Consider the following 57,671-nt stretch of genomic DNA (forward strand, 5'->3'; position numbering starts at 1 on the left):
ATGGCTTAAATACAATCCACGCGTTGAAATTCAAAAGCTCAAAATACCGGTTTTGCTGCTCAACGGCAGCCGCGATATTCAAGTTCCGGCCTCGGATGCTGAATTACTCAAAGCAGCAAAATCAGATGCACAGCTCAAAATTATTACTGACATGAACCATGTTTTTAAAAAAATAACCACCGATGATATGATGGATAACATTGCATTGAGCTCACAACCTGATGTTCAAATCATGCCTGAATTGGTTGATAGCATTAATCAATTCATAAAATCACACTAGCTCAGAAACATTTTTATACTTTTGGCGTCAAAAGGCACATTTAAAACCTATTATGAAAAAACTAATTTTTGTGCTCATGACGCTAACTTGTCTTGGGCCTTTGCAACTCAACGCTCAAAGTAAGAATGCCATTCGGGTAAAAATTGATCTAAATACGATTGAAAATGATCAAGTTCCGGTAACAGTCATCGCACCCAAAATCAGTAGCTCTGAGGTAATTTATCACATTCCTAAAATTATTCCGGGAACTTATTCTGAAGATAACTACGGAAAATTTATTGAGCAATTCAAAGCCTATGACAAAAAAGGAGCTTATCTCGATGTCACTAAAGTAGATGATAATTCCTGGAAAATCAGCAATGCCAACAAACTGGAATCCATCAGTTATAAAGTAAATGACACCTATGATGTTGAAGACACGCACGATATTTTCTCGCCCGCGGGCAGTAACATCGATGCCGGAAAAAACATCTTGCTCAATACCCATTGTTTTGTTGGTTTTTTTGACAACTATGCCGAAAATCCGTATCAACTAACCATTGAACATCCTGAAAATATTTGGGGAGCAACATCAATGACCGACACAAATGTTTCGAACAGTATTGATCAGTTTACAACCAGCAGATACAATGAATTGGTTGAGCATCCAATCATGTACAGCAAGCCAGACTATAAAACCTTTAAGGTAAACGGCATGGATATCCTTATTGCGGTATATTCGCCCAACGGAGTTCATACTGCCGAAGAAGTGGCTCCTGCAATGGAAACCATGATGACTGCTCAGAAAAACTTTTTGGGTAGCATCAATACCACTTCAAAATATAGCGTTTTGATTTATCTATCAGATATGCAATCAGGCCACGATGCGCAAGGTTTTGGAGCACTTGAACATCCAACTGCAACAACTGTAGTTATGCCCGAGCAAATGCCGGCCTCTGACTTAGCCGAACAACTCAAAGATGTGGTTTCACATGAATTCTTTCACATAGTAACCCCATTGACCATTCACTCAAAAGAAATTCAAAATTTTGATTTTTCATCTCCTAAAATGTCACAACATTTATGGATGTATGAAGGAGTCACTGAATATTTTGCCAATTTATTTCAAGTAAACCAAGGGCTTATTTCAGAAGATGATTTTTACGCGCGCATTTCATCAAAAATGGCCAATGCAGGCAATCTAAATGATACGATGCCTTTTACCGAAATGAGTGCGAACGTGCTGACCAAACCCTACAAAGATCAGTATTTAAACGTATATGAAAAAGGGGCGCTCATCGGCATGTGCATTGATATCCTCATTCGTGAAAAAAGCAACGGAACACGTGGAATCTTAGACTTAATGCAAAAGCTATCAACTGAGTATGGTGTCAACAAAGCTTTTGACGACAATGAATTATTTGCCAAAATAACGGCGCTCACCTATCCTGAAGTGGGTGATTTTTTAAAAAAGTATGTTTCTGGACCAAACCCAATACCTTATGATGAATTTTTGATCAAAATGGGCATCAACAAAACTGCCGTGAGCAATCCCGGGAATCCGTTTATCAAAGGACAAATGCCTACTATTGATATTGATCCTCAAACCAAACAAATATCAATTCGCTCTGACATTGAACCCAATGTTTTTTATATGAATTTGGGAATCAAACCAGGTGATCAATTACTTGAAGTGAACCAAAAAGCTTATAATCTTGACAATATCTACGAACTCATCATGGCCAGTCAAACTTGGCAAGAAGGCGATGATGTAAGTGTAAAAATCAAACGCGACGGAAAAGAACAATTCATCAAAGGCAAAGTTCAAATTCCAACTGAATATACCGTTGGTTTTAAAGCCGATGAAAACAAACAAAAAGCATTGCGCGAAGCTTGGCTTAAAGGCTAAAAAAATGGCACCAACAAAATCCTCAGAACAATACGTTTTGGGGATTTTTTTTATTTATTTGCTCAAATTTATTTCATGAAAAAATTGGCTCTTATTTGCCTTGGCGGAATACTTTTGTCCGCCTGCAAAAAAATCGAAAACAACTCAGCATTACAACTTAGCGGCACAGTAGTCGGACTTAAGAAAGGAACCATCTATGTACAAAAATTTGCCGATAGCTCATTAGTCAATATTGATACAATTCACATTGATGGAAACTCGGATTTTCAGACACAATTAAATTTGTTTGAACCTGAAATGATTCAGCTCATTCTTGACCGAGGCGCCACAAATTCAAAAGATGATCAATTGCCTTTTTTTGCCGAGCCCGGCCACATTAGGATTGAAACTTCACTCGATGCTTTTTCTGAGGGAAAAATTACGGGTTCAGCCAATCAAAAAATATACGATGAATTCAAAGCTGTCAACAGCCGATTTACTGATCAAGATCTTACATTAATTCAACTGGGCTTTAAAGCTTACAAAAACAAAAATCAGCTACAGCTCGACAGTATTCGCTTGGCGCAAAAAGAGGTACTCAAACGCCGTTATTTATATGCAGTTAATTTTGCTTTGAACCACAGAAATCGAGAAATCGCGCCTTATGTAGTTTTGACAGAAATCCCCAATGTCGGACTCAAGTTTTTAGACACAATTCAGAAATCGCTTCCTGAAAAAATAAAAAAATCTTTATACGGTAAAAAGATGATGGAATTGTACCAAGCCAGAGTTAAAAGCGGAACTTAAATCCATAAAAAAACCACCTGATAAAGGTGGTTTTTTTGAGCCGATGGAGGGACTCGAACCCACGACCTGCTGATTACAAATCAGCTGCTCTAGCCAGCTGAGCTACACCGGCGAATGGTGATTTCGATTGCAAATATAGAAGTGTATTTTAATTATGCAAAATAAAATCACAATTTTTTAGAACAAATCAAACTATTGTAAAGCGTTGATTTTGTCAACCAATTGATTGGCAGTTTCTTCAAGTTCTTGATTGATTTGTTTGAAGTGTGCTTTTTTGTTCTCAACGTTTTTGGCATTTACTTTGGCAATCAAACTGTCAAAAGCGCGAATAGCTTCTTCAATCACTGCATTGCTCGCATCTGATGGTTTACCAGTAGTTGAAAGTTCATATAAATAAACTGCTTCAATGATATCGCCCAAAACAAAATTGATATCTTTCTTTAAATTTCTAACATTTGCCATAATAGGTATTTCTTTTAAGAATTTGCCGCAAAAGTACAGCGAATTGATCGGTTAAAAAAACTAACTGATAAAAATTTCAAGCAAAGTCGCTTGACCGCTCAATTGATATTGATTCATTGCTGCCGGAATTAAAATGGTATCACCGGTTTGATATGAATAAGTTTGCCCATTAAAAATGAGTTCAAAAATTCCTTCGGTACACATATACACAACAAAAGAATCTAGTGAACGTGCAACTTTTTTTTCGCCATTCAATGGAATATAATTGGTCGTAAAATAGGGGCAATCAACTATATTGTTGGCTATATTTTCTTGCTGACGATATAATCTTTCAGCTTCAGTTCTTTGGTAATTAATCGCATCCAAAGCCAAATCTACATGCAATTCGCGTTTGTTGCCTTGTGCATCGGTTCGGTCAAAATCGTATAATCGATAGGTAATATCAGAGGTTTGCTGAATCTCGGCAATGACCATTCCGGCACCAATGGCATGAACGGTTCCGGTTTGCAAGAAAAACACATCCCCTTTTTGCACCGGTTTATAATCGAGTAAATCTGTAAGTGTATTGTTGTTTAGATGTTCTAGGTATTCGACTGCGTTGGAATCTTTTTTAAAACCAACTATAAGTTCAGACTCAGGGTCGGCTTGCATCACATACCACATCTCAGTTTTTCCGAATGAATTGTGTCGAGCTCGCGCCAATTCATCGTTCGGATGCACTTGAATGGATAAATCTTCACGCGCATCTAAATATTTAAACAACAACGGAAACTCAAAACCAAATTGCTCATGTACTTTTTTACCCATCAACTCATCGGGAAATTGAGTAATCAAATCGTTGAGTGAGACACCCCTGTATGTTCCGTTAGCTACAATACTTACATCACCCGAAACACCCGATAATTCCCAACTTTCACCAGTTATATCTGAGGTAATAGGCTTGTTCAAATAAGTTTTGAGTTTGGTTCCGCCCCAAATGCGTTCTTTTAAAATCGGGGTAAATTGTAGTGGGTATAATTGCATCAATATTAAATTTTATTCGCCTTTATAAGTGACAAAGTTGCGCGGAGTTTCATATAAAGTTATTTCAAGCGATAGCTCTGGTTTGAGTCGTTGCGCTATTTTTTTCCAAATGACCACCGCAATGTGTTCAGCGGTTGGAATCAAATCTTGAAACTCAGGCACATCTAGATTGAGATTTTTATGATCAAAAGGTCGTTCTACTTCTTCATAAATCAAATCAGCAAGCTCCTTGATGTCAATAACATAACCCGTTTCAGGGTCAATTTCACCGGTAACACTCGCAATAAGTTCATAATTGTGCCCGTGAAAATTTGGGTTGTTGCACTTGCCAAAAATGCGCTCGTTTTGCTCATCCGACCAATCGGGACGAAATAGTCTGTGTGCGGCATTAAAATGGGATTTTCTGCTAACGGTTACTTTCATTTTATAGCGTGTGGGCTTCTAGATAATGATAAAACTCGTCAAAGATAATCTTAAACCAAACGGTATACAAATCTGGATTTTGTTGCAAATCTTGACGGATTTCTTCAATGTGCATCCATTTCCAACTTTCAACTTCATCGGGATTAATTTCGGGCTCATTTTCATAATAACCCACCATCACATGATCGAGTTCATGTTCGGTCAAACCATTGTCAAACGGCGCTTTATAGATAAAATGAAACAATTCTTTGAGTTCGGTAACAAAACCCATTTCTTCTTGCAAACGGCGTTTTCCGGCTTCAATATTGGTCTCGCCCGCACGCTGATGACTGCAACAGGTGTTGGTCCAAAGCAGCGGCGAATGATACTTGTGGTGTGCGCGTTGTTGCAACATCACTTCATTTTTTTCATTGAGGATAAACACCGAAAAAGCCCGATGCAAGACCGCCTTTTGGTGTGCTTCAAGTTTAGGCATGAGACCAATAGGCTCATCGTCTGTATTCACTAATATAACTTGTTCTTCGTTCATAGGAAAGGATCGGTTCAAAAATACAAAAAAACAACAGTCTTCGAGGCCAGTAAACAAATTGTGATAAGTTTAACGGGCGTTTATTGACGCTTGTTTCTGCGTAAATTAATTTAGCTGTACTTGTTAAGTTTTTTGTAAAAAAATTTGAATGTCATCCAGCCGACAAATCAACTCGTATATGCAGCGTTACATTTGTAGTAAATAAATCTTTAACTTATGAAAAATCGATTGAATCTCTTGCTTTTATTGATCATTTTGTTTGGTTTTATGGGCGTTGCTTGCAGTCAAAGTAAAACTGCACAGACAAAGCAAACTGTTTCAGAAAAGCATTCAAAAAACCCTTATTATTCAAGAACGAACACAAAAAAGTTAGTGCTGGCCGATTCTATTTGGAAAAAAATATTAACAGAAGATTTGTATGCTGTTTCCAGACAAGCTGAAACCGAACGCGCTTTTACCGGTAAATATTGGCAAACCGATGTTAAAGGGACTTATTATTGCGCAGCTTGTGGCCGTAAATTATTTCGATCAGATACCAAATTTCAGAGCAGTTGTGGATGGCCTAGTTTTTTTGAACAAGCCGACAAAAGCAGTATCATTTTCAAATCTGATAACTCATACGGAATGCAGCGCACAGAAGCATTGTGCGGACGCTGCGGCGGACATCTCGGTCATTTGTTTGACGACGGGCCTGAGCCAACCGGAAAACGCTATTGTATGAATTCCATCGCACTTGATTTTGAACCAGACACCCAAAAATAACATGAAAAAACATCTCTTTTTACTGCTCATCTGCGGATGTTTATTCGCCCAGAATAAAACCAATTCTATCACTACAAAAGCCAAACTCGAAACCATTACTTTAGGTGGCGGTTGTTATTGGTGCGTAGAAGCTGTGTATGAAAATTTGCGCGGCGTACAAAGTGTCGTTTCAGGTTTTGCTGGCGGAACTACTGTGAATCCAAGTTATGAAGAAGTTTCTTCAGGACAAACCGGTCATGCCGAATGCGTTCAAATCACCTATGATCCGAAGGTTACTTCACTCGACGAAATTTTCAAAGTGTTCTTTAGCGTACATGATCCAACAACGCTCAACCGTCAAGGCGCTGATCATGGAACCCAATATCGTTCGGTGATTTTTTATCAAAACCCTCAACAGAAAAAAGCAGCTCAAGACATCATTGGTGCATTACAAAAAGCCAAAGTGTTTGACAAACCCATTGTAACGACTATTGAACCAATCAAAAAGTTCTACAAAGCTGAGAATTATCACCAAGATTATTTTGCCAAAAACCCGAATCAGCCTTATTGTCAATTGGTCGTAAAACCCAAAGTTGAAAAGTTTGAGAAGTTGTTTAAAAGCAAACTAAAACACGAACAAAAATAAGCTCTAGAATTCACAAACAGCTGTTACATAATTTGCGTTTTGCTGACCAATTCAACAAATTTTGAATTATGAAACATAAAACGCTTGCTTTACTCATCTTTGCTTTTATTGGTTTTTCAGCTTGGGCACAAGACAATTCCATCCCAAAATACGCTCCAATCGATCTAGAATTACAGCGCCAAATCGAACAAATGGACCAAGCATTTTTCGATGCTTATAACCAATGTGACATGAAAAAACAAGAAGCTATTTATGCCGATGACATCGAATTTTTTCACGACAAAGGCGGACTCATGACTTCAAAAAAAGAGCTTCTTGAAGCCACCCGAAAAAACATCTGCGGAAAAGTAACGCGCATATTGATTCCCGGCTTAATTGAAGTCTACCCAATTCACAACTACGGCGCCGTTGAAATAGGCTTTCATCGGTTTTACAACAACCAAGAACCCAATGCCGAGTCAAAACCCAGCAAGTTTATTATAGTTTGGAAAAAAGAAAACGAGCTTTGGCGCATTGCTAAAGTGGTGAGTTTGCATTGAGAGTTGTGGGTTGTGGGCCTGCCTGCCGGCTGAAACAGGTTGTGGGTGCACAAACTAAACTTCTTAAACTTTTTAAACTTTCTTAAACTTTCTTAAACTTTCTTAAACTTCTAAACTTCTTTCAACACCTTTTCAAAAGCCTTCCGCGCTGAACCGTGAAAATAAACTTCACCGCAATAAGTATAACCCAATCTGTCCATGATGCGCAACATCGGCGCATTGTCAAAATTCGTATCTACTTTAATACTCAAAACGCCTTTAGAAATGGCCAAATCTTCAATCATTTCAAAAAGCTTTGTGGCCAAGCCTTTGCCTTTCGCGGCATCTGAAGTGGCTACCCTGTGAATCACAACATAATCGCCGTTCGTAAGCCAAGTATCGAGTACTTCATAAGCCGGTTCCACATCAAAAATGATGGCCGCATAAGCCAAAACTTCATCGTTATCCACCAAAACATATGCGTTGCCCAAAGCCAAATCTTGTTCTATACTTTGCGGGTTCGGATAACCGTTTTGCCATTGCTCACTACCGTCCAAACGGCGGCGTTCAATGGCTTGTTGCAAAATCGTCCATATTTGCGGAACCTCGTCAATCGTGGCTGTGCGTAAAATCATGGGTGTACAGTTGCGTTTGAAAGTAGTTTTTTAATCAGTGAAATTTGCCCCAAATGATAATACGCATGCTCAATCATTCCATCAATATTGCGCTGATACGTTCCGTATTTTTCATCCACAAAAGCAGTATTTAATTGTTCATCAGGCATTTGCTCCACCAATTGTGCAAATGCTTCGCAATCGCGCCAAAATTTTTCCAAAAAGGCTTCCCATTGCTCTTGAGATTCCATCGGCTGGAAATCAAAACTAAACTTGTCTCTAATCTCGAGCGAACCGCCCAAAAAAACCTGCTTAATCCCGGCAATATAATAGTGAATATGCTGCGCCAAAACAGCAATTGTATTCAAATCAGCCATGCGAGCAGTTGCTGTTTTTACATCCAAACCTTGCAACTGACGGCTATAATTGGTGTTGGCAATCCAAGTTCCGCTGAGCATCACCTCACGAAATCGATGCGCCAATTGAGTTGATTGATTCATAAACTTTTTTTAAGCAATTTATAAAAGTTTTCAGTTATTTGAACTTGGGCGTGCCCCTACGGGTCGGGCTTTCCGCTTTATTTTGCTCGTACCTCACAAAGATATCGCTGCTATCCCTCACGCAAATCCGTATCTGTAGCATCAAGCGTATAATGCGGCAATCTTGCGCGCGCACCATTCGCCGTCAATCGCTGCCGAAATAATGCCGCCCGCATAACCGGCACCTTCTCCACACGGATACAAACCTTTAATGGCTACATGCTGCAACGTTTCAGCATCACGCGGAATGCGCACCGGCGATGAAGTTCTCGATTCAGGCGCATGCAAAATAGCCTCGTTGGTCATATAACCGCGCATGGTTTTGCCAAATTCTGCAAAGCCTTGTCGCATGATTTGGGTTAAAAAGCCCGGAAACACTTGCCCGAGTTCTACCGAAGTCGTTCCCGGAACATAAGACGTTTTCGGAATATCCGCTGATAATTTATGTTGGGTAAAATCAACCATACGCTGCGCCGGAACTTTTTGAGTTTTTCCAGCCATGTGCCAAGCGCGTTGCTCTATCTCTTTTTGAAATTCCATACCGGCCAGCGGACCAAATTTCTGAAAAGGCTTAAAATCTTCTAACTTCAACTCGACCACAATCCCTGAATTGGCCGTAGCCTGATCGCGCTTAGATGGCGACCATCCGTTGGTAACCACCTCGCCCGGGCTCGTAGCACAAGGCGCAATCACACCGCCCGGACACATACAAAACGAATACATCCCGCGACCGTTGACTTGCTTGACAATACTGTACGGAGCCGGTGGTAAATATTCACCTCGCTGGGCACAACTGTACTGAATTTGGTCAATCAGATTTTGCGGATGTTCCGCGCGAACGCCTAAAGCAAAAGGTTTGGCCTCAATGAGAATTTGTTTGCGGTGCAAGAGTTCAAAAATATCGCGTGCCGAATGTCCGGTGGCTAAAATAATATGTTCGGCCTCAATGGTTTTTCCGTCATGTGTTATGACACCGCGCACACTTTGACTTTTAATCATGATATCGGCAACGCGTGTTTCAAACAAAACCACACCACCGCTGGCGATGATTTGTTCGCGCATGTCTTGAATAATCTGCGGCAATTTGTTGGTGCCAATATGCGGATGCGCATCGACCAAAATATCGGGCGAAGCGCCAAATCCGACGAGTAATTCTAAAATTCGATTTACATCACCGCGCTTTTTAGAACGCGTATAGAGCTTTCCGTCAGAATAGGTTCCGGCGCCGCCTTCGCCAAAACAATAATTGGAATCTTCGTTTACTAAATGATCGCGATTGATGGCTTTAAGGTCACGACGACGGCCGCGTACATCTTTTCCGCGCTCAATAACGATGGGCTTTAATCCCAATTCGATGAGTTGTAGAGCCGCAAATAATCCGGCTGGGCCTGCACCTACTACGATTACTTCACGCGCGTTTTGCACATTCGGATAATTGGGCAGGGAAACAGCATCGCTGGTAACAGATTCGCCTTGAAAAAAAACCAAAACTTTAAGGTTGATTTTTATGGCTCGCTGACGCGCATCAATCGAACGTTTTACCACCACTACCTTTTGGATTTCTGGCACCGAAACTTGTAGCAATTGAGCCACATATTTCTGTAGCTGTTGTTCATGTGCAGCTATTTCTGGTGAAGCCTGTAGTTTTAATTCGCGTGGCATGGGTAACTTTTTGCGCAAAAATACTCAATTGAATTATGTATCAATAAAAAAGGTTCAGCTTTCGCCAAACCTTTTCATTTATTTATTTGAAGTATTAATTTTTAACAAACTTGTAATTTTCAACCTGCTGACTCATGTTTACTTTTACAAAATAAACACCGCTTTGCAAATCGGCTACTGAAATACTTGTTAATGATTCAGCTGGCTTGATTGATTTTACCAGAGTTCCATTGACTGAATAAATATCAATAGTCTTGATTGAATCAGTAGTCATGTTTTGAATATTTAAAACTGTGGTGGCCGGGTTAGGGAATACTTTAACCGATTCACCTCTAACCGCAATTGCATGAACACCCAGCGCTACAGCATTCTCTAAAAAGTCTGGCGTTCCGTTAGCATTGGTATCATCATTGGCCGGGTTTCCATCATGGTTATAATCTTCAAGGAAAGTCAACACACTGTCGCCATCGTCATCATTGTCAAGATAATTCGGAATACCGTCTGAATCAGAATCTAAAACTGTAGTTGGATTTGAAGTTGTTTGATTTCTGTTGAACACATATTCAACATTGGTCAAAATCAAATCTCCATCGTCATCATTGTCATTGTAATTCGGAAGGCCATCAAAATCAGTATCGTCATTGGCTAAATTAGTGTCGGTATTGATATCTTCAAGGTCTGTAGAAACTCCGTCATTATCTGCATCAACAGCACAATCAATAACGCTTAGGTTGACGGCTTTGATCAATCCGTTTCCTGCCACATAAAGGGTTTCAGGATTAGACACATTGATATATGAACTTGAAACGATTGGATTAGTTCCGGTTTGCGCATCGGCTAATGAGTGATAAAAAACAACAGGCACTTGAGCATCGCCAAATATATCAGCAGTAGCTACCGATAAATCAAAAGTTTGCAAACCATCGGTATCGTCATCACAACGCACAAAAGAATAATTGGCAAAATAGCCCGGACGATAAAAACGCCAAGCTTCTTGAGTTGCCGTCCAATTTCCGGTATTTCTACCCGGAGGTGTAATAGCTTGGGTTCCGTCAAGATTGATTAAACCAACAACACCATTTCCGGAGTTCCATGAAGTACAAGATGCTCTTTGTATTAATTGAACGTCGATTACATTGGTGGTTTCGCTCAAAATCATTTGAAATGAACTAATGGCATTGATACCACAGCTAAAGTGAGGCTGATTGTTAAAATAAACAACAAATTTTCTGTATGGTGCAGTTCCGTAACTTCCGTAGGTTAATGAACCTGTACCTGTGTTGTTGTATAAATCTTCGTAACATCCTAAAATTGAATTTTTTACAGCAAAACTTGTATTGGGAATTGGATATGAAATTTGCCAAGGTGAATTATTACCTGCCGGAGTTCCGAAATAGATATAACCATTAGTACTGATGCGTACTGAAGAATATGTAACTCCGTAAAAATCAAAACTAAAAGGCAACTGGATAGATTCTGAATATAAATCATCCATTGTTGTTAATGATGCCAGTGTTCCTGAAAATGGTTGAAACGGTATAGGTGTTACCGAATAATTTGATTGTGCATTTCCTTTAAAAAAGAATAAAGAAAAAACAAATAAAAGAATGTAGTTTTGTTTCATAGCTTTTTACATTTTTATTGTTGAATAGTAACAAATGTATAATATTTATCTAAAGATTAAGCCTTTATGCGAAAAATAAAACTGATCTGGGATTTTAGAGGCATTGGTGCTGAAAAAACAGCCGAGCACCATGAAATTCACCTCAAAGAATACATCAAAGCCGAAGATTTATCTATAAATATTACCGGTTTTGAAATTAAAAATGAACTACACGCTATTGCCTATATGGTTGTTGAAGAAGCCGATATGATTTCAGTACGCGATGCTTTGCGTCCACATCGAGGCGAAGTGTATTCTTAAGTTTTTAATTGGCCACTTCACTGATGAATTTAATACGCATTAAACGCAATTCGTCAATATCATACGCTCCGTCAAATTCGCGTAAAGCGTCTTCAATTCGGTCCGTTTCAGATTCCATAAAATACTCGTGAATTTCTTCTTGCTGATCTTCATCCAGAAATTCATCAACCCAATAAGTAATGTTGAGTTTGGTGCCTGAATAGACAATTTGCTCCATTTCTTTGAGCAGAGCATCCATGCTCAAACCTTTTGATGAAGCAATGTCATCAAGCGGAAGTTTGCGATCGATATTCTGAATAATATATAGCTTGTTGGCCGAATTGGCTCCAGTAGAACGTACAACTAAATCATCCGGACGAATAATATCGTTTTCAGTAACATAACGACTGATAAGCTCAACGAAGTCTTTTCCATACTTTTTGGCTTTGCCCTCACCTACTCCATGTGTATTGGTAAGTTCATCAATATTGATTGGATATTTAAGAGCCATATCTTCAAGCGATGGATCCTGAAAAACCACAAACGGCGGAACTCCCAATCGTTTGGCTACTTTTTTGCGCAAATCGCGCAACATGTCCATCAGTGCTTCATCGGCGGCACCAGAGCCTTTACCTGCCACTACAATTGACTCGTCTTCAAGATCATTGTAATCGTGGTCTTCGGTCATCATAAACGATTGCGGGTTTTGCAAAAAGTCCAATCCTTTGTCGGTGATTTTTAAAATTCCATAGGTTTCAATGTCTTTGCTCAAAAGACCTTCAACCAACACTTGACGAATGAGCGCCATCCAATGACGTTCTTCAAAATCACTTCCTGAACCGAAGAAATGCTGCGTATCAGTTTTATGCGCATTGATCACGGCATTCACGCGACCAATCAAGGTAAATACAATTTCTTTAGATTTATATAAATGCTTGGTATCACGCACTACTTGAAGCAATTTGACCACTTGATCTTGGGCTTCTTTTTTGTTTTTTGGGTGGCGAACATTGTCATCCATATCAGCGCCTTCGCCGGTTTCGCTGTCAAATTCTTCCCCAAAATAATGCAATAAAAATTTGCGCCTAGAAATAGAAGTTTCGGCATAGGCGACCACTTCTTGCAACAGCGCAAAACCAATTTCTTGCTCAGCTACGGGTTTGCCCGACATAAACTTCTCGAGTTTCTCAACATCTTTATAAGAGTAATAGGCCAAACAATGACCTTCGCCCCCATCACGTCCGGCTCGACCGGTTTCTTGATAATAACTTTCAAGCGATTTGGGAATATCGTGGTGAATTACAAAACGCACATCGGGTTTGTCAATGCCCATTCCGAAAGCAATAGTTGCCACTACAACATCTACTTCTTCCATCAAAAACATATCTTGATGTTTCGCTCGTGTTTTGGCATCTAATCCGGCGTGATACGGAACCGCACTGATTCCGTTTACTTGAAGAACTTCGGCAATTGATTCAACTTTTTTGCGACTCAAACAATAAATGATGCCTGATTTTCCTTTTTGTTGTTTGATAAAACGAATAATATCCGTCTCAACACTTTTGCTTTTCGGACGTACTTCGTAATATAAATTCGGACGATTAAACGATGCTTTAAAAGTAACAGCATCGGTCATATCCAGGTTTTTGAGAATATCTTCTTGAACTTTAGGTGTTGCGGTAGCCGTTAAGCCAATAATTGGAATTTGCCCCAATTGTCGAATAATATGTCTGAGATTTCTGTATTCCGGACGAAAATCATGTCCCCACTCAGAAATACAGTGCGCTTCGTCAATGGCTACAAATGAAATAGGCACTGATTTGAGAAAAGCAACGTATTCTTCTTTGGTAAGTGATTCAGGAGCAACATACAACAATTTAGTCATACCGCTGCTGATGTCTTTTTTAACCTGATTGATTTCGGTTTTAGTAAGTGATGAATTCAAAACGTGAGCAACTCCATTTTCGGCTGAAACACCTCTGATAGCGTCCACCTGATTTTTCATCAAGGCAATCAAGGGAGAAACCACGATAGCTGTCCCCTCTTGAACCAAAGCTGGCAATTGGTAGCACAACGATTTACCACCACCGGTAGGCATAATCACAAAAGTGTTTTGCTTGGCTAGGATACTTTTGATAACAGGCTCTTGTAAACCTTTAAATTGATTGAAACCAAAGTACTTTTTGAGTTCTTTGTGTATGTCAATTTCGTTTGAATTCATGCTCTTTATTAATGGTAATTTGTATAAATTTGCGACACATAAAAGTACAACTTTTTTTATTCGTACAAAATTTTATAAAACTCTGTTTTGACAACACACGAAAATATACTAAAAACAGCCAAAACAGCGATTCTTTCACAGAGTGAATCCATCCGAAAATTGGTTGATTATTTAACCCCTGATTTTGCACAAACAGTCGAAGCCATCTACGAATGTAAAGGTAAATTGGTTGTTACCGGCATCGGAAAAAGCGCTATCATCGCCCAAAAAATAGTGGCCACCATGAATTCAACCGGAACCCCGGCTGCTTTTATGCACGCCGCCGAAGCCATTCACGGTGATTTAGGCATGATTGATTCAAAAGATGTAGTTATTTGTATTTCAAAAAGCGGTAACAGTCCTGAAATAAAAGTCTTAGTACCTTTTTTAAAAGAATACGGCAGCAAACTCATTGCTATTACAGGTAACAAAACATCTTTTTTGGCAAAATCGGCTCATTTAGTTTTAGACGCTACTGTTGATGCCGAATCTTGCCCGAATAATCTTGCGCCTACCAACAGCACAACGGCTCAATTGGTATTGGGCGATGCACTTGCGGTTTGTTTGATGGAATTAAAAAACTTCAGCGCCGAAGATTTTGCTCGTTTTCATCCGGGTGGCGCTTTGGGTAAAAAATTGCTCTTACGTGTGCGTGACATGCTTGATCAAGCACTCAAACCAATGGTTTCGCCAGATGCGCCCATCAAAAAAGCCATTATGGAAATTTCAGAAAAAAGATTAGGCGTAACCACGGTGGTTGAAAACAATCAAATTCTAGGCATCATTACCGACGGTGATATTCGAAGAATGCTCAATGAGCGTGATCATTTTTCAGATTTGTGTGCCCGCGATATCATGACCAAAAACCCGAAAATGATTCAGGCAGACGCTATGGTTATTGATGCGTTCAACCTCATGGAAGACAACGCCATTACACAAGTTGTTGTGGTTGACGAAAATCAATACAAAGGCATCATACACTTACATGACATTTTAAAAGAAGGAATTGTTTAATGAGTAAAAAAGAACTCAAAGAAATGTCGTTTTTGGAGCATCTTGAAGAGCTTCGAAAAATTCTCATTCGCGCAACTCTAGCCATTATCATTATGGCTACTGTTGTTTTTTTTGTGAGTGATTTTATTTTTGATTCGGTTATATTTGGCCCAACACGTACCAGTTTTGTTACCTATCGCTTTTTTTGCGATTTGTCACATTATGTTGGATTTAAAGACAGCATTTGTGTTGAAAGCTTGCCGTTTATCATACAAAACACTGATATGGAAGGCCAAGTCAACATTTTGGTTTGGATTTGTTTGGTAGCCGGATTTATTCTTTCATTTCCTTATATATTGTGGTTGCTCTGGGGGTTCATCAGTCCTGCATTATATGAAAAAGAACGAAAAAACGCTGCCCTTTTCATTTTTGTAGCATCAATCTTGTTTTTTCTCGGAGTTTTGTTTGGTTATTTTGTGGTGATTCCGATGTCGGTAAATTTCTTTGCTACTTTTAAAGTTAGTGATATTGTTCAAAATCACTTTACCTTAGATTCGTATATCGGAATGGTCAAAACCTCGCTCATTGCCAGCGGCTTATTTTTTGAACTTCCAATTATTATCTATTTCCTAACCAAGCTCGGGCTTGTAACTCCGGCTTTTTTGCGCAAATACTGGAAATACGCTGTAGTCATCATCTTGATTGTAGCCGCCATTGTAACACCTCCGGATGTAGTGAGCCAATTGATTGTGGCTATTCCGATGTTGATTATTTACGAGGCAAGTATTTATATTTCCGTTTTAGTTCACAAAAAACAACTCAAAGAAAATGGCTGATTTAGTTCAAGAATTCAATGATTACCGCGCTAAGATGAATGAAAAACTCTTGGCAGACGACAACAAAGTCATCAAACGCATTTTTAATCTCGATACCAACGCCTACAGCGAAGGTGCTCTTGATGTCAAAACGAAAGAATTGCTAGGATTAGTGGCCTCAGCAGTATTGCGCTGCGATGATTGCATCAAATATCACTTGGAAACAGCCTACAAAAATGGCGTGAATAAAACTGAAATGATGGAAGCCATGAGCATTGCCACTTTGGTAGGCGGCACCATTGTGATTCCGCATTTGCGCAGAGCTTATGAATTTTGGGAAGCGCTCGAACAATCGAATTAATTTGTTTATTTGTACAGCAAAAAATAACTCAGTAATTTTCAGATGAAATTAAGAGCGGAAAATTTAGTCAAAACCTATAAAGGGAGAAGCGTCGTAAAAGGTGTTTCGGTTGAAGTAAACCAAGGAGAAATTGTCGGTTTGCTAGGGCCCAACGGAGCCGGAAAAACTACTTCTTTTTACATGATTGTCGGATTGGTCAAACCTAATTCCGGAAAAATCTTCCTTGACCAGCTTGAAATTACTGATTACCCAATGTATAAGCGCGCACAGCAAGGTATTGGTTATTTGGCGCAAGAAGCTTCGGTGTTCAGAAAGCTCAGCATTGAAGACAACATCATGAGCGTTTTGCAACTCACCAATTTGTCCAAAGCCGAGCAAGAAGCCAAAATGGAATCACTGATTGACGAATTTAGCTTACAACACATCCGAACCAATCGCGGTGATTTGCTTTCAGGTGGTGAGCGTCGTCGTACAGAAATTGCCCGCGCTTTGGCTACAGACCCAAAATTTATATTGTTGGACGAGCCTTTTGCGGGTGTTGATCCGGTAGCGGTTGAAGATATTCAGCGCATTGTAGCCCAGCTCAAAAACAAAAATATTGGCATTCTGATTACCGACCACAACGTACAAGAAACACTTGCCATTACTGATAAAACCTATTTGATGTTTGAAGGCGGAATTCTCAAAGCCGGCAAGCCCGAAGAATTGGTTGAAGACGAAATGGTTCGCCGCGTTTATCTCGGACAAAACTTTGAATTGCGCAAAAAGAAATTAGAATTTTAAGGTGAATCCTTCAGAAAACAAACCCGAACAAAACCCAGCTCATTGGGCATGGGGCATGTTTTATTTCAACAGAAATGATCCACGCGTTTTTGTAGAAAAACCCAATCCAGTCTACGGAATCACGCTCAACTTCGCGCATCCAAAAACCTACGGATTCTTACTAATTTTATTTTTATTCTTCGGATTTATCGTCTACATGATAGAGCGAAAATAAATCAAGCTTTGTGCGTGATTTTAAATTTGTTGTCTACTACTGAAAGCAAAACATAAGTTACGATGATGAGTGGCAAAGCCGAAACTTGCAACAAAATCAACATCAAAACTGAAAGCGCCAAAAAGAAGATTTGCAGTTTGTATTTCGTAAAGCTGAAGTTTTTTACTTTGAGTGAAAACAGCGGCAATTCGGCATTCATCACATAAGCACTTAAAAGCGAAAGCACCAACAAAAACCAAGGATTGCTAAACAATTCAATCACCAATAAAGTTTTGGGAATCAGCGGCAAACTCATAAAAAACAAGGCATTGGCCGGTGTAGGTAAACCAATGAATGAATCTGTTTGACGTGTATCAATGTTAAAATTAGCCAACCTAAAGCACGCACCCAAAGTAATAATGAAACCAGCGTATGACATGTAATCACAACCTTGCGTCATTTCAAACATCGAGTACAACACATAACCAGGCGCAACACCACTAGTCACCATATCTGCCAGTGAATCGAGTTGTAATCCGAGCGGTCCGGAAACTTGAAACAAGCGTGCGAAAAATCCGTCAAAGAAATCAAAGAAAATCCCCAAACACACCCAAAAAAAAGCCATTTCAAATTGATGTTCTGCAACCGAAACTACTGCTAAACATCCGCTGAGCAAATTCAACAAGGTAAGCGTATTGGGAATGTGTTTTTTAATGTGCATGAAATTTATTTTGAATCGCAAAAATAATACAATAAGTTCAAGTCTGACGCGTTTTTGAAAACAGTTTTCACTCTTAGCTTTTTGGGTTGATTTCAAATCAATCACCGCAAAGCTCAATAAAAATATCTATTTTTGACAAAACTTAGTTACAAAAAAACAATTGCTTTGAAGAACTCACTTGTTTGGTGTTTGTTGGTTACAACCATTCATTTATCGGCTCAAACTGTTCGCAAATATTCTAATGAATTTATGAATATCGGAGTTGATGCAGCTGCCCTTGGAATGGCCAATGCTGTAACTGCTTCATCGCATGACGTAAATTCGGTTTATTGGAATCCGGCAGGCTTGTTGGGCATCGAAAGTAGCCAAGTAGCACTTATGCACGCCAGTTATTTCGCCAACATCGCACAATACGATTATGCAGCCTATGCCAAGCCTATTGACGATCGAAGTTCATGGGGAATTTCATTGATTCGCTTTGGTGTTGATGACATTCTAAATACCACGCAACTTATTGATAGTCAAGGAAACGTTGATTACAATCGCGTGAGTAAATTCTCTACAGCTGATTACGGTTTTACCTTTTCATACGCTCACAAATTACCGCTTGACGGTTTGCAATACGGCACCAACGCCAAAGTGATTCGTCGTGTAATTGGAAAATTTGCCAATTCTTGGGGATTTGGGTTTGATTTGGGTTTGAAATTCAAGTCCGGACCTTGGGATATTGGACTAATGTTGCGCGATATTACCACGACCTACAACGTTTGGAACATTGATGAGGATGAGTATGACAAAATCAAACAAGCGGTAGACGGACAAAATCAAGACTTACCTGAAAGCACCGAAATTACATTGCCCAAGGCACAATTTGGCGTTTCAAGATTGTTTGAATACGACCGTGATTATACCTTTTTGGCTGCGCTCAACCTCAACATGGAATTTACCAAAACCAATGACATTATTGCTTCGGACATAGTAAGTATTGCTCCGGCAGCTGGTCTCGAATTTGGATATACCGATTTAGTTTTCGTACGCACCGGTCTTGGAAATTTTCAAAAACAAACCCAAATTGACAATACCAGTAAGCTGAGTTTTCAGCCTAATGTTGGTTTAGGTTTCAAATACAAAGGGATTCAAGTTGATTATGCTTTGACCGATTTGGGAAATCAAAGTGCAGCTTTATACTCAAACATTTTCTCTCTTAAAGTTGATTTGAGTATTTTTGAATAGATGAAAAAACTACTTCAGAATACTTACTTTCTAGCCCTCTCGACAGGCCTATTATTGTCAGCCAGTTGGCCTACTTACGGATTTCCGCTGTTGATTTTTGTGGCTTTTGTACCGCTGTTGATGGTTGAAAAAAACATCCGAGAACAAGGTGGGAACACAAAATTTAAAATCCTTGTACATGGTTATATTGCCTTTGTAACTTGGAATGCACTCACCACTTGGTGGTTGTATTACGCTTCAGGCTTTGGAATGCTGTTTGCCGTTTTGGTCAACGCCCTTTTGATGAGTGTTTTGTTTTTATTGTATCATTTAGCAGCTAAAAAAGCCGCAGCTAAAATCAGCTTGTTATTCTGGGTTTGTTTGTGGATTAGCTTTGAAAAATTTCATCTGATCTGGGATTTTTCTTGGCCATGGCTCAACTTAGGACACGTTTTTGCCGGATTCCCAAAATGGATACAGTGGTATGAATATACCGGAAGTTTTGGCGGTTCTTTGTGGGTTTTAGCAGTCAACGCTTGGTTATTTTATCAACTATCAACCCAACAAAAATCAGCAACAATATTTGGCAAATGGGCAGCCATGATTGCATTGCCTATAACAGTTTCACTCTGGATATATAATTCATATGAAGAAAAAGGGACTGAAAAAGAAGTTATTTTATTACAACCTAATGTTGATCCGTATACCGAAAAATATGATACCCCAAATTATTTAATCGCTCAAGGATTATTACGACAAACCGATTCGCTCATTACTGATAAAACAGAGTTTATTATTGCTCCCGAAACCGTTTTGGCAGAAAATGCTCCGTATGATGTTTTTTATAACTCTCCTGCGCGTTATTTGATGCAGAATTATATTGCGAAACACCCGAAAACTCAGTTGTTGTGGGGTATTGACACCTATCAATTTATCTATGATTCAACCGCCGTTAGCGCGTCAACCAATAAATTTCGAGACGGTATTTGGGTTGATTTTTACAATGCTGCCCTATTTTTCAATCAAAAACCTGAAATTCAGAAATACTATAAATCAAAACTCGTAGTGGGCATTGAAAACTTGCCGTACAAAAGTATTTTAGAACCGCTCTTGGGCAACATCATGCTTGATTTGGGCGGAACAATTTCAACCAAAACTACGCAAAAAGAAAGAACTGTTTTTGTAGCAAATGATGGAACTAAAGTAGCTCCAATTATTTGTTATGAATCAGTTTATGGAGCGTATGTTAGCGATTTTGTACAAAACGGAGCTCAATTTTTAGCCGTAATTACCAACGATGCATGGTGGAATGAAACCCAGGGCCATAAACAACACTTAACTTTTTCAATTCTACGTGCCATTGAAAACCGTCGCGATGTGGCCCGTAGTGCCAACACTGGAATTTCGGCCTTTATAAACCAACGCGGAGACTTGGTTGCGCAAACCAAATATGCCGAAAAGACGGCTATTCGCGGAGTGGTTCACCTGAATAACCAAATAACATTTTATACGTTTTGTGGAGACTATATTGCTTACATGACAAGTTTTTTTCTGATTCTTTTGAGCGTTTTAATAGTGTTCAAAAAGAAATCTTAACTTACTGCCCGCGATAAAAAAGCACGGTACTTAGTGTTTTGAGCATGATGTTGATATCCAAGAAAATACTACGGTGCTTAATGTAATACAAATCGTATTGCAATTTAATCAAACTATCATCAATGGTTTCGCCGTAAGAATAATTCACTTGTGCCCAACCGGTCAATCCCGGTTTGATTACGTGTCTTGTTTCATAAAAAGGCATTACCTCAGCTATTTCTGAAACAAAAACCGGGCGTTCAGGTCGCGGCCCAATGACTGCCATATCGCCTTTGAGCACATTAAAAAACTGAGGAAATTCATCTAATCGCGCTTTCCTCAAAAATTTACCAAAACTGGTGATACGCGCATCATTGGTTGTGGCAAAAACAGCACCGTACTTCTCGGCATTTTTGACCATCGTTCTGAACTTAAATATTTTAAAAGGTATACCATTTTTACCTATTCTTTCTTGAACATAAAATAAATTACCTCGGTTACCGATGAGATTTCCAATTAAAATAAACGGAAGCAATATTATTCCGACCGAGAGCCCAATGAGTGAAATAGCTATTTCAAGCAAACGAACAATGATCAAATAAAGTTGATTTTGATTACTGCGGCTAAACGGGAAATAGCGATAAAAATCACGAGCCACATACTGAACCGGAATACGCTGTGTGATGTTTTCATATACTTGAGTGTACTCGCGAATAATATATCCGTTTTCAAGCAAATGAATCAACTGATTGTATAAATTAACCGTAATACCGTCGGTTTTTTGAGAGGCAATGACCACTTCAGAAATTGAATGAGTAGTCACAAAACGTTCCAACTGATCTATTGGAATACTGCGTACAGAACCTTTTTTCTTTTTTACTATTTCGTCAGTATTGTTGGCATCTGTATTGACAAATCCAGCCACTCGATAATGCGGATCAACGTCTTGCAAAGCGCTGATGAGTTCTTCTGCCTGATCTTTATCGCAAACCAAAATTACTTTTTTCTCAAATCGGCTGGAAGCCAAAAGTTTAACATAAAACAACCTCCATAGCATTAACGAAAGTAAAATAGCCAGGTAAAAAAACACAATTTGCATACGATTGTTAGGCAAATTGGGGGTAAAAATAGGAGTTAAAAGGTAGAGTAAAACAGTAGTTGAGGCAGTAAGTACTATGCTCTTAATTACCTGATATTGATTACTTGCCACCTGTAGATGATACATTTCAAAGACAGTTCCAAGAGTAGTCAGATAAGCGCCTAAAACTATAGTCCAATAGTAATTATCTGCAGAGATGTTAAAGTAGTTGAATTTAAAAATTCTGCCCACAAAATATAAAGCCAACAAAACAGAAATAACATCAAAAATCCTGAGGAGGACTTTTCGTTCAGATACTTCAAAGTGAATTTTTTTGTTAGCGGTCATCAGAAACGTTTTGTTCTTAGAAGCCCGCAAGTTAAAAAAAATCCTGCAAATTAATGGAGTAAAGTATTCCACTTGGTTTTGACTTTTGTCCAGTCAAAATCTTGCACTAAGTATTGTGCATTGTGAACCAAGTGTTCAAGTAGAGCTTTGTCAGTGAGAATCTTCTTGACTGCTTCAATCATTGCTGGTGCATCGCTGTCTGAAACCAACAAAGCTGTTTTTTGATCGTCAAGCAAATAAGTAATTCCACCAACATTGGTAGACACAATCGGAAGCCCGAGCGCCATTGCCTCAATAACGCTTACCGGCGTGTTGTCAAAATGTGTCGTATTGATAAATATATCGTACTGTTCTGAAATTTTTATCCAATCTTTTTTTGAAAGCTTACCGGTAAAAAACACATCGAGGTTTAATTTTTTAGCCATTTGCCGAACCTTGTCAAATGAACCATCTTTGTCTGGACCCACCATACAAAGTGCTGCATCAGGAAATTCATTCTTGAGCAATCGGTAAACTTCAATGGCCATACCCGGGTTGTAAATTGAAGCAAAAGAGCGAACCCATAAAAGTCTTGGTTTAATTTGCTCTCTTTTTTTAAACGGATAATTCTCAAGCTCAATGGTATTGGGAATATAATGTATTGTTGCGTATCCTTTATTGCTGAATGCTTCAAGCAAGTAAGCTGAAGGAGCTACATTACAATAAGCGTTTTTAAAAATCATCCGACTCATTACAGGACTTCGCTTGAGTCGATTGGGCAAATCACCGCCGTGAAGTTTCGGTATGTATTTTAATCTAAGTAATCGGCAAAGTTGACTGACCAAAAATGCGTACCAAAAATTGTGGGTACTATAGGTATCAATCAACACAAAATCTACCTGATTGCGATGATAAAAAGTCTTGATGAGCATATCAATTAACCGCAATGTTTTGTTTTTAACCGAAGATGCATATATAACATCATAACCCTCAGATTCTAACAAAGCGCCTAAGGTTTCAATAGAAGTCACAGTGATTCCGTGCTTAGAAAGCTTATTCCCTATATATAGTAGTCTAGGCTTCATCCTTAATTGAAACTTTGAGTAATGACAGTGAATACATAAAGGCCGGTGCCGCTAAACGCATAGCCGCATGATTGATTGTGAGTAACCAAAAAAACAGAAAACAAAGCAAATAAACGTTGTATTTGTTGTCAAGATACAAAATAAGTGGTGTTAAAAACAAAATCATTAACCCTAAAATACCCAACGCTCCGTGCTCGGCAATCATTCGGGTAATTTCACTGTGCGAAACAACAATTTCACCGGTTCGCTCAAAGCGGTGTTCCATACTTCGTCCGACACCTACGCCAATAATTGGATGTTTTTTAAATATTTCAAACTCATCTTCAGCCAACTCACCACGTCCTGAAAGTTTGTCTTCTTTGACACGACCTGCTGCATCTTTATTTGCGTATCGTTTATCTATCATTCCGTTGGTCTGTTCTGATGAATAGTTCCATGCTAAAGTAAAAACCATAGCTACAAAACCTATCATGATGAGCATTCGAATTCTATTTGCTGAACTGATAAAAAAGAATGAAACAACCAACAAAGACGCAATCATTACAAAACCGGTAATAACGCCACCGCGTGAAAAGGTAATTAATCCTCGGTAGGTCATGTAAATTGAAATGGCTAAATTGATGATAAAAACATACTTTGATTTTGAATTTAAAACCATTCTCGAAACAAAAATAAACATACCCAAACCTAGCATAGTCGATACTTGATTAGGGCCAAAACCACCAGAGGTAACTCCGTTTGAATTGGTATCAATAATGGCTTCTTTGATATTGGGTGTGTATAAAGTCAGGTAGACCAAACATGCTATAATCGGCAAACCAATACACAATAAAATGTTGCTGAGTTGTTCTGATGAAACCCGTCTGTTGTAGGTATATATAGAACATAAAGCCAAACAAACCGGCCCTGAAATATTGAATGAAATTTCTTTACGCAAACTGATGGTGTAATTGAGCTCGGTAGTGGTGTAAATAGTGGCCGGAATTAAAAGCAAGAGAAATATCCAATACGGAACCGCATATTTCGATGATCCTTTAAAATAAATACCAATGATGATAAAAATCATGACCCCAAACTTCGAAAACTCATAAACCGGATTCCCGTCTGTCATTCGGAGTACAATTTCACTACCCACCATGTAGGCTGTGGCGTAGAGCACTTCATTATTGGCATTTTTTGAATTGATGATGTAAAAAATTCCTCCGAAGATTATACTGTAGCCATAAATTTTTGGCATCAACGGAACATAATAAATCAAGGTTCCGATGACCAAATGAATCAAAATAAGATAAAAATATGTTTTGTCTGATTTTAACATATACTACAATTGTTCTACCCAATGAAGATATTTTGCAATTACGGAATTTTCAGAATGATTTTCTTCGACAATTTTAAATAATTCTTCTCCAAATTTTTGCCTTAAAAAAGCATCTGACATTAAAACATCTAAATTGTCGATAAACAACTCATTATCTGAAACATCAGAGGTCAAACCACTAATTCCATGACGAACAATCTGAGGGATTTCGCCAACAGCTGTTGAAACCACCGGCTTTTTGTGCCATCCGAATTCAAGTAAAGCCATAGGCAAACCTTCTGAAATTGAACAAATCACAGCCAAATCTGCCTGCTCAATAATATGATGAATATCTTCACAAAGCCCATAAATAAATATGGTATCACTGAGTTGATTTTGCTGAATCGATTTTTTTAAATTTGACGCATAATCATCTTGAGCATCAGTTCCAACCAAATGATAAGTCCAACTCGGATGCTTCTGCTTAAGTTTTCTTGCTGCTTCAACCAAAAGAAGATGATTTTTAGGATGGCGCAAGTTGGCTAAACACAAAATGCGTTTTCCTGTTTGACCTTTGAGTTGGGTTATGGATTTTGACTGATTTGACGAACCCATAAAATTAGGCAAATACAATACTTTATTAAAATTCAATTCACGCCGACACCAAACTTCCAGCGGCTGATTTACCACAACAATTCCCTTAAAAAAGCGAACAACAAAAGCTAAAGTTTTATGCTTAGATGCCTTCTCATTTGCGCGTGCACCCGCATGTTCATGCCAAATAACATTTATTTTAGGCAAAACCAACTTGAGCAAAAAAGCCTGAAAATAAGATGTTCCATGAGCGTGAACCCAATCAATTTGATTTTCTACACAAACGCGGCGCAATTTGAACAAGGCTTTTAAATCAAAGGTCCAACGCTTGTGCAAACACCAATACGGTATGTTTTTTTGTATTTCGCTCTGCAAACTTCCGGGCTTTCTGGTTGAAACAATTCCGGAAAAATCAATCTTGTTACCCAGCGCATTGGCAAAATTCACAGCCAAACGCTCTGCTCCACCCACTTCAAGCGAATCAATGATTTGCAACATTCTCATGGGCGCAACAATTTTTGGATTTCAGATTCAAATTTATCAAGTGTGTATACACGTGACCATTCCATAGCTTGCAAAGCTGTGGTTTGATATTTTTGGTTGTTGATTATATAGGAATTTAGGACACGTACATCATCTTCTAATTTCATGTTGAGTAAAATACCCCGCGCTCCGTATTGAAGCATATCGGGCACGCATGAAACCTTTGTAGCTACCGGAACACAGGCCCAAAACATTGCTTCGGCAACTACTTTAGGCCATCCTTCACTCTCAGAAGGAAGAATCATAAAATGCGCCGATTGATATACTGCTTTCATTTCAGGTTGCGAAAAATTGCCTTTGAGCGATACAAATGACTGTAGCTGATTTTGATCAATATAATCTTGAAGATTTTCTTTTTCTTTTCCGTGTCCGTATATAGAAAGTCTAAAACTTGGATGAAGAGCTTGTAGTTTTTGTGCAAGCTCTATAGCATAAATAGGCCTTTTACCTTTGGATAAAGTACCTACATAAATCATTTCAATTTCTTTTTTCATGGTTCTGGGCGCTACTTGAATTTTGTCTGCTTCAGTATAAGTAGCCGTAAAAAACGGATAAATATTAGCTGTGCTTCCGGGCCAATTACCATAAACCAAAACCTTGATATTTCGTGTTAAAAAGGTATTACTTAAAATCATTTGTTGCCATTTATAGCTGCGTGGCTGGTTGGATTTCGGATCCCAGTTGCCCGCATATTTAGCAGTTTTTACTTTACCTGGAAAGAGCATTTGCACCCAACAGCCCATGAGCCCAACATTGCCGGGGCATCGCAAATGAATATGATCAGCCCAAAGCATGATTTTGAACAGCTGAATAAAATTACCAAATGAAAACAAAAAGGCTTTGAGGAAGTTCAACGGATTTTTGATGTTGAATTCTTTAAGCGCATACATCTGAAAAGGAAAATCAATCGGAGCAATCAGCAAGCCTTTATCATCCTCCCATATCGGGCAACAAAAGGCGATTTCATCTGCATGTTTGGCCCATACTTTTAATTCTTTGACATACGGGCTATAGGCATGAAAAACTCCGGATTGCCTTACGAACGGCGAAGATGAAATAACGGCAACTTTCATTAAATATATTCTTTGGAACCGTTTTGTGAAATAACTTGTGCCGGCACACCCAATACTGTAGTTTGAGGAGCAACATCTGAAGTAACCAACGAACAAGCACCAATTAATGCCCCGTCGGCGATAAAAATTTTACCGGCAACAATGCTGTTGGCAGCAATATATACATTATCTCCGATGATTGGAACACCTCGTTTTTCACCCAAACCTGAAACTCCAACAGTAACATTTTGACTCAAATTACAATTGTTGCCGATGATAACATCTTGATTTAAAAAAATACCTCCAAAATGTCCAATGTAAAAAGAATGTCCAATCTGTACTGATGCCGGAATAGATATTCCCGTGGTCAATTCAATAACTTTTTGCCACAAAAAAAGCAAACCTTTAAAAACCAATCTAAAAGGTTGCCACTTGATTTTTCTGTAAACAGCGTTTGCTAATCGGTATTGAAATATAGCCCAGAAACCTTGAGTAAAAAAAACAATTCCGATAAAACTTCCGCCGTATTTTCGGTATTTTTTATAATCAGAATGTATTAACTGCCAAGTGGTCATGATTGAATTTTAGGCTTTGAAAAAAACAAAAACAACCAACCGGACATCCGACCTAGAAATTCGGTAAAAGCCGCTTGGCGCTTTGTAGTGGTAAAAGTATTACTAAATCGGATAAAAGCCAAAAGCAAAGTAATCGCATGCCATTTAAATTGCGCGTTAATTGATGGCTTTGGGTGTTTTACACGCCAAACGTACCATCCGTTTCGAACTACCATTTGCCCATAATAATATTGATTGGGTCTACCTGAACTGTCGTGGTAATGCGCTAATTGAGCTGCTGTATTCAAATATAGCTTACCTGTTTTTGATAGACGAAGGGTAAAATCAGCATCTTCATAAAGTCCATAGCCTTCAAAATAAGTCGAGAACTGAAAACGTTCAAAAACACTTTTCCTAAAAGACGAAACGCCACCCATGAGTTGTTCAACGGGATAAATTTTTCCGGAGGGCGGCAAAAAACCGATACTACGACCATGTGAAAACTCAGGTAAAAATCCGGGTTTGGTGTTGCTGTCTAAACCCAATCGCTTACGCATAACAAAGCGGCTTCCATCGAGTTTTTTCCAACCATCATAAAAATATTCTTTGAGATTAGGTTGATAATCATTCCCAACAAAAACCCAATTGTCTTCGTTGTGAATGTATCCGCCCACACCCAAAGCGTCTGGAAATAATTGGTATGTTTTTAAAATTTCTTCAAAATAATTAGGTTCAAGAATAGTGTCGTCATCCAAAAAACAAACTATTTCTGAAGATTGAGCCACACGCGAAATACCATAATTACGTTGTTTGGTAAGCCCGCGTTGGTCATCATCTACCCTAAAATATTCGAGATTTTTGTATGAGCGCTCTTGAAGTAAATCTCGCGTCAAAGTATTACGCGATCCATCTACAATAAGAATTTGGTCGGGATAAACCGTTTGCTTTTGTACCGAAACCAGCAAATCATCAACCGGTTGAGGCCGCATATAGGTGCAAATGATGAGTGTAAACTGCATATTATTTGGTTCGAACACCTAAAGCCAGTAGCTTTTTGGCATAAAAAATCGATTTATCAAACTGAAGCTGTTTATAAGGAACACGAAGCAATCGCAAAGGCAAAGACCATTTTGATCCTTTAAACAAAAACAAAAAGAAATATTTATGCCTGAATTCTTTGACTTGCTCGGGTGTAAAATGTTTGTGAAACTGATACATCAAAGTTGGGCTCGGAACCGGTCGTATCCAACGCACTGGAGTATCGAGTTCCCAAGGCTGTTTTTTGCGTTTTTTGCCCAAAATTTTGGCTTGCGCACCCCAAAAACGATAACCTCCACTCATGGGTTTTAAGTGCAAATTTACCGAGAATGGATTGTGCAAAACCGGCACTCCTAATTTGAGTAAAGCGATTCCGAAATCGCCGTCTTCGCCATAACCACCGTCATAATTGATGTCATTACCCACCAATTGATGAACATATGAAGCTTTTACACATGAATTGGCGTTGCTAAACATTTGCGTACTGCCCACCAACCAACGTCGATCAGCTAATTGATCTAATCTTTTGGCTAAATCAGTCAAATCTTGGTTTGGATGCTCGGCCATAATATCAAGACCATTGCAAGCACCGGCATTATAAGTTTGTAATATTCTGAGGTGGTTTTCAATAAAATCATGCCCGATGCGAATATCATCATCTCCAAAAATTATGTACTCACCTTTACACAATTCAATAGCTTCATTACGCGCACGACAACTGCCTTTTGAAGTTTGCCAGAGTACCGTAAGTTCAAACGGATAATTACTGTTGTTATACAAAGACTCATCGCGCATGTCTGGCGGAGTAGCATCAACCACAACTACTTGTGTAGGCCTGTAGGTTTGCGTCATTAAATCATTGAGTAAACGCAAGGTAAAATCTTGGCGCATCATGGTTGGAATAATATAACTAACCGTAGGTTGCCCATTGAGTGGTTGCAATTTTCTGGGAGCTACAAGCGGGCGTTGTGTTATGAGTTTATACTTTTTGCGCACTGATAAAAAGGCGTTCCATTCGCTCAAACGCCAAAAGCCTTTGCGATATAGCATAAAAAGAGCATGATCAACTTTGAAATTTTTAATGTAAAAAGCATAGCGATCGTGTGCCGAGACTTGTATGGTATCATGCGTGCTTTGAGCAAATAAACCTTTAACATACAAAGGAACAGCTCCTTGATTGCGCAGCGCATTGTATCCGAAATCAAAAGCTTGCATATGCGGATGCTCATAATCAGAATCAAAACCTTGCATGGTTTCCCATACTGATTTTCTGACCGCAAACTGACTGGGATTAATTCGCCAACTCACACATACATCTAGTCCATCAAAATCATTGATATACCAAAACAAAACCGAAGATTGGTGCGCCAAATCTTGAAAAGCATTTTTAAATCCTTGCTCAAATGAACTGTGCCAAATATCTCCATAACCCGTAGCTAAAATCTCGAGTTGATCAAGATTCGGTGTGCCTTGGTATAAAATAATTTCGCCGCTTTGGGTTGTATATTGTTTCACCTTTTAGAATATTGTTGAATCACCGAAGTGTAAAAATCAATGTTTGTATGTACTGTTTTTTGAATATCAAAAGCTGTATGAACTCTTTCTTGAGCCGCTTTACCCAATTGACTGACCAATTCGGGATTTTGAATCAATTGAATAATTCGATTGGCAAATTCATCGTGATTTTTGGGATGAACCAAGAACCCTTCAGATGAATCACTCAGAATTTCTTGTGCCCAACCTATATTGCTATTGACTACTGCCTTTTGCATAGCCATTGATTCAATGGTTACCATTCCTTGGGTTTCGGCAAAAGTAGGAAAAACACAGACATTTGCCTGACGAATATAATCTTGAACTTGTTCGTAAGGAACTCGACCCAGATGTTTCATTCTCGAAAAAGAACGACCATCAAGCGCATTCTGCAACAACAACCATGTTGAATCAGATTTGGTTTTAATGTCATATGAATCGCCACCAATAAGAATCAACTCAGCCTCGTCACATTGCTTGAGCACACGTTCAAAAATATGAGAAAGTTCAAGAACTCCCTTTTTGCGAATAATGGTGCCCAAATATAAAATCAATCCTTTTTGATATTGGTTTGGATTTGGGTTCTGAAAATGCTCTAATGAAATTCCACTCGGAATCACTTGTAAAAGCTGTGGATTGAGTTTAAAAATCTCACAGGTAAGTTTTGCAGTATATTGGGTTGGGCTGATGATTGCATCGGCTGTTTTAAGACCGAGTTTTTCAAACCAAAAGTTCTTCACCTTTTGCTTTCTGCCTTCGAGTTTACAAAAATAGGCATCGGTTCCGTGAAGGCGAATCACCAATGGTGCACTAAGTTTCATAAAAGCCGTAATACCGGTCCAATCGGGGGCTTCAATTAAATCAATTTGCTCTGAAACAATACATTTATTGAGGTAGTTTTGCAAGTACTTGCGGTAAGAATACCAGGTAAAAAAACCTTTTTGTTGCAAAGGAATCAGATGTATAGTCAGCAGGCCTTCTTCAAGAATTTCGGCTTTGCTTTGTCCGTAAACAAAAATCGATACCTTGATTTTTTGCTTGAGTAAAGCCTGCGCTAAATTTTTGATTGTGGTTCCGATTCCGGCCGAAGCAGTTGCTTGAGCATGTGGATATTCAGGAGTGAGAAATCCGATATGCATATTAATCTTTTTTCTGCCAAACACAAGCTAAATTGCGTCCATTGAGTTGATTTTGCTGAATCCATTGCGATTCATCTTGTTGCATTTCTACAGGCAAATCACTTTTGAGCACACCGTAAAAAGCGTATGAACGATGACTGATGAGCCTAAAATTTCGTAGCCTATTTTTGAGAAATTCAAATGAAATTCCACGGGTTTGAGTGTCGTCTTTTGATTCAACATGAATATCGGTTACACTCCAAATTTCGTCTGCTGTCATTCGTTTGGTTATGACTTTCTCGCCGAGTAATTGATCGTTGATGTAATCAATGTAGTTTTTTCGACCCAGCCAACGATTTAAATTATTTTTAAATGAATTAGGAAGATAATCAACCCATCTTTTTGGTGTTGACTTGCGCTGCTTATGAAGCATATCTTCACGTTGGATAAATATTTCATCCTGAGCATAATCGCCATTCGGATCTTGCAAATGAATCAAAATCCCATTTGGATTTAACAACCTATTTATCTGCTGAAAAAAAGCATCTAAATCAGGAATATGATGCAAAACCGAACAAACAATAATCACATCGTATCCATCGGTTAAAACATCGCAAAGCCCATTGACAATTTGGTGTTTTTTGTTCCATTGAACAGCTTTTTGCGCAGCTTGTTCAAGCATTTTGGCAGAGGTATCCAACAATATAATTTCATCAATAAACTGCCCTGCTTTTGTGGCCAGTAATTTTTGTGTACTCAAGCCCGTGCCACAACCAATATCTAGTAACTTGAGCCCGCTATTTGGGTTCTGATGGGCAAACCAATCATCAACCAATAGGTTAATTTGTTCTTGTAGACTTTCCCACATATCATCGTGCAAACGATCATAATGAGCCGCTTCATAATCGTGAAAGACAACGTTAATACGCGATTGAAATTCCTCAGGGCTCAGAGTTGATCCTGTTTTTTTGATGAGCGGAATCAGACGTTGATAACTCATATATGCTTTATTTGGTATTAATAATATAGTCTGAAGATCCTTTATCAGATACAATTTGTGCTGTTTGTGCTGATACCACTGCATGGTCGGGCACATCAAAGGTAACCAAAGAATTAGCCCCAATGAGCGCATCATTTCCGATGTTAATACCACCTAAAATCACAGCGCCCGGGCCAATAAAAACTCTATCTCCGATGGTAGGAACTCCTGATTTCTTTCCGCGAACCAATACGCCAATGGTCATATTTTGCGATAAGTTACAGTTTTCACCGATTACTGTATCGCCATGAATAACGATTCCGCCAAAATGCCCAATATATAAACCTTTACCAATATTGGTTCGATATGAAATATCAATTCCGTAACCATGCTTTAAACGACGCAACCAAAAAAAGAAAAAGTAAAATAAAAGTCGATTGCGGCGGCGATAATATTGACAATATCTCAAAACAATAGTGTATTTGAGACCAGGAACTACCTGAATGTAGAAATAATTAAAAAAAGTACTCCATGAAACCGGTTTGCGAATTTCGTAGCGAAGCATATCTTGAGCGATGGCTTGCTTGAGTTCTTCTCGGGTATAACTTGGTTCTTGCACAGTTTACTTCTTAAAAATAGTTTCAAATTTTAGCGCCACACGACGAAATTGCTTTAGCAAACTTTTCTTGAATGCAAACGTCGAATCTTTAAAAATAATCGGATTTAATGTTTTGCTCATATCAACCGAAACCTTTGAAAATACATCATCAATACGTTGGGTGTGCTTTTCATTGGCTCCGTACGAACGCGCATACCAAGTGTGATACAGCAATTCATTCCCGCGATGGTCTTTGACTAGATTGGTTACCGAATCATCTGAAAATGGAACGGTCGCATCGAGAAAAAGTACTTTTTTACCCAATCGACGCATCCAAAAATAAAAACAATAATAAGGTTCAAACAAACTTTCTTTGCTATAATCGCCGGTTAATTCAGACAAATCATCGTTAAATTCTCCCGGATTTATATATTGATTTTTACGCACCAAATGCTCGTTCCAAAGCGGTTCAACTTCACTAAAATGTAAAATCGAAAAAAAAGTATTGATGGCATACGGATTCTGAACTCTATGCGGAATAACACCGCCATCGCGCACACCGCAAAAAGTAATCTGCTGTTGCTTCATATGATCAATGCAATCAAAAACGCTATGAGCATCAATAAAAACAACATCTTCATCGGCCATAATCAACCAATCAATTCCGCGATTTTTGAGTTTTTTAAACATAAACGCCACACTGTCCATAGCATGCATACCATTGCGGCCATCAATAACATATCGTTGAATGTCTTCAGGAAACAATCGAGCCGACTTTTGATACAAATCAAAGTTGACAACAGTTGATAATATGGCAATGTTTTGTAGCATTTTTCTTTCTGAATATCTTTTAATTAATGTGCTGTTGCGCTAATTCTTTTGAAATAATAATCTTTATTGCCTCAAGAATTCTGAGCGAAGCTTTATTGGGCTGATCCTGGTTGATTATCTCAAACCATTTTTGGGCTGCTTGTACTGTTGCAGACGAATTTGACATTCCTTGCAAAATTATTTGATCTAAATCGTTGGGGCTATTAATCCAAAGAACGCTCTCGGGCTGAGGCATTGAACGAAAATGCACATATTTGTATATTTTAGTGACACTCCAATGCTCTCGAGGACAATCGACCACATCATAATTTACAAAAGCACAAGGTTTTTGAAAAGAAACATAGTCAAAAACCATTGTTGAGCCTAAATTAACCACCATTTCTGTATGTGCAATCGTGCTGAGCTGCAAATGCATATCAGCTACAGTTGGTAAATAGGTATTCCAACCCTCGCCTGCTCGCTCCCAAACGGGATCAATAGATACAATTATATCCTGATTTTCGGTTAGTACATGATTAAACCTATCTGAAAAATCAACCGGGCAACGTCTAAAAACAACACCTAAGTTTTGTCCTTGGGTATTGAGTCTTCTTATTGCCGAACACAAATCTGCAAGATATTGCGGATCATTGGGCGAAGTAGTAACATCATCGCCTGAATAACAAATGTATTTTTTTTGTATATCGAGTTGATGTTGCTTAAAAAAGTCATCTTTAGGTGTTATCCAACGACTCTCTTGATGTTTTTCAAACTGTGGCGTTCCGGTTACAAAAATCTGATCTTTAGTAATAAAAGGATAATAAGCTAAAAGCTCATTTTTCATGTGTTGGCTCCAAACAAAATAAAAGTCCGGCTCTAAAACCAATGTTGCTTTGGGCAAATTATCCCATGAAAAAATAAAAGTTCCGGTGGGAATATTTAAATCTTGCGCTGCTAAAATAGGTGCAATAGCTGCCACGGTGCGCTGATTGGTTGAAAAAACAAAATCAGGTTTTTCTTGTTCAAAAAGCGTATGAAAATCACGATAAGATTTGGTTTTTCTTTCAAGATCAAAAATACGCTTCCGCAGTTTTTTTATACCATTTTCTGATGAATACCATTTTGACAATGCACTTACCGTAAATGATTTAATGCTCTCTGTCAAAGAGTTGTAATTAAACGGAAAACGATAAGCATTGTAAATCTGATCATTAAAGCGCTTGATGTTTAAATCCAAATCAACTTGAACCCTGGCTTTTTTAAAAAGGTCTGTTAATTTGTGCGGGCGCATTTGGGAAACTTTTATCTCGCGATATCCCATTTTTTTCAAATCAAACGGCGTGTTATTGATAAAAACAATCTCAATATTATTCTGCTCGGCTTGTTTCCAAAAATCAGTATACGCAAAGTTGCGCAGACCAACTCCGTCAGATAAAAGAATAAAAACTTTGCTTGGTTTCATACAAAATTAGCGGTAATCAGCGCGCAAAAATAGCTAAATTAGGCACGTAAAAGTTGCTAAATATCTCGAAATTGCTTTTGATGATTGAGCTGCCAAATATCAACACTTTTGAGTGATTCCAAAAACAATTGGGCACTGTTTCCGGTTCCGAAATCTGATAAGGTTGGTGTAACTTGGTGTTCATTTATAATAGCCAACGCGTTTGAAATACTTTTCTGATCGTAGCCCACATTGAGAATGTCAGCATGAACGGCTCTATTTTGCTGGCGTGTACCGATATTGATAATCGGAATTCCATAATAAGGTGCCTCGCGAATTCCGGCGCTGCTGTTGCCAATAATAAACTGGCTGTTTTTGAGTAAGGTCAAAAAATATTCAAATCGAAGTGACGGAAACACCCTGAACCTACTATTGCCTTTGAATGATTCGTAAGCATTCAAAATCGCTTGACTGCCCATATCGTTATTCGGAAAAATAACTACATAATTATGGTTATCTTTTAAAAGTGCTTGCACAAAGTTGTGTGCGTAAAACTCCATTTCGGCAGCCTCTGTGGTTACCGGATGAAACATGGCTAAAGCATATTGATTGAACTCAATTTCATAATACTTTTTTGAGGTTGCCAAATCAGGTAAATCATCTGAAAACATAATATCAATATCGGGCGAGCCAACAACAAAAACAGATGATTTCATCTCGCCCATTTGCAAGAGTCGTTTTTTTGCCTCTGAATTAGATACAAAGTGAATGTGACTTAACTTGCTCACACTATGCCGGATGAGTTCATCAACCGTTCCTGAGATTTCGCCCCCTTCAATATGCGCTACCAGAATATTGTTGAGCGAACCCACTATGGCCCCTGCCAAAGTTTCTACTCGATCACCATGCACCACAATCATATCTGGCTGAACTTTTTTAACATAGGCCGACAAACCTTCAATTGTTTTGGCCAAAGTAAGATCCATGGTAGTTTCGTGGGTATGATTTTGAAAAGTAGCTATGTTTGTAAAACCACAACGTTCAATTTCAAGCAAAGTATAACCATACTGCTCTTGGAGATGCATACCGGTCACAAAAACAAAAGGCTCAAATTCAGATTCTTGTTCTAGAATTTGAATCAATGATTTTATTTTACCAAAATCTGCGCGTGTGCCGGTTAAAAAAAGTATTTTTTTCATCAAATTAGACAATGTCTTCCCAAGTTAATTGCTCGTCATCAGCAATTGATCTCGTTGCTTTTTTTCCGATAATAGATTCAAAATGCTCTGCCAAAATTTTGCCTGTTCCCGGGCGTTTTACCCAGATATTTTCATGTGTAAAAACTTCGCCTTCGCCAATAGGAGCAATTGTACAAACCGTAGCAAATGCAAAATCAATAGTCACTTGTTCTTCGGCTGCAGGCTCTTTTTGACCGCCCCGCATTTGCCATATTTCACGAGATGAAATAATAAGCTCACCACACGCTTTTTCATCCATACTACAAACAATATCCGGTCCGGTGCGTTGCATATGATCGGTAAAGTGTCGCTCTAAAATGCTGCCGCCTAAAGCCACCGCACCCAAGCAAGCATTGTTGTTTAAAGTGTGGTCTGACAAACCAAATACTTTATCCGGGAAAGCCTCGTGCAGTTGCGTCATGGCTCCGTAACGCACCAAATGAATCGGCGTTGGATATAAATTAGTGGTATGTAAAAGTGCTACCGGAACTTGGTGTTTATCAAAAATAGCAACCGCTTTGGCTACACTTTCAATCGTATTCATACCGGTACTCAAAATCACCGGCTTTCCAAAACTGGCTATGTGCTCAAGTAACGGATAATTATTGCATTCGCCCGAACCAATTTTGTATGCTTCAACGCCCATACGCTGCAATCGGTTGGCAGCAGCTCTTGAAAAAGGCGTTGAAATAAAAATCATGCCTTTGCGCTCAACATAATTTTTAAGTTGAATTTCTTCATCTTCGTTGAGCGCACATCGCTGCATGATTTCATAAATTGAAACATCGGCATTGCCAGGAATGACTTTTTTGGCCACCGAGCTCATTTCATCCTCAACAATGTGGGTTTGATGTTTGACTACTTCAACACCCGCTCTGTGTGCTGCATCAACCATTTCAAAAGCTGTTTTTAATGAGCCTTCGTGGTTAATACCAATTTCGGCAATTACTAATGGTGGATAGTCGGGCCCGGTTTTTCGACCGGCAATTGAAATATAGGGATTCATCTATTTGTATTTTTGAATTAAATATTGGGCGTAATCAAAATCATCTTGGGTATCAATGTCAACCCATGAAAACGGGTGGTTAACAATCATCGGAAAACCATCTTCACTCATGATACTTCCTTGTTTTATAAGTGATGTACTGCTGATGTACAACAAACCGTTCTCATAATAAAGTGGTTCTAAATCTTGGCTTCGCTGCCCGATTTGATAATTGAACGGAACAAATTTGTGGTGGATGATTTTTCCGAATTTTTGGTGATTTCTGCTTACTGTCATCAAACTGTTACAATTGTTTTTTTGATACACAGCAAAGGCTTCCATCAATAATTTTTTAGGGCGAAGCGGATTAGTTGGTTGCAATAAAATTACATTTTCAATCGAATCCGGAAGCTCACTTAAAACATGTTGCAAGGCTGTTATTGTGGGCTGCTCATCACCCGACAAATCACAGGGGCGGTCAATGACTTGTGCACCGAAATCAAGAGCTGTTTGTTTGATTTGTGCATCATCGGTACTCACAAAAACGCCATCAATAATATCGTGATGCGCCAAAGCCAATTCAATGCTATGCGCTATGAGCGGTCGCCCGTCTAGCAGCATTAAATTTTTTCCGGGCAATCGTTTTGAACCGCCGCGAGCTGGAATGATGGCAATGGTTTTCATGTCTTAAAAATGGCCTTAAATGTAACTATTTTTCGGGTTTCCAATATAGGCGAATGTTCTCAATTTTTTCAAATTCTTGATATTCTTTTTCGCTCAGACGATTGGCATTTTTAATAATTTTTGGACCAAAAGTAATCAGATCAAAACCCGCCAAAATTAAAGCTTTCAAAGCTCTGTAATCGCCTTTAAAAACTCGGGATTTAAGTTGCATCCATATAGAATAAGCCAAAAGTCTGGGTATGCGGTTCATCGGAAAAAACATCAAATACAAACTCCAACCCGAGCGCAAAGAACGACGCAATCGAATGGCGTAATCTGCATTGTTTTTTCGGGCTTTTAGGTCAACTCTATGATGCACCAAAACCGAAGGCAAATAGTGAATTTCAATATCTTTTTTGAATAGTTCATAAGCGGCAAAATCTTCTTCGCCGTGAAAAACAAACCAAGCCGGATAACCCGAAATGGCTCTCCATGCACTCATCCGCCAGGCATGCGCACCACCTGCAAAACTTTTCATCCGCAACGAAACATCAGAAGTTTGCTGTGATAAAGGCGGTTGTTTGCTCCAAAAAATTCTAAATCCCACCAAACCACATTTTGGATTCTGCTGAAAATATTGTTCTATTTGATGCAATGGTTGCTCAGATAAAAAATGTAAATCATCATCAATTGAAATAGCATAATCACTTTGAACCAGACTCATGAGTTCATTGCGACTGGCAATGAGTCCAAGGCTTTTTTGATGTTGAATTAAATGAATATTGGGATAGTTCTTCTGGATAAATTCTGATGTAGCATCGGTTGATCCATCGTCACAAATTAGGGTTGAAACATTGGGCAATGCGAGCAATGAACTTATTTGCTCGAGGGTGAATTTTAAATCTTCGAGCCTATTTTTGGTTGTAATAATAATGGTAAAAGTAGCCTGCATATCAATATTTAGCAACCATTTCTTTGGGCAAACCTTTGTAACTGTAAAACAACATTCTGAATTTTTTACTCTTCATGAATTTTTTGAAAATGTGATTTTTGATAAAGTAAATCAGCTTATTACAGTTTTGATACACCGGAAATTGTGTTTGAAAAAGTTGTACCGAATCTCGGCTAAAGCTTACATCATCCATCCAAGGCTCATAAACATTGCCCATATGATAGGCATAATTATCATAAGTGGTCAGACGCCAATAATCTTTCTTGAGTGGAATGGTATCAAGATAAGTTTCACTGTAACCGCCCATTTTAAAGGGCATATAAGTGATCATTTCATCAAACATTTGCTTTTTATAAGTGGCAACGAAATGCCCTGAGCCCAAATATGCTTTAAATTGATCTTGGGTTTCAAAACCCAGTGTAAGCTTAAGATAATCAGGATTGGCATTGTCATCCCAACCCAAACTTTTATAAAATAGTTTTAACGCTTCTGGGTTTTTAACCGGCAACCATTTGAGCTTTCTAGTAAAAAAAGTATCAAAAATTGCATTGTTACAATAACTCAAAAACACGCGATATTGTGGCACGATTCCAACTACACCGGCCTTCGGAAAATGGGAAAATACGCGGTTGGTTTCAAGCTGCCATCCGGACAAAAAAAGCACATCGCTATCGGCTATTGTTACGAGTTCAATGTTATTTCCGGATAAACCTTTAAAAATAGCATTGAGTTTACCGATGTTGTGGGTGTGAATGAGTTCGTGAATTTTATTTTGCTCAAGTAGTGTGTCGAGATATTGAACTATAGGCGCATGACTACCGTTATTGACAATGGTAAAAAATGTGCGCTCGTGCGAAGTGGCCAATAATGACTCTATACACCGCTGCAAAATTTTAAACGCATCGCGATAATAATCTTGATCATGGGGTATAAAAACGGGTATAATCACCTGATGAAAATAATATTCTTCTTGATGAACTTGGTCTTTATGTGGATTATATCCTTGGCGCATGATTAAAATTTCTTGAGAAAATTTTTAAAGATTAATTTTAAAAACTTGAAGTAATTCCTAAAAGCCAAGTTCCTAAAATACAACTCTGAAATCTTGACAAAATAAGTCACCTTTTTTTTGTTGTAAATATAAGTTCTGCTCATTTGGCTCAGCAACAAAACAATTTGTCTAGGCGTAAATCGGCTTTTTTTCTGTTCGAGTAAGTATTTGTAAAACTGAAAAGCAGCTTCGGTTTTGGGGCCTGTATAGTGTTGACTTCCTGAAATGCTCACCTCAGAAATTCTGATTCCTGCCGGAGATTCATTAATCGTATATAAATTGCCAAAATTTGAAAACTCCAAAACGGCCAACCAATCTGAAAACCAAGCAAGAGGCAGTTCTTTAAATCCAATTTTCTGTACTTGCTCTTTTTTAAAAATATACTCACTTAATGAACTCCGATTGCCTTTAAAATAGGAATCTACAGCGTTTTCAATTTTGGGATGTGTAAAAATTTCTGATGTTTTTTGGCCTTGATGATTCATTTTGTATGTAGCAAAGCGCACTACTTGAGCCGTTTTTTCGATTGCGGGTAATTGCTCGTAAAACGATTCAATGGTTTGCGGATGAAGATAATCATCATCACCCAAGACCATAATCCAAGGCTCATCAGAAGTCAAAGCTATACATCGATTCCATTGAGCAACAAGCGAAATCCCACCCAGGTTTTCATCAAATCTATGATAATCAAAATCAAACTGTTGTCTGTATTTATCTAGAATAATTGCCGGATTTTGCTTACTGGCATCGTCACCAATATAAACTTTAAAGTTTTTGTTGGTTTGCTGCGCCAATGAATCTAACAGCGAATCAAAAAAGTCAAGCTTGTAATACGGAACTACAATAGCAATCATTTAGATTTTCTTTTCAGAATTTTAAGCGGTTTTAAAATAAAATTGCCAACTCTGTAGGTATTGCTTTTTTGCCAATGATCAGTCCAGCTTTTCTTTTGAATGATTTCGCCATTAAAAATAGAAAGTTTTTGCTTTTGAAAATCAACATCCGAACCGATGATAATCAAATATAAAGCATCAATATTTTGGGGTTGCACTTTGGCGTAATCACCGGTAAAAAAGCTCAAGTTGGCTTGCTGAAGATCGTCTTGAATTATAGAGTTCCCGTTGCAATAAGTTTGAGCCAACAACTGAGTGTTGCTAAAAGATGCTGATAGCAAATCAACAAATTCTTGTTTGTACAACTCAAGAACATGAAACGGATTTTGAAAATTTCTTTGATCAGAATAATACAATTTATCTGGGGTTGATATAATAACAACGCCATTGGGTTTGAGCACGCGTTTAATTTCGCGCATCATAGCCTCATGCTGATCGTGATGTTCAATGGTTTCAAAACTGACCACTACATCAACGCTTTGATCCTCAAGTGGAATTTGTGTAGCACTTCCTACTTGAAAACGAATATTGTCTTTTTTATACTTGGCTTTGGCCGCCTGAATGGTTTGCGGATCAATATCAACTGAATGAACCAAAGTTGCTTTACTACTCATGAGATTACTGCCATAACCTTCGCCACAAGCAATATCCAAAATTGTTTTGTTTTCAATATACGGCATCACCATAGCATAGCGATGCAAGTGTTCAATTGAGTCGCGCCCGTAGATAAAAGCTTCTAAACGTTCGCCAGACCATTTGTTTTTCATTGTTGTTCCCAATTTAATAGAGGACGAACCACTCCGGGAAATCTTCCGGAATAGCTACCTCTGACTGTATTTTCATTGATTTCATCAATCACATTAAAACCTACTATTTCCATTTCGTGAAACTCAACATGAAACGGGTTGTAGCGCATAATGGCAAAACTGCAGTTGTAAGTTCCTTCGGCTAAAAAGTTACCCGGAATGGTAATTACTGTTGAGTGAATTCCGAGCGGCAACGGTGTTTTTAATGATGATGCATTTTTATCGTGTGAACTCAAAATATGAATATTATGCCCGTTAAAAAGGTTGAAACCATGCAAGAAAAGTTCATTCTCTTTGGTGATTTCATAGGTAAACTCAATCTTCACATCATCAGTTATAGCATGATTTAAAGCTATTTGATTATGCTTATTAAGGACTTTAACTTCGAGCAATCGAATAAAACTAGATTTGGGTGCCGTTTGTATCGGCCATGTTCTGTGGGCATAACTTTCGGCATTTTTGAGGTAATGATCTATCGCTTGATCAACGCCTCCGTTAAAAGCCAATCTGCCATTTTCAAGAACAATTCCATGGGTACACAAGCTTTTGACCGCCGCCATATTATGACTCACAAATAAAACCGTTCTGCCTTGCCCTTTGCTGATATCACCCATTTTGCCGAGGCATTTTTTTTGAAATTCGGCATCGCCAACAGCCAAGACTTCATCTACAATAAGAATTTCGCTTTCAAGATGTGCCGCCACAGCAAAGGCTAAACGAACATACATGCCTGAAGAATATCTTTTAACTGGCGTATCTACATAGCGTTCAACGCCCGAAAAATCAATAATTTCATCTAGTTTACGCGTAATTTCTTTTTTGCGCATGCCTAAAATAGCACCGTTGAGATAAATATTTTCTCGACCGCTGAGTTCAGGATGGAAACCTGTTCCGACTTCAAGCAAACTGGCAATACGACCGCGAACTTTTATTTGACCCGTGGTGGGCGCAGTAACGCGGGAAAGCAATTTGAGCAAAGTACTTTTTCCGGCGCCATTTTTACCAATAATACCGACTGCTTCGCCTTGCTGAATATCAAAATTTATATCGCGCAAAGACCAAACTATATCACTACCGCCTTTGATACTTCGGTCATTGGTTTCGCCAATTTTTAAAAATGGATCTTCTTTTCCTAAAACCTTAGTGACCCAAAAACGTTCTAAATCTCGCGAAATAGTTCCGGTACCAATTTGTCCGATTTGGTAGGCTTTTGATAAATCTTCGGCTTTTATTACAACTTTTGACATTTAGATGGTATCTACAAAGGTTCGTTCGGTTTTATTAAAAATCACAACACCGGCCAGTAATACGATCAAAGTAACTCCGCTTGAATAAGCAATACTATTAAAAGTACACTCACCTTTGCCTAGCAATGAAAATCGAAAAGCTTCAATGATTCCGGTCATCGGATTGAGTTCAATAAACGATTTATATTTTTCAGGAGCAGCACTGAGCGGATAAATAACGGTTGTTCCGTACATCAGCAACTGAACTCCAAAAGTGACCAAAAAGGTTAAATCGCGGTATTTGGTTGTCATTGCAGTAATAATAAGTCCGGCACCTAATCCTAATAATGCCATAAGCAAAACCAAATACGGAAACAGCAATATAGCCGAAGTTACCTCAATTGAAGAACCCTGAATGGTGAAGTAAACCATCATAATGGCCAAGAGTAATAACTGAACCCCAAAGCGAACCAAATTGCTCACTACTATACTGAGCGGCATAATTAGCCTCGGAAAATACACCTTGCCGAAAATGGCCACATTATCTCGAAAAACGGTACTGGTTTTAGTCAGACAATCCGAAAAATAATTCCATGCCGTAATTCCTGAAAGGTAAAACAAATACTGAGGCAATCCATCAGTACTAATACCGGCCAGGTTTCCGAAAACAAAAGTAAATACCAAAGTGGTAAAAATTGGCTGTATAAAAAACCACAGCGGACCTAAAACTGTCTGTTTGTAGAAACTCACAAAATCGCGTTTAACAAACATCCACAAAAGATCACGATATCGCCATAAATCCTGGAATTTTAAATCAAAAAGCGATGTCTTGCCTTTGATGACTAAACTCCAATCTTCAGTATGACTTTTATCGGACATGATTATTTTTAATGAGTAGCAATTGTTCTGATTTTACAGACGCGTGCAAATATAAGAATTTAACGATTGTTGCCTTTGCAATTTTGCTTTGTTTATCAACAAATACAAGCCTTATCAAACTAGCTTAAAGTATATTTTGCTTACTTTTGCGCAGTAATTTTAGGGCTATGTTTGGCATTTTTAATAAAAAGACTTTTCTCAGAGATTTAATTCCGGACGGACATGTAGATATTCACTGTCATGTTTTACCCGGAATTGATGATGGCGCTGCCACAACAGACGACTCGCTTTTTCTTACACAATCGCTCAGTAAATTTGGGTTTACGCACTGTGTTGCAACACCTCACATTATGGGAAGCACATGGGAAAACACACCTGAAAGCATATCATCGGCTTACCAAAAATTAAATACCGAAAAAGAAATTCCGCTCAACTTGAGGTATGCTGCCGAATATATGATTGACCCAAATTTCACCAAGCTATATCAAACTGAAAAATTATTAACCCTTAAAGACAATTATGTCTTGATTGAGATATCTTATTTGAATCCGCCGGTACAACTTTTTGATATTTTATTTGAACTTCAAGTAGCAGGTTACCAACCTGTTCTGGCGCATCCGGAGCGTTACATTTACTACCATAAAAAATTTGATCAGTACCAACGGATTAAAAATTCCGGTTGTTTAATGCAACTAAATTTACTCTCAACTGTTGGTTATTATGGTCCAGCGGTAGCAGATGCAGCTCAAAAATTACTAAAAGCAGGATTAATTGATTTTGTAGGCTCAGATGTTCATCACGAAAAACACATTCTGGCCTTTGATCAAAAAACTTTGGTAAAAGACACCAAGCCTCTTCAAGAAGCTATTGCTCGAAACCAATTTTTTAAACCCTAAACATTTTTCTTAAACCAACTCAAAAACCAAGGCTGTTTTGGTGTATCATCAGTATAACCATAGCCGTATGCATAACCATAGCCATACGCATATGCGTATGATTTTCGCCACTCGGTATCATTGAGTACGGCTGCCATATTAGGCAATTTCTTCTCGCGATAAATGTTTTCGATAATCTTCAACAAGCGCTTGTCTAAGAAGTTGGCGCGAATAACATACAAGAATATATCAGCATTCTTTGCCACCAATAAAGTATCGGTAACCAAACTTACAGGCGCTGTATCAACAATGATATAATCGTATTCTTTTTTGATCTGTTCAAACAAACTATCAATACGACCATTCATCAGCAAGTCAACCGGATTTGGCGGAATAACTCCTGAAGGCAAGATATAGAAATCATCAAACCCATCGAGTTTTACAATATAATCATGAATATCTTGATCTTTTTTAGACAGATAATTGGTTAATCCTTTTGAAGGAAGTTGTACGTAACGATCAATTTTTGGGTTGCGGATATCTAAACCAATCAACAAAACTTTTTTGCCGGAGAGTGCAATTGTACTGGCTAAGTTGATTGCAACGAATGTTTTTCCTTCTTTAGGTATGGTCGAAGTAACAAAGACCGTTTTAGCCTGACCCTCGGGAGTCTGACTAAACATAAACTCGAGATTGGTTCTGATGATGCGGACTGCTTCGGCAGAACTTGACTTACTATTGGTATTGATTACCTCATCATGGGTTTCAGATTTTGGAATGTCACCCAAAAATGGCGCTGTAATAATGGACTCAACATCTTGACGTGTTTTGACTTTATTATCAAAAAGTGACTTCAGATAAATAATCATAAACGGAATCAAAATACCTAAAGCAATGGCAAAAATATAAACCAAATTAGGCTTCGGAGTTACCGGTGCACCCGGGGAATAAGCGCTATCAACCAATTTTGAAATAGGAGCCGTAACAGCTAACGAAATGGCTGTTTCTTCGCGCTTTTGTAAAAGATACAAATAAAGAGATTCTTTTATTTTTTGTTGACGATCCAGTATTCTGAATTCGCGTTCTTGTGTTGGAACTCTTGAAATTCGGCTTTTGATGTATTTGTCTTGCTTTTCGAGGTCAGATTTTTTGATTCTTAACGAAGCCTTAATTCTACTGAGGCTTTCTGTAATATTTCCGTTAAGTTCTTCGATTTTTTCTTCGAGATTGTATACAACCGAGTTTTTTGATGTTCCATCTTTTACAATTCGATTGCGTTGCAAAACCAAATCATTGTATTGCACAATAAAATTACTGGCGTCTTTAGAATCAGTAGTTGAAATAATGTTGGTCGGCACCAAATCCCATTTGCCTTTTGATTTCATAAAATCAAGCATAGCATCAACCACTTTGATTTGGGTTTCGGTTTCAATGAGTTCTTTGCTAAAATCAACCGAATTATTCAAGTAAATTTCGGCTTGAGTGGCAATATCAGTAACATCATTGGCTTTTTTGAATCCTTCGGCGTCTTTCTCTACATCACCAAGTTCTGAGGTAATAATCTTGAGACGATCTTGAATAAAAGCTAAAGTGTTTTCTGAGGTAAATTTTTTGTCAGCAATAGCATCTTCGTTGTAAACCTCAATAAGTGTATTGAGAAAATCTTCGGCCTTTTCGCGCACAGGGTCATTAATTGATAATGAAACCACACTTGAATTCTTACTCAGTGAACTAACATTTAATCTTCCGCGAAAACTTTCAGTAACATTATCAATTGAATTTACATTAACATGAATTGAAAATCCAGAACTAAATGAAGCAAACGTCTTAGGGTTTTTGTTGACCACCAACTTTGAGTCTTCTAGATTGATGATTGCTCCATAAGCAAATTTACCCATAGAGTTTTGTGTACCTTCAAAAAGTTCAAAACTATTGGCGTCAATATTATTAATGGTAAAACCTTTTTTGTTTTTGTAAAAAGAATCGCTTAAATCATAAAAATTAAACTCAATGGGTTTGTTTCTATATAATTCAAGTGTTTTGACACGACCTTCAGATATGTAAGACACATTAAACCCGAGTTTTTTTACTGTTTTACCAATGATACGGCGCGATTTTATAATCTCAATTTCGTTGTCTACATTATTTTTCACACCGGTCATGATGCCTAAATCAGAAAACGCACTAAGCTCAGATTGAAGCCCGCCTTTCTTTTCATCACGCACAACAATAGTAGCTGTTGCATTATATACCGGAATAGCATAACGCAAATAAAGTGTTGCCAAAATAAGACATACAAAAACACCGAAAACAAACCATTTCCAATGTATAATGTAACGCTCAACTAAATCGTGAAAATCAAAACGTTCGTCTGAACGCTCATTTATGTTTGCAGGAGTTGATTCCATTAATATTTTATGACTTAAGAACAATAATCATCGAGAGAATCACCGTTAGTCCAGATAGCATTAAAGCTGTATTTTGACCAACTGAAGAGTTTTTGACTCTGGTTTTGTTTGGCTCAACAAATACAACATCATTCTGAGCCAAATAATAATTTTGTGAATCAAGCATTTCAGCCTGAGTCAAATCATAACGGCGATAAGTTTTTTTTCCGTCTTCTTCATGAATGACTAAAACGTTGTTGCGCTTTCCGTATATAGTCAAATCGCCCGCCAAACTCAACGCCTCAAGCAAAGTAATTCGCTCACTTTGAATACTGTATGTGCCCGGATGCACAACTTCACCTAATACCGAAATTTTATAATTGAGAATCCTCAAATTAATTGAGGGATTTTTGATGTATTCAGAAACCTTTTGTCTTATCAGTGCTATAGCTTCAGATCGATATAAACCTCCGAGTTTCACTTTGCCAATCACAGGATATTCAATAAAGCCATCGTTATCAACCAAATAGCTTTTTATAGCTGTTTGTTTATCATTCAAATCATAATTTCCTTGAATTTGCGGTAAATTAAACGGCATTGTGATTTCTGGGTTTTCTGCCGAAACAATAATATTGACTAAATCGTCTGGTTGTAATTTAACTTCGTATTTTTTGGCCGAATCATAAGCATCTTTTTGCTCAATGTTCTGCATGTAAACAATATCTTTTCGGGTAGCACAAGAAGACAATAAAAAAAATAGGCTAAGGATTGATAAAAGATATGTTTTAGATATACTCATAGAAAGATAATTACTCGTGCAAATATAGCATTTGATTTGTATATCAATGCGATTGCGAATGGTTAAATTTTAAATTTGATTAAGCGTCAAGAGTTTCAAATACAGAATTCATACTCTTGAATTCAGGAACAATTTTTTTCATTCTGCTCACAATTTCATCATTGCACAGCGTAGATATATTTTCAAGCAAATCAAGGATCTCTTCATGAACTTTTTGATAGTTCTCAGGCAACTCTTGGGCAATCATGATTTTCTCATTATGTGTTGCCATCGTTTTTGAGGCATCATTGAGCAATTCTTCGTAGAGTTTTTCGCCCGGACGCAATCCGATGATTTTGATGTCAATGTCTTTATATGGTATAAACCCTGCTAAACGAATCATCTTTTTAGCCAAATCAATAATCTTGACTTGTTTACCCATATCAAAAATAAAAATTTCACTACCGTGCCCCATAGCTCCGGCTTCAAGCACCAGTTGGCAAGCTTCAGGGATCGTCATAAAATATCTAATAATATCCGGATGCGTTATCGTCAGAGGCCCTCCTTCAGAAATCTGTTTGGCAAAAAGCGGTACAATTGAACCATTTGACCCCAAGACATTTCCGAAACGGGTGGTAATAAATTTTGTTTTTATCACTTTACCGTCATCATGATATTTGTGGTGCAAGGTCTGAACGTATTTTTCGGCTATACGCTTACTGGCGCCCATAACACTACTCGGATTTACGGCCTTATCAGTAGATACCATTACAAAGCGATCAACTTCATACTTAACCGATAAATCGGCTACATTTTTGGTTCCTAAAACATTGGTATAAATAGATTGTGAAGGATTTTCTTCCATCAGCGGTACATGCTTGTAGGCCGCAGCATGATAAACTACACTGGGTTTGAATCGTTCAAAAACCGCCTCCATGGCTGTTCTGTGACGAACATCCGCCAAAACTGTTCTAATCTGAACACTTTGATTGATCGCATTGATTTCTAACCTTAATGAATGAAGCGGAGTTTCGGCTTGATCAACTAAAATTACTTTATGCGGCTTGAAAGACAATACCTGACGAACAATCTCACTGCCAATCGATCCGGCAGCTCCGGTAATCATGACTGTCTTTCCGTTGAGTTGTTCTGAAATAGATTTTGTATCGAGTACAATGGGTTTACGTTCGAGCAAATCTTCAATTTCAAAACTTTTTACCTTGTTTGAAATCTGTTGTTGATCTTCCCAATCGGTAATCAGCGGAACAGTAAATACTTTGAAGTTAAACTCAAGGCATTCTTCAACTATTGCAATGGTCTCTTCTTTACTCAAACCTTTTTCGGCAATGATTAATGCATCGGCTTTGAGTGACCGAAGTATCACATAAATCTTCTTATTCTGATTTACAATCGGTAAATTCAACATGCTTTTCGAAGCAGAACTGAGGTTGAACTTATCAATAAAGCCCAACAACTTAAATCGACTTGGGTTTTCAGCTCGAAGCGCATTAGCCACCGAAAAAGCGTTGGCATCAGCGCCATATATGACTGCTTTGGTGAGCTTTTTTTGGCTGTCAAAATTCATGTACTTCTCAAAAATATATTTGATGAGAATTCTGAACAAAAACAATAACAAAAATGAAATTACATAGTTGATAAACAACCGTGTATTGATAAACAATTGCTCATGAGTAGCAACATACCAAGCAAAATTAAAAACCAGTAAAAAAAGATACGCAGTTGTGGTTGATACCAATAACTTGACACCATCAATAAAAGTAGAATGGCGAATAATACCGGAATATGTTCTGTATACCAAGAAAAATACAGAATTGACTAAAATAAACGAACCGTATTTAATTAGGATTTCATTGGCAGTGTACAACAATCCTGTAAGGCTGTACATGATTAAATACGTAATCAAACCCGCAATTCCAACAATAAAAACGTCAATAGCAAAAATAATCCAACGCGGAAGGTATCCGATGTTTCGGAATCTGTTGCCCAATATGCTGTTTTTTAATACGTCAAAAATTGAGTTTGACATTGCAGTAGATTATTTAAGCCGCGACTAAAATTAATGTTTTTATAACAATCTTAACCGTTCAAAACTTAATTATTTAAAAAAAATGTTAAATACCGAAGCTATTCTGTCTTGATCATGCTGCGTTAAATTTGAACCTGACGGCAAACACAACCCATTAACAAACAGATTTTCAGCAATTTGACTTCCGTAATAAGGCGCTTGTGCAAAAATGGGCTGCAGGTGCATTGGCTTCCAAAGCGGTCTGCTTTCAATATTTTCTGCTTCAAGGGCCAAGCGCAAATCTTCGCGATTCTTGCCACCGCATTTATCAGGATTCATTACAATTGACGTTAACCAATGATTTGAATGATAATCTGCCGAAGGCTCAGAAAAAACTTCGACTCCCTCAATATTTTTAAAATAATCTTGATACCACGCATGCATAGATCGTCTATAACCAATATGTATATCGAGCACTTCCATCTGTCCGCGACCAATTCCAGCACTAATGTTGCTCAAACGATAATTATATCCTATTTCTGAATGCTGATAATGTGGCGCCTGATCACGAGATTGGGTCGAGAAAAATATAGCGCGATCTTTAAGTTCTTTGTTTCTACAAACGAGTGCACCACCTCCGGAAGTAGTAATGATTTTATTTCCATTGAATGACAACACACCAAAATCTCCAAAAGTTCCACACTTCTTACCCTTGTATGTACTGCCCAATGCTTCGGCGCTGTCTTCTAAAAGCGGAATATCATAACGGTTTGCAATGGTTCGAATTTCATCAATTTTGAAGGGCATGCCATACAGGTGAACACCAATAATAGCTTTTGGTTTTTTTCCTTTAGAAATACGATCATTGATGGCTTCTTCTAAAGCTTTTGGACAAAGATTCCAAGTATCGGGTTCACTGTCAATAAAAACAGGTTTCGCGCCTTGATACAAAATCGGATTGGCCGATGCCGAAAACGTAAAACTTTGGCAAATAACTTCATCTCCGGCAGAAACTCCCAGTAAAATAAGCCCTAAATGTATTGCTGCTGTTCCTGAACTCAGAGCCGCAACATGACTGTTTTGACCAATGTAATTTTCTAAATCAGATTCAAAACCTGATACATTAGGCCCGAGCGGAGCTACCCAATTTGAATCAAAAGCTTCTTGAACGTAGTTAAGTTCTGTACCGCCCATGTGTGGCGATGACAACCAAATTTTAGAAAGTGTCATACAAAAAAATAATGTTTTCGTTAACAAATATAGCAGAACCTAAGCGGTTGCTTGCTATTTTATGAGGATTAATTAAATACCGTTTTGAAAATAATTTTCAAATCTGTCATAAAAGATTGATGCTCAAAATACTCTAAATTCATTTTGACTTTATCGGGAAATATCACAGTATCATTATATTTTTTGGGGTCAGATTGGGCTGATAACAATAGGTCTTCATTTTTATACTTGATAGATGCCTCACTGGTAATCCCGGGTTTGAGTTCTAATAACCGGCGATCGTTTTCATTAAGGCAATCATAATATCCCGAAACATCCGGACGCGGTCCAACCACAGACATATCGCCTTTGATTACATTGTAAAACTGTGGTAATTCATCGAGTTTATACTTTCTAAAAAACTGACTAAAAAATCCAATTTTTTGACTTTTTGGGTGCATTGTCTTGAGCTTGTATATCCAAAATAGTTTTCCGAATTGCCCCACACGTTGCTGTACAAAAAGTCCATTCGAACGCGTTTCTATACTAGCCAACAAATAACAAAGTAAAAGCAACCAACTCAATGCAATCAGCATCAGCAATGAAAAAGTGATATCAAAAGTTCGTTTCAAAGCGCTAATAATCGATGAAATGAGAAACAAAAAACAAGAAAACACCCAAGAGCGCTTCTTGCTTTAAGACCATCAACAATATCTGGATAAATTACATTTTTTTGTGCAACTGAGCCTCTTTCATCAAAATCGGCAACGAATCAACATCGCGCAAGAATATTAAATCTTTCTCAAACTCATACATCTGATAGTTAAAATCAAAATCAACATCGCCATCAAGCAATCGAATCGTGTCTTCGGCAAAATTGGCTCCACCCGCAGCAAAACACTGGGTAAAGGCCACATGTCGAACATTGATTTCTGTAATGTATGGTTTGCCATTCTCGTCCTCTTTAAAATCAACGGTAAAAAAACCGTGATGTGCCGCTCGGGTATGCGCTAAGAGAAAATCCATGGCGCGTTTGGCCTCAGCAACCAAAGCCGGTTCGTTGAGCAATCTTCCAAATGAAGTATTGCCCGTAATGCCCGACGGCGCGACTTTGGCCATAATATAATTAACGCGTTCAGCACAAGCCGTTCGCAAAAGTTTACCGTTGTAATATAACATTTTACAAGCGAGATTTCGGCCCGGCAAAAATTTACTCGCTAAAAACTGTTGTACATTTGGATTGATTTGTATCCAGTTCTTCAATGAATCTACATCATCTACTTTAAGCGAACCCAAACCACTGGTTCCACTGGTGCTCCGCACCCAAAAACCGCCTTTGAGTAACTCAAAAGCTCCGTTAAAATTGGCGTCATCACGATGAAAAGTCACCGAAGGCGGAACGATGTCTAAATCTTTTAAAAGCTCGGTCATTTTTGATTTGTCAACCAGCAATTCAGCCATCGAAATATCAGGAATTAAAGCTTTGCAAGGTAATACGTCCGATTCTTTGCGACGGCTCCATTCCATAACTTCTAGTTCGGGTAAAATTACCGCTATCTCTATCTGATTTTCGCGGATTATAGTTTCAATAGCATTCCAATAATCCGGGCTTGATGCAGGCGGAACTACATAGGTTTTATTGAACAATTCGTTTTGATACAATCCCATGGCCAGCGGATTGATATCAGTTCCGATGAGTTCAAATCGCTTGTAAAAAGAATATTTTTTTAAGCCAATGGCAAAACTTCTCGGAGTTGGGCCTCCTACGCCGGTAATAAGAACTTTCATATATAAAATGCTTGTTATTGTGAGATTTAATTGGTTCCGTCAAACGGCAGCATGGGTCTGTCTTGAGTTTGATTGACTCCTTCTGATATCAATACTTTTTTGACAGTCAAAAACAAAATTTTAAGGTCAAACCAAAGATTTACTTGATCAACATATTCTACATCTAATCTAAACTTTTCGGTCCATGAGATACTATTTCTTCCATTGACTTGCGCCCATCCGGTAATGCCCGGTCGAACTTCATGTCGACGCAATTGGGTTGAATTATATAACGGAATATATTTAAACAATAAAGGTCTTGGGCCTACCAAACTCATATCACCTTTGAGTACGTTGATTAATTGTGGAAGCTCATCCAATGACCATTTTCTAAAAAAAGCACCCGCTTTGGTAATTCGCTTATTATCAGGTAACAATTGTCCTGAATCATCGCGAGCATCAGTCATAGTTTTGAACTTTATAATTCGAAAGGGTTGTTGATCTAATCCTGGCCTTTCTTGATAAAAAAATGCTTTTCCGTCATTCTGGCGATACAACACAAACCAAACAACTGCGAGGATAGGTGCAAATACCAGCAGCAACAAAAATGCAGCTGCAAAATCAATCCATCTTTTAAAAACCAACTTATACATACCAATAAGGTTCAATTCGATGTTTCAATCCTTGCTTTTCAGGAAGTTGCCAAAGCAATTTACACCAATCGTGGTTGCCCTCTATAAATCCAGGGCCACGCTCAGTGATGACAATATCCCAACCAATTGATTTATTCTGAGGATGTTCCAGAGCTGCTTTTTTAACCATATCAAGAGTTTCTTTCCAAAACGGAACTTGAAAACCAATGATATCAACACCGGTTACCGGATGCTTGACCTGATCGGTTTTGGTAATATCACTATAAACGCCCGGACCATTGACCAAACCAGTTTCAGGATCAATCGGAGCAGCCAAATTACCCGCAGCCATATTATCAACAGGTGAATTTACTGAAATCCGCTGACGACATCCCAATAGAACAACCTTTTGATCTGTTGTAACTTGGGTAAAAATACGAACGGTATTTACCCCTGACGGAGATAATGCCTGCAAAATTGGATGCTGAACGATAAACTCTTCGGCCAAATCGAAATGATGGGCTTTCATATAAGCTACCATTCCATGAGTTTTGAACTTTTCGGTGTTACAAACCTCAACACCTGCTCCGCATTTGCCGTCAACTACTTTAAAAACTACTTTTCCTGAGGGAGCATCAATAAATTTATTTGTCAATTCAGGATTTTTTTCCAGCTCATCCAAGGTGGCAACTTGATGTACAAAAAAACGCTGATAATTTTTATAAAAAAGCGCTTTATCATCAAGAATTTGACGACTATTAGGCGGATTCATTCTGAGCTGAAACTCATACATATAGCCGGTTCCTGCCCATCGTTCACGTTCGTATTTATCTTTTTCAAAAAATCGAAACTGAAAATACTCAAGCAGTGAAATGTTGTATTTAAAAACTGAAAACAAAACATCCAACAAAATAGAAAACTTGGCTTTACCGGTAGTTTGGGCAGTATAATTTAAAAAGGCAAAAAACTTTTCTCTGTCAAGCTTTTTGAGATAATAACCCAGGTAAACAAATCTTTTAAGCTTTTTCATCGGCTGATTATTTTTCCTAAATCACTGGCAGAAATAAAAACAACATCTGGCCATTTTGTTGTAATGGCATGAAGTAATTTCTTGAGCTCGACCAAGCCTTTAGTTCGGTTATTTGGGTCAATGTGACCACAAAAATTTACTCTATGCGAACTAATAATGGCCGGGCGATTCCACCTAAAAGCTGCTTCAATTTGCTTCATGGTAAAAGCTGTCCAGTCAAGCCCGCGATCTTCTGTGGGTTCAAAAACCACATTGCGCACCATTACCTGCAAACCTTCAGAGGTTTTACGACTGGTGTAATTAAACTCACGTTTGTATTTTCCGAAACCTTGATGCTCTTGACGAACCAAATCAAGGTCAATATATTTTATACCGTTTTCAACCAAAGTTGGGTATAATGAATGATGAATATGGTATACCGGCGGCGTAAAATAATCACTTTTGTAACCATATACTTGTTCAAAACGAACCAGGCCGTCACGTAAGTTTTCTTTCATGGGCTCTAACTCAGAAGTGTCCCAAAAATCATAGGCCGCCATTGAAGAATGGGCCGGATATTCATCGTCTGAAATACTAGTATAACTGCGGTTTTGCAATGCTGTCAATACATGTACATCTCTTTTGGCCAATTTATCATTGAGCACATGCAAATTTAAGTGCTCACGACCGTGAAACTCCGGACGCATAAGGCCTGAACTAATTCCTTCTCGCCATAAATTCCATGCTCCAGTATATGCTTTGGGTTGTAGTTGCGCTAATTTCTGATAAGTCAAGTCTAGATTTTCATAAGCATATTCCGTATAACCATTCTTGCTCATGGCGTCAAAATCAATATTACAAGGCAAAGCAAACGGAGAAAAAACAGCAGGTTTGCCATCTTGCCCTTTTACGGATGATAAAACTTCGAACAACTGTTCTAAATCTTGAGTGGTTTCTAATGTATCTAAAGCATCAAAACGCGAATAAATTTTCATTCCTGCAGCATCCAATCGTGCTCTAGCTTCGGCTGAATCCAAGCGTACATTGCCGTAATCATCAACTGAAAAAACCACATATTTCTTTTTGGTTTTCCAGCCAATTATATTTTTGGCATTCAATATCAGATTGCTTTTAATTTGATGTATCATATCTGAGCTTCTATAAAATCTAAGGCTTTGCTGTATACTACTTGTGCATCGCCTAACTCTTGAGTGAGAGCGAGTGCTTTTTGTTTCATCGAATCGAGTAATTGACGATCACTACTACAAGCCAAAATGTTATTCGCTAATGCTCGTCCATCTCCGGGATTGTTGTGAAAACCCACTTGATGATTTAATATAATTGACTTCATCTCGCTTTCAAGTGAATTCATGATAGGCAATCCGCAAGCCAGCAAATCAAATAGTTTGTATGTTACTGACTGTGTAGCACCTTTGATGTGTTGTGTCAATCCGATATCAGCCAAATAATACTCTTGCATTAGTTTTTCTTTTGATAATCGCCCGAGGTATTCCAAATTCTGATGACTTTGTTCATAGGTTTCGACTATGTCTTTTTGTGGTCCGTCACCAGCTATAATAAAATGAATGTTAGGCTGTTCTTGCTCAAGTATTTCAGCGGCTTTTAAAATGGTTGGCAAATCATACGAAAAACCCAAACTACCTGCATAAATAACGGTAATTCGGTTTTGATTTTTGGTCACTTTTTCTGAGGCCTGTTGCAACTGGCGTTTCATTTCGGCAAACTGAACTGCCGGATAAAAAACGGCTGTAGCTGAAGGTTGCTTGCGATATGTTTGAGCAAAATCAATGTATTGCTTTGATATTGCCATGATGGCCGAACATTGATTAAAAACAAAATTTGCTTTTTGCTTTAAAGGTAAAATACCGCATTGAACAATAATTCGCTTTAAGCCTTTCATATGCTCTAAAAAACCATCTGGCCAAGGGTCAATGATATCAACTACTACGGGAATTCGTTTTTTTTGAGCCCAAAGAATAACCTCATGCGCTGTTGAAATTGGCGGATAAGCCACCACAATCACATCGGGTTTAGGTTGGGTATCAAACAAAGCTACCATTGATTTTCCAAGTTTATAATGCGATTTCATTCGCGCCAATGAAATATTTTGCTGATAAGCATCGGCAGGAACAAATTTAACCTCTAAATGCTCGTTGATTTGAACTTCTTTATGACGATCAAAACGTTGTTGTTTGACATTATGCCTGAAAGTCGATGACCAAAAGACCACTCGATGTCCTCGTTGATTAGCCTCACGAGCTAAACTGTTATAACGGGTATTGAGGTTGTCGTCAATAGGAGTGTTTTCAAAAATTGAAACGAGCCAAATATTCATGAAATAAGTTATTATTGAATGCCTTCGCGTTGCATCCAAGCTTGGTAAATTTCTTCAAAAGTGGTTTGCAATGATTTAGTGATATCCCAATTCGGATAGTGCTCTTTCATTTTGCGCAAATCGCTGTAGTAACAGATATGATCGCCAATTCGGTTGGTCTGGTCGTATTTGTACTTCATAGGCTTGCCGCTGATTTTAGAGATGATATCAAATGCTTCGAGAATCGAACAAGTATTGTCTTTTCCTCCACCCAAATTATAAACTTCAGCCACGCGCGGTGCTTTGATGAATTCTTCAATGAAACGCGCCACATCATAAGAGTGAATGTTGTCACGAACTTGTTTTCCTTTGTAGCCAAAAACAGTGTATTCTCTTTCTTCAAGATTGCATTTAACCAAATAGCTCAAAAATCCGTGCAGTTCAACACCGCTGTGACTTGGTCCGGTCAAACAGCCGCCGCGCAATACACAACTTGGCATATTGAAATAGCGTCCGTATTCTTGAACCGAAATATCAGCCGATACTTTTGAAGCTCCAAAAAGTGAATGTTTGCATTGATCAATTCTAAAATGCTCCGGAATACCGTGTGCATAAGCTGCATCGGCATAATCCCAGCGCGTTTCAAGCTCAACCATTTCAATTTCATTCGGAGCATCTCCGTAAACTTTATTGGTTGACATGTGCACAAATGGAATATCAGTTCTGTATCGACGCGTTGCCTCAAGTAAGTTGAAAGTTCCCACTGCATTGGTATCAAAATCATCAAACGGAATCGCGGCTGCTCTATCATGACTTGGTTGGGCAGCTGTATGTACAATGGCATCAGGTTGCACTTTCTGAATCAAATCAAGCACGCCTTGACGATCGCGAATGTCTACTTCATGGTGCACAAAATTCTTGATTTTTGATGCCAATCGGTTTTGGTTCCAACGCGTATCACCACTCGGGCCAAAAAAGACAGCTCG

Annotated in this window: 58 protein-coding genes and 1 tRNA gene (2 of these 59 cut by a window edge); 15 read left to right on the forward strand and 44 right to left on the reverse strand. The window is 38.3% G+C overall.

Features of this window, described 5'->3' with window-relative positions:
- The 3 genes from KIH23_RS03585 to KIH23_RS03595 form a co-directional block, all read left to right on the forward strand.
- Positions 1 to 280 carry the 3' end of an alpha/beta hydrolase gene (locus KIH23_RS03585; RefSeq protein ID WP_213211300.1) on the forward strand. It extends 656 nt beyond the left edge of the window, so only the last 280 of its 936 coding nucleotides appear in the window; its start codon lies off the left edge, out of view; the stop codon is at positions 278 to 280.
- Between the two features lie 52 nt (positions 281 to 332).
- Entirely contained in the window at positions 333 to 2,168 is a 1,836-nt protein-coding gene (locus tag KIH23_RS03590; protein ID WP_213211301.1) for a peptidase M61, read from the forward strand.
- Between the two features lie 75 nt (positions 2,169 to 2,243).
- Positions 2,244 to 2,954: a DUF4369 domain-containing protein gene (locus KIH23_RS03595; RefSeq protein WP_213211302.1), complete on the forward strand. Its 711-nt coding sequence runs from the start codon at positions 2,244 to 2,246 to the stop codon at positions 2,952 to 2,954.
- A 38-nt stretch (positions 2,955 to 2,992) separates the two neighbouring features.
- On the opposite strand, the gene KIH23_RS03600 is transcribed toward KIH23_RS03595, so the two are convergent.
- The 5 genes from KIH23_RS03600 to idi all read right to left on the reverse strand — a co-directional run bounded on the left by KIH23_RS03600 (position 2,993) and on the right by idi (position 5,391).
- Positions 2,993 to 3,066: transfer RNA gene (locus tag KIH23_RS03600), tRNA-Thr, on the reverse strand.
- Between the two features lie 80 nt (positions 3,067 to 3,146).
- Complete coding sequence (locus KIH23_RS03605; protein WP_213211303.1) at positions 3,147 to 3,416, reverse strand: hypothetical protein; 270 nt, start codon at positions 3,414 to 3,416, stop codon at positions 3,147 to 3,149.
- Positions 3,417 to 3,476: 60 nt separating this feature from the next.
- Positions 3,477 to 4,439 (reverse strand): type I phosphomannose isomerase catalytic subunit, encoded by a 963-nt coding sequence (locus tag KIH23_RS03610; protein ID WP_249684768.1) that lies wholly within the window; start codon positions 4,437 to 4,439, stop codon positions 3,477 to 3,479.
- 12 nt (positions 4,440 to 4,451) lie between these two features.
- Complete coding sequence (locus KIH23_RS03615) at positions 4,452 to 4,862, reverse strand: 6-carboxytetrahydropterin synthase (protein WP_213211304.1); 411 nt, start codon at positions 4,860 to 4,862, stop codon at positions 4,452 to 4,454.
- Between the two features lies 1 nt (position 4,863).
- Entirely contained in the window at positions 4,864 to 5,391 is a 528-nt protein-coding gene (idi, locus tag KIH23_RS03620; protein ID WP_213211305.1) for an isopentenyl-diphosphate Delta-isomerase, read from the reverse strand.
- Positions 5,392 to 5,607: 216 nt separating this feature from the next.
- Here idi and msrB point away from each other — a divergent pair, with 216 nt between their 5' ends.
- The 3 genes from msrB to KIH23_RS03635 all read left to right on the forward strand — a co-directional run bounded on the left by msrB (position 5,608) and on the right by KIH23_RS03635 (position 7,317).
- Positions 5,608 to 6,153: a peptide-methionine (R)-S-oxide reductase MsrB gene (gene msrB / locus KIH23_RS03625; RefSeq protein WP_213211306.1), complete on the forward strand. Its 546-nt coding sequence runs from the start codon at positions 5,608 to 5,610 to the stop codon at positions 6,151 to 6,153.
- 1 nt (position 6,154) lies between these two features.
- The gene (msrA, locus tag KIH23_RS03630; protein ID WP_213211307.1) at positions 6,155 to 6,778 is read left to right on the forward strand and encodes a peptide-methionine (S)-S-oxide reductase MsrA; all 624 of its coding nucleotides are present in this window, start codon (positions 6,155 to 6,157) and stop codon (positions 6,776 to 6,778) included.
- A gap of 68 nt (positions 6,779 to 6,846) precedes the next feature.
- The gene (locus KIH23_RS03635; protein WP_249684769.1) at positions 6,847 to 7,317 is read left to right on the forward strand and encodes a nuclear transport factor 2 family protein; all 471 of its coding nucleotides are present in this window, start codon (positions 6,847 to 6,849) and stop codon (positions 7,315 to 7,317) included.
- Positions 7,318 to 7,427: 110 nt separating this feature from the next.
- Here KIH23_RS03635 and KIH23_RS03640 read toward each other — a convergent pair whose 3' ends face one another.
- The 4 genes from KIH23_RS03640 to KIH23_RS03655 all read right to left on the reverse strand — a co-directional run bounded on the left by KIH23_RS03640 (position 7,428) and on the right by KIH23_RS03655 (position 11,735).
- The gene (locus KIH23_RS03640; protein WP_213211308.1) at positions 7,428 to 7,931 is read right to left on the reverse strand and encodes a GNAT family N-acetyltransferase; all 504 of its coding nucleotides are present in this window, start codon (positions 7,929 to 7,931) and stop codon (positions 7,428 to 7,430) included.
- The gene (locus KIH23_RS03645; RefSeq protein WP_213211309.1) at positions 7,928 to 8,410 is read right to left on the reverse strand and encodes a DUF1572 family protein; all 483 of its coding nucleotides are present in this window, start codon (positions 8,408 to 8,410) and stop codon (positions 7,928 to 7,930) included. Before KIH23_RS03645 ends, KIH23_RS03640 begins: the two co-directional genes overlap by 4 nt.
- 141 nt (positions 8,411 to 8,551) lie before the next feature.
- Positions 8,552 to 10,111: an NAD(P)/FAD-dependent oxidoreductase gene (locus tag KIH23_RS03650; protein WP_213211310.1), complete on the reverse strand. Its 1,560-nt coding sequence runs from the start codon at positions 10,109 to 10,111 to the stop codon at positions 8,552 to 8,554.
- Between the two features lie 94 nt (positions 10,112 to 10,205).
- Positions 10,206 to 11,735: a T9SS type A sorting domain-containing protein gene (locus tag KIH23_RS03655; protein WP_213211311.1), complete on the reverse strand. Its 1,530-nt coding sequence runs from the start codon at positions 11,733 to 11,735 to the stop codon at positions 10,206 to 10,208.
- A gap of 66 nt (positions 11,736 to 11,801) precedes the next feature.
- Here KIH23_RS03655 and KIH23_RS03660 point away from each other — a divergent pair, with 66 nt between their 5' ends.
- Positions 11,802 to 12,035, forward strand: a complete 234-nt coding sequence (locus KIH23_RS03660) for a hypothetical protein (RefSeq protein ID WP_213211312.1) — start codon at positions 11,802 to 11,804, stop codon at positions 12,033 to 12,035.
- Positions 12,036 to 12,039: 4 nt separating this feature from the next.
- On the opposite strand, the gene KIH23_RS03665 is transcribed toward KIH23_RS03660, so the two are convergent.
- The gene (locus KIH23_RS03665; protein ID WP_213211313.1) at positions 12,040 to 14,235 is read right to left on the reverse strand and encodes a RecQ family ATP-dependent DNA helicase; all 2,196 of its coding nucleotides are present in this window, start codon (positions 14,233 to 14,235) and stop codon (positions 12,040 to 12,042) included.
- 87 nt (positions 14,236 to 14,322) lie between these two features.
- Here KIH23_RS03665 and KIH23_RS03670 point away from each other — a divergent pair, with 87 nt between their 5' ends.
- The 5 genes from KIH23_RS03670 to KIH23_RS03690 are packed head-to-tail and all read left to right on the forward strand — an operon-like array spanning position 14,323 to position 17,440.
- A complete protein-coding gene (locus KIH23_RS03670; protein ID WP_213211314.1) occupies positions 14,323 to 15,288 on the forward strand; it encodes an SIS domain-containing protein in 966 nt (321 codons plus the stop codon).
- Positions 15,288 to 16,103 carry a twin-arginine translocase subunit TatC gene (gene tatC, locus KIH23_RS03675; protein WP_213211315.1) on the forward strand — a complete coding sequence of 272 codons (816 nt, stop codon included), beginning with the start codon at positions 15,288 to 15,290 and terminating at the stop codon, positions 16,101 to 16,103. Before KIH23_RS03670 ends, tatC begins: the two co-directional genes overlap by 1 nt.
- Entirely contained in the window at positions 16,096 to 16,443 is a 348-nt protein-coding gene (locus KIH23_RS03680) for a carboxymuconolactone decarboxylase family protein (RefSeq protein ID WP_213211316.1), read from the forward strand. The genes tatC and KIH23_RS03680 overlap by 8 nt, the downstream gene beginning before the upstream one ends.
- A gap of 42 nt (positions 16,444 to 16,485) precedes the next feature.
- Positions 16,486 to 17,226: an LPS export ABC transporter ATP-binding protein gene (gene lptB / locus KIH23_RS03685; protein WP_213211317.1), complete on the forward strand. Its 741-nt coding sequence runs from the start codon at positions 16,486 to 16,488 to the stop codon at positions 17,224 to 17,226.
- A gap of 1 nt (position 17,227) precedes the next feature.
- Positions 17,228 to 17,440 carry a DUF5808 domain-containing protein gene (locus KIH23_RS03690; RefSeq protein WP_213211318.1) on the forward strand — a complete coding sequence of 71 codons (213 nt, stop codon included), beginning with the start codon at positions 17,228 to 17,230 and terminating at the stop codon, positions 17,438 to 17,440.
- 1 nt (position 17,441) lies between these two features.
- On the opposite strand, the gene pssA is transcribed toward KIH23_RS03690, so the two are convergent.
- Positions 17,442 to 18,140 carry a CDP-diacylglycerol--serine O-phosphatidyltransferase gene (pssA, locus tag KIH23_RS03695; RefSeq protein WP_213211319.1) on the reverse strand — a complete coding sequence of 233 codons (699 nt, stop codon included), beginning with the start codon at positions 18,138 to 18,140 and terminating at the stop codon, positions 17,442 to 17,444.
- 249 nt (positions 18,141 to 18,389) lie between these two features.
- Between pssA and KIH23_RS03700 the strand changes: the two genes are divergently transcribed.
- Entirely contained in the window at positions 18,390 to 19,373 is a 984-nt protein-coding gene (locus tag KIH23_RS03700) for a PorV/PorQ family protein (RefSeq protein WP_213211494.1), read from the forward strand.
- On the forward strand, positions 19,374 to 20,948 hold the full coding sequence (gene lnt / locus KIH23_RS03705) for an apolipoprotein N-acyltransferase (RefSeq protein WP_213211320.1): 1,575 nt from the start codon (positions 19,374 to 19,376) through the stop codon (positions 20,946 to 20,948).
- A 1-nt stretch (position 20,949) separates the two neighbouring features.
- Here the strand turns inward: lnt and KIH23_RS03710 are convergent, their stop codons facing one another.
- From KIH23_RS03710 to KIH23_RS03815, 22 genes are read right to left on the reverse strand one after another with little or no spacing between them, the layout of a single operon-like run.
- The gene (locus tag KIH23_RS03710; RefSeq protein ID WP_213211321.1) at positions 20,950 to 22,353 is read right to left on the reverse strand and encodes a sugar transferase; all 1,404 of its coding nucleotides are present in this window, start codon (positions 22,351 to 22,353) and stop codon (positions 20,950 to 20,952) included.
- 50 nt (positions 22,354 to 22,403) lie between these two features.
- The gene (locus KIH23_RS03715) at positions 22,404 to 23,417 is read right to left on the reverse strand and encodes a glycosyltransferase family 4 protein (RefSeq protein ID WP_213211322.1); all 1,014 of its coding nucleotides are present in this window, start codon (positions 23,415 to 23,417) and stop codon (positions 22,404 to 22,406) included.
- Positions 23,407 to 24,735, reverse strand: coding sequence for an O-antigen ligase family protein (locus tag KIH23_RS03720; protein WP_213211323.1), 1,329 nt, complete (start codon positions 24,733 to 24,735; stop codon positions 23,407 to 23,409). The genes KIH23_RS03715 and KIH23_RS03720 overlap by 11 nt, the downstream gene beginning before the upstream one ends.
- Before the next feature lie 3 nt (positions 24,736 to 24,738).
- A complete protein-coding gene (locus KIH23_RS03725; protein ID WP_213211324.1) occupies positions 24,739 to 25,812 on the reverse strand; it encodes a glycosyltransferase family 4 protein in 1,074 nt (357 codons plus the stop codon).
- Positions 25,809 to 26,924 carry a glycosyltransferase family 4 protein gene (locus KIH23_RS03730; protein ID WP_213211325.1) on the reverse strand — a complete coding sequence of 372 codons (1,116 nt, stop codon included), beginning with the start codon at positions 26,922 to 26,924 and terminating at the stop codon, positions 25,809 to 25,811. Before KIH23_RS03730 ends, KIH23_RS03725 begins: the two co-directional genes overlap by 4 nt.
- Positions 26,924 to 27,478 carry a serine O-acetyltransferase gene (locus KIH23_RS03735; RefSeq protein ID WP_213211326.1) on the reverse strand — a complete coding sequence of 185 codons (555 nt, stop codon included), beginning with the start codon at positions 27,476 to 27,478 and terminating at the stop codon, positions 26,924 to 26,926. The genes KIH23_RS03730 and KIH23_RS03735 overlap by 1 nt, the downstream gene beginning before the upstream one ends.
- Entirely contained in the window at positions 27,475 to 28,476 is a 1,002-nt protein-coding gene (locus KIH23_RS03740) for a glycosyltransferase family 2 protein (RefSeq protein WP_213211327.1), read from the reverse strand. The genes KIH23_RS03735 and KIH23_RS03740 overlap by 4 nt, the downstream gene beginning before the upstream one ends.
- Position 28,477: 1 nt before the next feature.
- Positions 28,478 to 30,010 (reverse strand): glycosyltransferase family 2 protein, encoded by a 1,533-nt coding sequence (locus KIH23_RS13715; protein ID WP_213211328.1) that lies wholly within the window; start codon positions 30,008 to 30,010, stop codon positions 28,478 to 28,480.
- Positions 30,007 to 31,167, reverse strand: a complete 1,161-nt coding sequence (locus KIH23_RS03750; RefSeq protein WP_213211329.1) for a glycosyltransferase family 4 protein — start codon at positions 31,165 to 31,167, stop codon at positions 30,007 to 30,009. Before KIH23_RS03750 ends, KIH23_RS13715 begins: the two co-directional genes overlap by 4 nt.
- Before the next feature lies 1 nt (position 31,168).
- A complete protein-coding gene (locus KIH23_RS03755; RefSeq protein WP_213211330.1) occupies positions 31,169 to 32,146 on the reverse strand; it encodes a class I SAM-dependent DNA methyltransferase in 978 nt (325 codons plus the stop codon).
- Positions 32,147 to 32,153: 7 nt separating this feature from the next.
- The gene (locus KIH23_RS13850; RefSeq protein WP_213211331.1) at positions 32,154 to 32,744 is read right to left on the reverse strand and encodes a serine O-acetyltransferase; all 591 of its coding nucleotides are present in this window, start codon (positions 32,742 to 32,744) and stop codon (positions 32,154 to 32,156) included.
- Between the two features lie 3 nt (positions 32,745 to 32,747).
- Positions 32,748 to 33,554 (reverse strand): hypothetical protein, encoded by an 807-nt coding sequence (locus KIH23_RS03765; protein ID WP_213211332.1) that lies wholly within the window; start codon positions 33,552 to 33,554, stop codon positions 32,748 to 32,750.
- 19 nt (positions 33,555 to 33,573) lie between these two features.
- Entirely contained in the window at positions 33,574 to 34,995 is a 1,422-nt protein-coding gene (locus tag KIH23_RS03770) for a UDP-glycosyltransferase (RefSeq protein ID WP_213211333.1), read from the reverse strand.
- Positions 34,996 to 35,051: 56 nt separating this feature from the next.
- Complete coding sequence (gene neuC, locus KIH23_RS03775; protein WP_213211334.1) at positions 35,052 to 36,173, reverse strand: UDP-N-acetylglucosamine 2-epimerase; 1,122 nt, start codon at positions 36,171 to 36,173, stop codon at positions 35,052 to 35,054.
- Positions 36,174 to 36,177: 4 nt separating this feature from the next.
- Entirely contained in the window at positions 36,178 to 37,218 is a 1,041-nt protein-coding gene (locus KIH23_RS03780; RefSeq protein ID WP_213211335.1) for an N-acetylneuraminate synthase family protein, read from the reverse strand.
- Entirely contained in the window at positions 37,219 to 37,881 is a 663-nt protein-coding gene (locus tag KIH23_RS03785; RefSeq protein ID WP_213211336.1) for a cytidylyltransferase domain-containing protein, read from the reverse strand. It abuts the gene before it with no gap.
- Positions 37,882 to 37,906: 25 nt separating this feature from the next.
- Complete coding sequence (locus tag KIH23_RS03790; RefSeq protein ID WP_213211337.1) at positions 37,907 to 38,812, reverse strand: glycosyltransferase family 2 protein; 906 nt, start codon at positions 38,810 to 38,812, stop codon at positions 37,907 to 37,909.
- A 1-nt stretch (position 38,813) separates the two neighbouring features.
- Complete coding sequence (locus KIH23_RS03795) at positions 38,814 to 39,824, reverse strand: glycosyltransferase family A protein (RefSeq protein WP_213211338.1); 1,011 nt, start codon at positions 39,822 to 39,824, stop codon at positions 38,814 to 38,816.
- Positions 39,825 to 39,826: 2 nt separating this feature from the next.
- Positions 39,827 to 40,717 carry a glycosyltransferase family 2 protein gene (locus KIH23_RS03800; RefSeq protein ID WP_213211339.1) on the reverse strand — a complete coding sequence of 297 codons (891 nt, stop codon included), beginning with the start codon at positions 40,715 to 40,717 and terminating at the stop codon, positions 39,827 to 39,829.
- Complete coding sequence (locus KIH23_RS03805; protein ID WP_213211340.1) at positions 40,714 to 41,523, reverse strand: class I SAM-dependent methyltransferase; 810 nt, start codon at positions 41,521 to 41,523, stop codon at positions 40,714 to 40,716. Before KIH23_RS03805 ends, KIH23_RS03800 begins: the two co-directional genes overlap by 4 nt.
- A complete protein-coding gene (locus tag KIH23_RS03810; protein ID WP_213211341.1) occupies positions 41,520 to 42,809 on the reverse strand; it encodes an ABC transporter ATP-binding protein in 1,290 nt (429 codons plus the stop codon). Before KIH23_RS03810 ends, KIH23_RS03805 begins: the two co-directional genes overlap by 4 nt.
- A complete protein-coding gene (locus tag KIH23_RS03815) occupies positions 42,810 to 43,667 on the reverse strand; it encodes an ABC transporter permease (protein WP_213211342.1) in 858 nt (285 codons plus the stop codon). It lies immediately after the preceding gene.
- A 167-nt stretch (positions 43,668 to 43,834) separates the two neighbouring features.
- Between KIH23_RS03815 and KIH23_RS03820 the strand changes: the two genes are divergently transcribed.
- Positions 43,835 to 44,563 carry a tyrosine-protein phosphatase gene (locus tag KIH23_RS03820; RefSeq protein WP_213211343.1) on the forward strand — a complete coding sequence of 243 codons (729 nt, stop codon included), beginning with the start codon at positions 43,835 to 43,837 and terminating at the stop codon, positions 44,561 to 44,563.
- Here KIH23_RS03820 and KIH23_RS03825 read toward each other — a convergent pair.
- The 11 genes from KIH23_RS03825 to KIH23_RS03875 form a co-directional block, all read right to left on the reverse strand.
- On the reverse strand, positions 44,560 to 46,950 hold the full coding sequence (locus KIH23_RS03825) for a GumC family protein (RefSeq protein WP_213211344.1): 2,391 nt from the start codon (positions 46,948 to 46,950) through the stop codon (positions 44,560 to 44,562). The genes KIH23_RS03820 and KIH23_RS03825 overlap by 4 nt on opposite strands.
- Before the next feature lie 7 nt (positions 46,951 to 46,957).
- Positions 46,958 to 47,728 (reverse strand): polysaccharide biosynthesis/export family protein, encoded by a 771-nt coding sequence (locus KIH23_RS03830; RefSeq protein WP_213211345.1) that lies wholly within the window; start codon positions 47,726 to 47,728, stop codon positions 46,958 to 46,960.
- Between the two features lie 79 nt (positions 47,729 to 47,807).
- Positions 47,808 to 49,754 (reverse strand): polysaccharide biosynthesis protein, encoded by a 1,947-nt coding sequence (locus KIH23_RS03835; RefSeq protein WP_213211346.1) that lies wholly within the window; start codon positions 49,752 to 49,754, stop codon positions 47,808 to 47,810.
- 69 nt (positions 49,755 to 49,823) lie between these two features.
- Positions 49,824 to 50,963 carry a DegT/DnrJ/EryC1/StrS family aminotransferase gene (locus KIH23_RS03840; protein WP_213211347.1) on the reverse strand — a complete coding sequence of 380 codons (1,140 nt, stop codon included), beginning with the start codon at positions 50,961 to 50,963 and terminating at the stop codon, positions 49,824 to 49,826.
- A 68-nt stretch (positions 50,964 to 51,031) separates the two neighbouring features.
- Entirely contained in the window at positions 51,032 to 51,574 is a 543-nt protein-coding gene (locus KIH23_RS03845) for a sugar transferase (protein WP_249684770.1), read from the reverse strand.
- A 91-nt stretch (positions 51,575 to 51,665) separates the two neighbouring features.
- Positions 51,666 to 52,730 carry a hypothetical protein gene (locus KIH23_RS03850; RefSeq protein WP_213211348.1) on the reverse strand — a complete coding sequence of 355 codons (1,065 nt, stop codon included), beginning with the start codon at positions 52,728 to 52,730 and terminating at the stop codon, positions 51,666 to 51,668.
- 26 nt (positions 52,731 to 52,756) lie between these two features.
- Entirely contained in the window at positions 52,757 to 53,362 is a 606-nt protein-coding gene (locus KIH23_RS03855; RefSeq protein ID WP_213211349.1) for a sugar transferase, read from the reverse strand.
- Positions 53,355 to 54,371, reverse strand: coding sequence for a sugar-transfer associated ATP-grasp domain-containing protein (locus KIH23_RS03860; RefSeq protein ID WP_213211350.1), 1,017 nt, complete (start codon positions 54,369 to 54,371; stop codon positions 53,355 to 53,357). Before KIH23_RS03860 ends, KIH23_RS03855 begins: the two co-directional genes overlap by 8 nt.
- Positions 54,368 to 55,498 (reverse strand): hypothetical protein, encoded by a 1,131-nt coding sequence (locus KIH23_RS03865; RefSeq protein ID WP_213211351.1) that lies wholly within the window; start codon positions 55,496 to 55,498, stop codon positions 54,368 to 54,370. Before KIH23_RS03865 ends, KIH23_RS03860 begins: the two co-directional genes overlap by 4 nt.
- Entirely contained in the window at positions 55,495 to 56,706 is a 1,212-nt protein-coding gene (locus tag KIH23_RS03870; RefSeq protein ID WP_213211352.1) for a glycosyltransferase family 4 protein, read from the reverse strand. The genes KIH23_RS03865 and KIH23_RS03870 overlap by 4 nt, the downstream gene beginning before the upstream one ends.
- 11 nt (positions 56,707 to 56,717) lie before the next feature.
- Positions 56,718 to 57,671, reverse strand: partial view of an NAD-dependent epimerase/dehydratase family protein gene (locus KIH23_RS03875; protein ID WP_213211353.1) — the 3' portion only. It continues 105 nt past the right edge of the window; 954 of the gene's 1,059 nt are visible here — the last part of the coding sequence; its start codon lies beyond the right edge, outside the window — the gene reads right to left on this strand; its stop codon occupies positions 56,718 to 56,720.

Source organism: Flavobacterium sp. CYK-55, assembly GCF_018413465.1.
GTDB lineage: Bacteria > Bacteroidota > Bacteroidia > Flavobacteriales > Flavobacteriaceae > Flavobacterium.

Coding starts and splice junctions, on each gene's coding strand:
- KIH23_RS03590 (WP_213211301.1), top strand. CDS start 333: ATGAAAAAACTAATTTTTGTGCTCATGACGCTAACTTGTCTTGGGCCT.
- KIH23_RS03595 (WP_213211302.1), top strand. CDS start 2,244: ATGAAAAAATTGGCTCTTATTTGCCTTGGCGGAATACTTTTGTCCGCC.
- KIH23_RS03605 (WP_213211303.1), bottom strand. CDS start 3,416: ATGGCAAATGTTAGAAATTTAAAGAAAGATATCAATTTTGTTTTGGGC.
- KIH23_RS03610 (WP_249684768.1), bottom strand. CDS start 4,439: ATGCAATTATACCCACTACAATTTACCCCGATTTTAAAAGAACGCATT.
- KIH23_RS03615 (WP_213211304.1), bottom strand. CDS start 4,862: ATGAAAGTAACCGTTAGCAGAAAATCCCATTTTAATGCCGCACACAGA.
- idi (WP_213211305.1), bottom strand. CDS start 5,391: ATGAACGAAGAACAAGTTATATTAGTGAATACAGACGATGAGCCTATT.
- msrB (WP_213211306.1), top strand. CDS start 5,608: ATGAAAAATCGATTGAATCTCTTGCTTTTATTGATCATTTTGTTTGGT.
- msrA (WP_213211307.1), top strand. CDS start 6,155: ATGAAAAAACATCTCTTTTTACTGCTCATCTGCGGATGTTTATTCGCC.
- KIH23_RS03635 (WP_249684769.1), top strand. CDS start 6,847: ATGAAACATAAAACGCTTGCTTTACTCATCTTTGCTTTTATTGGTTTT.
- KIH23_RS03640 (WP_213211308.1), bottom strand. CDS start 7,931: ATGATTTTACGCACAGCCACGATTGACGAGGTTCCGCAAATATGGACG.
- KIH23_RS03645 (WP_213211309.1), bottom strand. CDS start 8,410: ATGAATCAATCAACTCAATTGGCGCATCGATTTCGTGAGGTGATGCTC.
- KIH23_RS03650 (WP_213211310.1), bottom strand. CDS start 10,111: ATGCCACGCGAATTAAAACTACAGGCTTCACCAGAAATAGCTGCACAT.
- KIH23_RS03655 (WP_213211311.1), bottom strand. CDS start 11,735: ATGAAACAAAACTACATTCTTTTATTTGTTTTTTCTTTATTCTTTTTT.
- KIH23_RS03660 (WP_213211312.1), top strand. CDS start 11,802: ATGCGAAAAATAAAACTGATCTGGGATTTTAGAGGCATTGGTGCTGAA.
- KIH23_RS03665 (WP_213211313.1), bottom strand. CDS start 14,235: ATGAATTCAAACGAAATTGACATACACAAAGAACTCAAAAAGTACTTT.
- tatC (WP_213211315.1), top strand. CDS start 15,288: ATGAGTAAAAAAGAACTCAAAGAAATGTCGTTTTTGGAGCATCTTGAA.
- KIH23_RS03680 (WP_213211316.1), top strand. CDS start 16,096: ATGGCTGATTTAGTTCAAGAATTCAATGATTACCGCGCTAAGATGAAT.
- lptB (WP_213211317.1), top strand. CDS start 16,486: ATGAAATTAAGAGCGGAAAATTTAGTCAAAACCTATAAAGGGAGAAGC.
- pssA (WP_213211319.1), bottom strand. CDS start 18,140: ATGCACATTAAAAAACACATTCCCAATACGCTTACCTTGTTGAATTTG.
- KIH23_RS03700 (WP_213211494.1), top strand. CDS start 18,390: ATGAATATCGGAGTTGATGCAGCTGCCCTTGGAATGGCCAATGCTGTA.
- lnt (WP_213211320.1), top strand. CDS start 19,374: ATGAAAAAACTACTTCAGAATACTTACTTTCTAGCCCTCTCGACAGGC.
- KIH23_RS03710 (WP_213211321.1), bottom strand. CDS start 22,353: ATGACCGCTAACAAAAAAATTCACTTTGAAGTATCTGAACGAAAAGTC.
- KIH23_RS03715 (WP_213211322.1), bottom strand. CDS start 23,417: ATGAAGCCTAGACTACTATATATAGGGAATAAGCTTTCTAAGCACGGA.
- KIH23_RS03720 (WP_213211323.1), bottom strand. CDS start 24,735: ATGTTAAAATCAGACAAAACATATTTTTATCTTATTTTGATTCATTTG.
- KIH23_RS03725 (WP_213211324.1), bottom strand. CDS start 25,812: ATGAGAATGTTGCAAATCATTGATTCGCTTGAAGTGGGTGGAGCAGAG.
- KIH23_RS03730 (WP_213211325.1), bottom strand. CDS start 26,924: ATGAAAGTTGCCGTTATTTCATCTTCGCCGTTCGTAAGGCAATCCGGA.
- KIH23_RS03735 (WP_213211326.1), bottom strand. CDS start 27,478: ATGACCACTTGGCAGTTAATACATTCTGATTATAAAAAATACCGAAAA.
- KIH23_RS03740 (WP_213211327.1), bottom strand. CDS start 28,476: ATGCAGTTTACACTCATCATTTGCACCTATATGCGGCCTCAACCGGTT.
- KIH23_RS03750 (WP_213211329.1), bottom strand. CDS start 31,167: ATGCATATCGGATTTCTCACTCCTGAATATCCACATGCTCAAGCAACT.
- KIH23_RS03755 (WP_213211330.1), bottom strand. CDS start 32,146: ATGAGTTATCAACGTCTGATTCCGCTCATCAAAAAAACAGGATCAACT.
- KIH23_RS03765 (WP_213211332.1), bottom strand. CDS start 33,554: ATGCTACAAAACATTGCCATATTATCAACTGTTGTCAACTTTGATTTG.
- KIH23_RS03770 (WP_213211333.1), bottom strand. CDS start 34,995: ATGAAACCAAGCAAAGTTTTTATTCTTTTATCTGACGGAGTTGGTCTG.
- neuC (WP_213211334.1), bottom strand. CDS start 36,173: ATGAAAAAAATACTTTTTTTAACCGGCACACGCGCAGATTTTGGTAAA.
- KIH23_RS03780 (WP_213211335.1), bottom strand. CDS start 37,218: ATGAATCCCTATATTTCAATTGCCGGTCGAAAAACCGGGCCCGACTAT.
- KIH23_RS03785 (WP_213211336.1), bottom strand. CDS start 37,881: ATGAAAACCATTGCCATCATTCCAGCTCGCGGCGGTTCAAAACGATTG.
- KIH23_RS03790 (WP_213211337.1), bottom strand. CDS start 38,812: ATGCAGGCTACTTTTACCATTATTATTACAACCAAAAATAGGCTCGAA.
- KIH23_RS03795 (WP_213211338.1), bottom strand. CDS start 39,824: ATGCGCCAAGGATATAATCCACATAAAGACCAAGTTCATCAAGAAGAA.
- KIH23_RS03800 (WP_213211339.1), bottom strand. CDS start 40,717: ATGATTGCTATTGTAGTTCCGTATTACAAGCTTGACTTTTTTGATTCG.
- KIH23_RS03805 (WP_213211340.1), bottom strand. CDS start 41,523: ATGAAAAACAAATGGTCTGGCGAACGTTTAGAAGCTTTTATCTACGGG.
- KIH23_RS03810 (WP_213211341.1), bottom strand. CDS start 42,809: ATGTCAAAAGTTGTAATAAAAGCCGAAGATTTATCAAAAGCCTACCAA.
- KIH23_RS03815 (WP_213211342.1), bottom strand. CDS start 43,667: ATGTCCGATAAAAGTCATACTGAAGATTGGAGTTTAGTCATCAAAGGC.
- KIH23_RS03820 (WP_213211343.1), top strand. CDS start 43,835: ATGTTTGGCATTTTTAATAAAAAGACTTTTCTCAGAGATTTAATTCCG.
- KIH23_RS03825 (WP_213211344.1), bottom strand. CDS start 46,950: ATGGAATCAACTCCTGCAAACATAAATGAGCGTTCAGACGAACGTTTT.
- KIH23_RS03830 (WP_213211345.1), bottom strand. CDS start 47,728: ATGAGTATATCTAAAACATATCTTTTATCAATCCTTAGCCTATTTTTT.
- KIH23_RS03835 (WP_213211346.1), bottom strand. CDS start 49,754: ATGTCAAACTCAATTTTTGACGTATTAAAAAACAGCATATTGGGCAAC.
- KIH23_RS03840 (WP_213211347.1), bottom strand. CDS start 50,963: ATGACACTTTCTAAAATTTGGTTGTCATCGCCACACATGGGCGGTACA.
- KIH23_RS03850 (WP_213211348.1), bottom strand. CDS start 52,730: ATGAAAGTTCTTATTACCGGCGTAGGAGGCCCAACTCCGAGAAGTTTT.
- KIH23_RS03855 (WP_213211349.1), bottom strand. CDS start 53,362: ATGTATAAGTTGGTTTTTAAAAGATGGATTGATTTTGCAGCTGCATTT.
- KIH23_RS03860 (WP_213211350.1), bottom strand. CDS start 54,371: ATGAAAAAGCTTAAAAGATTTGTTTACCTGGGTTATTATCTCAAAAAG.
- KIH23_RS03865 (WP_213211351.1), bottom strand. CDS start 55,498: ATGATACATCAAATTAAAAGCAATCTGATATTGAATGCCAAAAATATA.
- KIH23_RS03870 (WP_213211352.1), bottom strand. CDS start 56,706: ATGAATATTTGGCTCGTTTCAATTTTTGAAAACACTCCTATTGACGAC.